Below are 56,123 nucleotides of genomic sequence, written 5' to 3'. Positions count from 1 at the left end.
TCGTTCAGCACCCGGGTCAACTGGGCACCGGCCGTGAGCAGCTTGACGCGCCGGTTCTCGGTGGCCGCGCCGACGGCGGCCAGGATGCCTACGCTGTGGTCCTCGCGTCCCCGCCCGGTCGCGGCGAGGATGTCACGCAGCTTGCTGATGGTGGTCTGGAAGATCACCGTGGACAGTTCGGTGTCTTCGCGGATGTGCGCGCCGTTGCGGATGCCTGCGCCCTGGCCGCGGTCGACGAGCTGCACGGACGACACCGCGAACACGTTGCTGGGCACCACCCGTGCGGTCACGGTGGCCGGGATCTGGGTGGCGTATTCGGGTTTGAGGTTGATGTGCACGTAGTTGGGTTTGCCGTACGTCGCAGGGATGACGTTGTCGACGGCGCCGACCAGCAGGCCGTGGTATTTCACGTCGGAACGCTGCGGCAGCCCGTCGCCGACGTTGATCAGCTCGGCAACTACCCGGACGTAGTCGTTGAGTCGCCCGGTGGACTTCAGCAGCAGGGTTCCGGTGACCGCGGCGATCACCAGCAGAACGGTCACGCCGTACGCCAGCAGCTGCTGATCGGAGGGGCCTCGCCCGTCGAGATCCAGCGAATTCCCCATCTAGCCACCGAATCTCGCGCCGGCGTCGATGCTCCACAACGCCATGGTGAGCAGCATGTTGACCATGATCACGACGGTGATGCTCGCTCGCATGGCATGCCCGGCGGCCACCCCCACCCCTTCGGGACCGCCGCCGGCGTAAAACCCGTAGTAGCACTGCACGGTGGAGGAAATCCACACGAACACCACGCATTTGAGCACCGAATAGATGATGTCCTTGCCGCTCAACATCATCGTGAAGTAGTGCAGGTACGGGCCGACGGATCCGCCGCTGATCACACCGGCGACCAGCTGGCAGGTCAGGTAGGTGACGGCCAGGCAGGCCACATAGAGCGGGATCACGGCGATGATCGAGGCCATCAGCCGCGTGGTGACCAGGAACGGGATCGGCCGAATCGCCAGCGAATCCAGCGCGTCGATCTCCTCGGCGATCCGCATCGCGCCCAGCTGCGCGGTGAATCGGCAACCGGCCTGCATCGCGAATGCCAGCGACGCCATGATCGGCGCGAGTTCTCGAGTGTTCACCAGCGACGAGATGATGCCGGTCGCGGGACCCAGGCCGAGCAGGTTGAGGAAGTTGTAGCCCTCGACGGCGACCAGTGCGCCCGCCGTGAACCCGAGGACCACCGCGACTCCGGCGGTGCCGCCACCGACCACGATTGAGCCGTTGCCCCAAGCGATATCGGAGAGCAGTCGCAGGAATTCCTTGCGGTATTGCCGCAGCGACGCAGGTACGGCAACCAGAGCGCGCGCGAAGAACACCAGCATGTGCCCCAGCCGGATCGTCGGCGTGGAAGCCCTGCGGTAGATCGCGACGACCGGTCGCGCGACGGCGGGGACGTAGGTCGAGGCGGTCATCTAGCGCCGCTCCTCAGCATCGCTTCGCTCTGCATTGTCGCCGGCGCGCATGGTCACAGACCTGTCCGCGGAAACAGCACGTTGTAGAGCTGGCTGATGCCGACGTTGACGATCATCAGCACCAAAATCGCTTCCACCACAGCCGCATTCACCGAGTCGGCGACACCCGTCGGCCCGCCCCTGGTGGAAAGGCCCTTCTGGCAGGCCACCACCGCGACGATGCCGCCGTACACGACGGCCTTGCACAGCGCCACGATCATGTCGCCGGTGGTGGCGAACGACGAGAACGTCGCGACGAAGCTGCCCGGTGCGCCACGCTGGAAGTAGACGTTGAACAGGTAGCTCGCCAAAAAGCCGACAAAGCAGGTGATTCCGGTGAGGGCGACGCCGATCATGATCGCCGCGGCGAACCGCGGCACCACCAGGCGGCGGATCACCGAAACGCCCATGACCTCCATGGCATCGGTTTCCTCTCGCATGGTGCGCGAGCCCAGGTCCGCGGTGATCGCAGACCCGACGGCCGCCGCCATCAGCACCGCCGCCACCAGCGACGCGGCCTGCCGGATCACGGCCAGCCCGCTCGCCGCTCCGGCCAGCGACGTCGCACCAACCTGATTGGCCAGCAGCGCGAACTGGATCGACAGCGTCACCCCGATCGGCAGCGCCACCAGCACCGTCGGCAGCACGGCTGTGCCCGCCATGAACGCGCCCTGCCGCAAAAACTCGATCCACTGGAAGCGTCCGGTGAACAGGTCGACGAAGAAATATTGGATGGTCCGCACGGCCAGGACGTACTGCTCTCCGACGGTGGTGAGTGACGCGAGCGGGTGCCGACGGACGTACCCTGCGGTCCACTCTTCGATGGCGGCCACGCCGTCAGGCGCCAGATCCGTGCCACGATCCACGGCGAGCATGTTAATCATGATTCTGCGCCGAGCGGAAGGCTTTCGCGAAACTGGCCGGAGCAAGCAGGCGCCGTGATCAACGACCGTAGCACCATGCGCGTCAGGTGGCGGATCGCCGAGTCACATGAATTCCTACAGAAGCCCTGGATTTGTAAAGAACGCCAGTCTCACAACCGGTTTCGACGACATCAGCCAACTGTGCCGCAGCAACCCGCTCGGCGGCGCTGCAGCCCTGAACCTGCGAGACATCGTGCGACTCTCCGCTAACCTCCCCGGCAGGCGGATCAGGGAACGGAAGCCGGCTCTTGTTAACGAGAATTTCGTCATTTACGGTGGCCTCATGCGTCCGACCGCGGTGTTGCGTGCGGCGGGCGGTCTGGCTGCGGCCGCGGTCGGACTGGCCGGCGTCGCGCATGCCGATCCGAATCCACCGCCACCGCTGCCAGTGTTCAGCCCGGCGCCGAGCGACTGGTCGCCCAACTTCGACATCTGGCCGTACAACACCTTCACCTATCGGGTGACACCGGAGATGGTCGGCGGCATGTCGGACTCGTGCCAGTGGTTCAACGCGCAGTTCGACCCGCTGATGGGCCAGATCAACGAGTTCAACCGCAACCTCGGCGACCACCACGACGACTACTCGGCCGCCGGTGTGCAACGCCAGGCTGATGCCGTCGTCGCCAATATCGACCAGTCGACGGCCTTCTTGGCACCGCGGGTCAAGCCGTTGATTGTCACCAACACTCCCGACAACTTCGGCCCGTACTCGCCGATATACGGGGGTGAATCGATGGCCAGCGTGGCGTTTCAGCTGTCGCGAATCGGCACCAGTATCAAGAAGAAAGACCCGTCAGGCGTTACCCACGCCAACATCGTGGCAGCGACGGGATGGGGTAACGCGATCCGCGATTTGGGGGCATGCAGCTGATGACCACTAGCACCGAGAACGACACCGTGGCCGAAGACACTGCGGCTGAAGACACCGAAGAGTCCGTTGAGGAGGAACCGCAAGAGCCGCAAGGACGGCCGCGCAGAATAGGCCGATGGGTCGCGGCCGGCGTGCTTGCCGCCGTACTGGCCGGCGTCGGATACGAAGGGTGGCTGCTGTATCAGCACCATCAGGTCAAGGTCGCTTCGGCCCAAGCAGTGGACGCCGCAACCAAATACGCGCTGGCGCTCACCAGCATCGACACCAAGGCGATCGACAAGAACTTCACCGACGTTCTCGACGGCGCCACTGGCGAGTTCAAAGACATGTATACCCAGTCGAGCGCGCAGTTGCGTCAGACGCTGGTGGACAACAAGGCGGCCGCACACGGCAATGTCATCGAAGCGGCAGTGAAGTCGGCCAGCACGAACAAGGTCGAGGTGGTGCTGTTCGTCGATCAGTCGGTGAGCAATGCTGCTGCGCCCGAGCCGCAGTTGGACCGCAGCCGGGTCACGATGACGATGGAGAAGGTCGACGGCCGATGGCTGGCCAGCAAGGTCGAGCTGCCGTGAGAATTGCGGCGCGCGTTGCTATGTGGCGTCCCCGCGCAATTCCCAGAAACGGGTGCTTTCCTCTTGGGGGCCGGGCGGAGTGTGGACCCAGATCGCCAACACGATGGTGATCATCACCCATCCGATGGCGGCGGTCGGGATCGCCCAGGCGCGACGGACGAGCAACGCAGTACCGCATTTGCCGGCTATGTCGTCACCGCCGGCGTCGGCGGCCTGGGTCAGGTTGGCGCTGAAGCCTCTGCCGCAAGTGATCTGAACTCCGTAGTGGTCGAACTGGTCGAGATAGACCGGCCACCACAGGGCCAGCAATCCGACGGTGATCAGCACTACGGCCACCACACCGGCGAAGAAGTGGCTGTGACTCAGATGTCGCACAATGCTTTCTCACCTCCTTTCAAATCAGCTTGCGGCGCCGCCGGATTCGGCTGCGCACGTCGGTCAGCAGCACATAGCTGCCGCCCTGCCGGATGAACTTGGGCAGAAACCGGTTGACCAGTGCCACCAACAAAAAGAGGTATTCGAATCGACGCTGCTGACCGGGCGTCCACGAGACCTGCAACGCATCGCGGAAAACCGGAGCAAGAAAACCGGTGGTCAAGAACCGCAACAGCGGGACGAAGATGCGCAGCGGCGGCGTGATCATCCGCAGGCTGATCAGGTCCTGCAGGTACCTCCGCACGGTGTCGTCGAGCACTACACGCCCGCACGCCTCGTTCCAGTACGGATCGAAATCCGCACGGGTCGCCGGCCATTGGTCCTCGGTGACCTGCAGCGTGGTGCCAAGCGGGAACGCCGAGCGGTAGAAGTGCTCGGCCAGCTCGCCGGTCAGCTTGCCGCGCAGAAGCTCATAGGTGTCTTCCAGCCCGACGAAAAGGCAAGCCGCGACCCACATTTGCAGATCGCGGTCGAAACCGCTGTATTTGACCGGGCTCTCGGGGCCTGAGCGGACTTCCCGGTGCGCGACGTCGACGGCGTCGCGGAAGGCGGCCCGGTCCTCGGGGCTGCCCAGAATCGCCACCGCCAGATAGCTGAACGTGGTGCGGGCACGCTTCCAAGGGTGCTTCATCAGGCTGCCGGATTCGACCTTGCTCTCGATCACCCCGTAGCCGACACCGGGCCACGACAATTGCATGACGACATTGGCGGCGCCAGCGGCGAACGACCAGAAGTCCAGAGCGTCGGCGACGGTGGCCGGCCGGTTGTCCCACCGTGCGGTGCGGCGGGTGATGTGAATACGGGTATCAGCGGTCGTCAGCGGCGCGCCGGCTTCGGCGGTCATGTCATACAGACATCGGCGAACAACAGCACCGGCCACGACACGATCGACCCGAGGAACGACACCACCAGATCGGCTCCGTGCATCTTGTGCAGATGATCGGTGTGCGTCGTCGACCAGATCACGCCGACCAGCAAGTACGGCGTTCCGACGATCAGGGCGAGCCCGATCAGTTCGGCGACGGTGATCTGGAAGCCAAGCACCTGGCGAACCTTCTCCAGCATGTGCGTCCCTTCGGCAGGAAACCCGTGCGCCGTAGCTCCGGCGACGGAATAGCATTTATGTTAATAAAGGTTCTGACCCAGCGGTAGGTTTTCGAGACTGTGAATCTACGGCTAGGGTGAGGCGGTGACGACCGCTCGTGCGCAGTCGGCGGCGCCGGTGCGCCGACGGCCGAAAGACCGCAAGGCGCAGATCGCGCGCGCCGCGGCCGAGGCCTTCAGCGCGCAGGGCTATCACGCGGTCAGCATGGAGGCCATCGCGGCCAAGGTCGGGATATCGGCGGCGGCGCTGTACCGGCATTACTCCGGTAAGTACAACCTGTTTCGCGACGCGGTGCTCGCGCTGGGCCAGCAGCTGGTCGACTGCACCGACTTCGCGGACGCCGAGCCCACCGATGCCGATCCGGCCGCCATGCTGGAGCGCTTGGTCGACGCACTCGTTGACGTGACGCTGGCCAACCGGGAGTCCGGCGGTCTGTACCGCTGGCAGGCCCGCTATCTGCACGGCGAGGACGAGGCCACGCTGGCCGATCAGCTGCGGGTGGTCAACCGCCGAATTCAGCGTCCTCTCATGGCAATTCGGCCGGCATTGACGTCGTCGCAGCGGTGGATGCTTTCGTCGGGAACGCTCAGTGTCATCGGCAGCATCGTCGACCATCGGGTCCGGCTGCCCGACGACGATATCCGCGCGCTGCTGCGCGAAGCCGCTCTAGCGGTGCTCGCCGCCGACCTCCCGCATCCGGACGACATCGTCGGCCGCCCAGCGGCCTGGCGGATCTTCGCCTCGGATGCCGGCATGTACGAAGCCCTGCTGGGCGCGGCGATGGTGTTGTTCAACCACCACGGGTACTCCGAAACCAGCATGGCGCAAATCGCGTCGGCGGTCGGCATTCCCGTATCGGGCATTTACCGGTACTTCTCCGGCAAGTGCGAGATCCTGTCCACCGGATTGCGCCGCGCGGCCGACCGGGTCTCCGGCCACCTGTCGGCGATCCTCGGCGATCTGCGAGAGCCACGCCAGATGCTGACCGTGCTGATCGAGGCGTTTGTGGCGACGTCGTTCGCCAACCCCGAACTGGCGTCCATCTACTACACCGAGCGGGTCAACCTGACCCGCACCGACCAGGAGCTGCTGCGCGACGTGCAGCGGACCACGATCGATTCCTGGACGCGGCTGCTGGAGGCGGCGCGGCCGGCGTTGACGGCAGCGCAGGCGCGGTTTTTGGTACACGCCGCGATGGCGCTGGTGGTCGACCTGGGCCGGCTGGTGCACTACGAAGAATCGGCCGAGCAGTCCGCCTACCCGCAGGCATGTGTGCGAAAGCTGATGCAGGCTACGCTTTTTGGCCGTTCCGAATAGCGCTGCCACCCAGATAGGCCAGGTAGGCGATCAACCCGACGATCGCCGCGCTGCGGGTCCGCCGGCTGGAAAAGCCCAGCCCGAGCACCGTTTCGATCCCGCCGTTGGTGTAGATGTGCTGGCGGGTGTTGCGGGGGAACACCGGCTTGCTGATCGGCTCGAACAACTGCGGGCTGGTGAAGTGGGACACCCCGGCGCCTGCCAAGGCCAAACCCGAGAATCGGGCGACACGGTTGCTCTTGCGTGACATGGGGCTCCTTAGGCGATTGCGTAGTCGTCCAACGGGAATTTAGACCCGTCCCGCACCGCGTTGCGCACCGAGGTGGGCCGCAGCAGGGTCGCCTCGCCGCTGTGGTTGAAGTAGTAGGACCGCGAGGTGGCGCAGTCGCCGGCGTAGAAGACCGAGCTGTCCAGATGCCGGGTCATCCGATCCAGGAAGCGGGCATTGGCCTCTTCGGTCACCTCGAAAGTCGTTGCGCCCCTGCGCTTGACCTCACCGAGCAGCCGATCCATGTGCCGCATCTGGTATTCCATGGTGTTGAAGAACGACAGCCCGGAGAAGGCGTACGGGCTGGCCAGGCTCAGGTAGTTCGGGAAATACGGAATCGAGACACCCTGGTAGGCCTGGAACCTGTTCTCCCGCCACCACTTGCCGAGGTTGCGGCCTTCGCGACCGACCACCTCGATGGCCGGGAAGTTGGCGTCCCACAGGTCGAATCCGGTGGCCAGCACCAGCGTGTCGATGTCGGCCTTGTTGCCGTCGTTGGTGACGATGCCGTCCGGCTCGATCCGGTCGATGCCGCCGGTCTCTAAGTGCACGTGCGGTTTGGTGAAGCTGCGGTAGTAGTCGTTGGACCAGCTCGGCCGCTTGCAGCCGATGTCGTAGTCCGGGGTCAGCTTGCGCCGCAACTCCTTGTCGCGAACCTGCACGAACCGGTGAATCTTGCACAGGTCCATCGCGGCGATGGACAGCCGCCGGAAGTAGCGGTAGTTCAGCACGCCGGTGACCGTCATGACCTCGAGCAGGCCGTCGGTCACCCACCGCACTGCCCGCTGGGTGAGCGGCACCCGGGCGAAGAGCCGCTGCACGGCCGGCGAGATCCGGAAGTCGACCTTGGGCGCCACCCAGATCGCAGTGCGCTGATACACCGTCAGGTCGGCGACGGTCTTGGCCAGCTCCGGAATGAGCTGGATGGCGGTGGCACCGGTGCCGATCAGCCCGACCCGGCGGCCGGCGAAGTCGTAACTGTCGTCCCAGGCCGTGGTGTGGATGATCCTGCCCTCGAAGGAGGAGATGCCGGGAATGTCCGGGGTGTGCGGCTGGGACAGGAAGCCGGTCGCGGTGATCAGGAAGCGGGTGGTCAGCGTTTCGCCGCCGGCCAGCGCCACCCGCCAGATCTGCGAGTCCTCGTCCCAGCGGGCGCCCTCGACGGTGGTGTTGAACCGCATGTAGCGGCGGACGTCGTATTTGTCGGCGACGTGGTCGGCGTACTGCTTGAGCTCGGGACCCGTCGCGAACAGCCGCGACCAGTAGGGGTTGGGTTCGAACCAGTACGAGTACGTGGTCGACGGGATGTCGACGGCCAGGCCCGGGTACCGGTTGACGTGCCAGGTGCCGCCCAGGTCGGCCTCGCGATCGAGGATGACGAAGTTGTCGTAGCCGAGCCGCTTCAGCTGGATCGCGGTGCCGATACCGGCGAAGCCCGCACCCACGATGACGAAGTCATACTGTGGTGAGTCCATGACGCGACTATACAGAACCCGCGGTACCGGATAGTAGACGCAGCGCCGCATCGACGGCCAGCGCAGCCACGTCGAGGCTCTTGGCGCCCAGGTCGTGCCGTGCGCCGGTGATCTCGACGACCTCGGTCGGCGCCGGAATCAGCGCGGCGGCGTCGCGCACTTCGTCGAGAGAGCCGAACGGGTCCGACGTCCCGTGGGTGAACACCGTCGGCACCGCGATGTCGGGCAGGTGCTGGGTGCGCGGGCGTTCCGGCTTGCCGGGGGGATGCACGGGGTAGGAGAACAGGGTCAACAGATCTACCGGCGCATCCCCGGCGGCCACCACCATCGACGTCTGCCGGCCGCCGTAGGAATGCCCGCCGGTGATCAGCGGGCCGTCGGCGAGCTTGCGGCACACGGTGATGGCCTCGACGATGCCGGCGCGGTCGGTGGCCGCCGAACCGGACGGCGGCCCTTTGGGTCTGCGCCGCCGGTAGGGCAGGTTGTAGCGCACCGCCAGCCAGCCGCGCCGCGCCCACTCGTCGCAAACCCGTTGCAACAGTGGGGATTCCCGGTTGCCGCCGGCGCCGTGCGTCAACACCACCACGCCCGACGGGGTGCCGTCGGGATGGTGCGCGACGCCGGCGATCTCCTCGAGGTTCATGTCCCAAGCCGGAACAGCGGGGACACCGGGCCGTGCCCATGGCCGAGTGGATATGAGGCGCGCAGGCATTCGGTCACCCAGTCCTTGGCGAAGGCGACGGCGTCCGGGACGGGGTAGCCGTGCGCGAGCGCGCACGCCGTCGCGGCGGCCAGAGTGTCACCGGAGCCGTGGTCGTGGATGGTGTCCACTCGCGGCGACTCGAACTCGTGAAAGTCGTTGCCGTCGAACAGCAAATCGGTGCTGCGCTCCGAGTCGCGCAAGTGCCCGCCCTTGACCAGCGCCCACGTCGGCCCCAGGTCGTGCAGCGCGCGGGCCGCTTCGCGCTGAGACTCGGCGTCGACGACTTCGATGCCCACCAGCAGCCGCACCTCGTGCAGATTCGGCGTGACGAGCGTGGCCAACGGAAACAGTTCGCCGCGAAGCGAATCCAGCCCGCCCGCGTCCAGCAGCGGGTCGCCGTGCATCGACGCGCACACCGGGTCCACCACCAGCGGCGCGTCCGGTGCGTGGTCGCGCCACGCCGACGCGACGGCCTCGATGATCTCGGCGGAGGCCAGCATGCCGGTCTTGGCGGCCTGCAACCCGATGTCGTGGCACACCACCTCGATCTGGGCGGCGATCACGTTGCCGGGAACCTTGTGAAAACCCTTGACGCCCACCGAGTTCTGCACCGTCACCGCGGTCACCGCGCAGAGCGCATGCACGCCCAGCAGCGTGCAGGTGCGCACGTCGGCCTGAATGCCGGCACCGCCGCCGGAATCCGACCCGGCGATGGCCAGCACCCGCAGCGGCGTTGTCCCCGCAGGTGCTAAAGGCAGGTATTTCACTGCGCGATCGGCAGATACACCCGATTGCCGTGCTCGGCGAACTCGGCCGACTTCTCCGCCATCGCCGCTTCGATGGCCTCCTCGCTGTCCAGACCGTGCTCAGCGGCGTAGTCGCGGACGTCCTGGGTGATGCGCATCGAGCAGAACTTCGGGCCGCACATCGAGCAGAAGTGCGCGGTCTTGGCCGGTTCGGCGGGCAGCGTCTCGTCGTGGAATTCCCGCGCAGTGTCGGGGTCCAGCGACAGCGCGAACTGGTCGTTCCACCGGAACTCGAATCGCGCCGTCGACAACGCGTCGTCCCGTTCCTGGGCGCGCGGATGACCCTTCGCCAGATCCGCTGCGTGCGCGGCGATCTTGTAGGCGATCACCCCGTCCTTGACGTCCTTGCGGTCCGGCAGCCCCAGATGCTCCTTGGGCGTGACGTAGCACAGCATCGCGGTGCCGGCCTGCGCGATGATCGCCGCGCCGATCGCCGACGTGATGTGGTCATAGGCCGGGGCGATGTCGGTGGCCAGCGGGCCCAGCGTGTAGAACGGCGCCTCCTCGCACAGCTCCTCTTCAAGCCGCACGTTCTCGACGATCTTGTGCATCGGGATATGTCCGGGCCCTTCGATCATCACTTGCGCGCCATGGGCTTTCGCGATCTTGGTCAGCTCGCCCAGGGTGCGCAGCTCGGCGAATTGGGCGGCGTCGTTGGCGTCGGCGATCGAGCCGGGCCGCAGGCCGTCGCCCAGCGAGAACGTCACGTCGTAGCGGGCGAAGATGTCGGCCAGCTCCTCAAAATGCGTGTAGAGGAACGACTCCTGGTGGTGCGCCAGGCACCACGCCGCCATGATCGACCCGCCGCGGCTCACGATGCCGGTGACCCGCTTGGCGGTCAGCGGCACGTACCGCAGCAGCACCCCGGCGTGCACGGTCATGTAGTCGACACCCTGCTCGCACTGCTCGATCACGGTGTCGCGGTAGATCTCCCACGTCAGCAAGGTCGGATCGCCCTTGACCTTCTCCAGCGCCTGATAGATCGGCACGGTGCCGACCGGCACCGGCGAGTTGCGGATGATCCACTCGCGGGTTTCGTGGATGTCCTTGCCGGTGGACAGGTCCATGATCGTGTCGGCGCCCCAGCGGGTGGCCCACACCATCTTGTCGACCTCCTCGGCGATCGAGCTCGTGACCGCCGAGTTGCCGATGTTCGCGTTGACCTTCACCGCGAACGCCTTGCCGATGACCATCGGCTCGCTCTCGGGGTGGTTGTGGTTAGCCGGAATCACCGCGCGGCCGCGCGCGACCTCGTCCCGCACCAATTCGGCGGGCATCCCTTCCCGCAAGGCGATGAACGCCATCTCCGCGGTGATCTCGCCGTTGCGGGCCCGCTGCAACTGGGTGCCGCGGTCACGCACCACGCCCGGACGCGGCGGCAGCCCACGGTGCACGTCGATCACGGCGTCGGGGTCGGTGTACGGCCCGGACGTGTCGTAGAGGTCGAAGTGCTCGCCGTTGGACAGGTTGACCCGGCGGAACGGAACACCGTCGCGGTAGATCTTGGTGCTGCCCGCGATGGGCCCGGTGGTCACGGTTGGCTCGACAGTTGCAGTCATTTTTCCTCTCCCTACGCCGGCATTACCCGGTCAGGTTCATACGGTCGACGGCCCCCGAGCCGTCCTCTCAGCTCACTTGGGTGAGCTCCCGCGTGGATGCGTCGGACCCTGACCACGCTAGCGCAGTGCGACCGCGGCGGCTGGAAAGAATTCGACCGAGGCACAACCCCTGGCCGGTAGGCCTCGCGGGTGGAATGATTTCTTACCGTGCAGAGGACTGCCAGAGCGACGACGGGATTCCCTCCCGGCGCCGACGCCTACTCGAACGTCGGCGCGTTCCGGTTCTGGTTCGTGGGTCAGCGCTGGGAGTGGTCCGACGAGGTGGCCCGGATGCACGGCTACGAACCCGGGTCGGTGGTGCCGACGACGGAACTGATGCTCGCGCACAAGCATCCCGAGGACCGCGCCCACGTCCAGGAGATCCTCGACCGCGCGCTGCACGGCGGCGGCACGTTCTCCAGCCGCCACCGCTTCCTCGACACCGCCGGCACTGTGCACGACGCGATCGTGGTCGGCGACCGGATGACCGACGAGACCGGCGCGGTGGTGGGGACCGCCGGCTACTACATCGACCTGACCGACACGTTCGAGGAGACCCGCCAAGAGGTCCTCGACGAGACGCTGCCCGACCTGTTCGAGGCCCGCGCGGTGATCGAGCAGGCCAAGGGTGTGCTGATGGCCATCTACCGGGTCAGCGCCGAGCAGGCCTTCGGCGTGTTGCGGTGGCGATCGCAGGAGACCAACACCAAACTGCGCGAGCTGGCCAAGCAGTTGGTCGATGAAGTCAGCACCCTGCCGCCGCCATCGCCCCACGTCCAAAGCGAATTCGACCATCTCTTGCTCACGGTCCACGGACGGGTATCCGGCGACTCGCGCAATTAGACTCACGTCCAGGCTAGGCTCGGTACAGAGTTGGGCTGCAGAGACGGCGGGTCGGCACCGCATTCCGTTTCCGCGCGTGCATCGAAGCGGGTGAATGGATGGAATTGTTGGCGATCGACTGTGAAGTTCTTCCCGAAGCGGTCGTCGTGCACGTCAAGGGTGAACTGGATTCCAGCAACGTCGGCGCCTTCGTTTCCGATCTCACCTCCGCGCTCGAGCAGGCTACGGCTCATGTCGCGCGGCTGCTCGTCCTCGACTTGCAGTCGCTGACCTACTTCGGCAGCGCCGGGCTGAACGCTGTGCTCGATTGCCACCGGCGAGGAGCCGAAGCGGGAACGTCGGTGCGGCTGGTGGCCGACAACGACCTGGTGACCCGGCCGATCGAAGTGACCAACCTGGACAGCGTCCTGCATATCTTCCCGACGCTGGCCGATGCGCTGCAGGATCACCATCCAAAAGAGACGTGAGCGAGCACCTACCCGCTGACCTTGCCGCCGCGGTTGAACTCGGCGGCGAACTGGGCCGACTGTTCGCCGAATTCGACTGGGCCGCACACCCTTTGGGGGCCCCGCAGGACTGGCCCGCCGAAGTGCGCTCGGCGGTGGCGGTGGTGTTGACCTCGCGGTTCCCGATCGTGCTGTGGTTGGGCGCCGAGGACCTGTTCCTGGTCTACAACGACGCCTACATCCAGATCCTGGGCGACAAGCACCCCGGGGCGCTGGGCCGGCCCGGCCGCGAGGTGTGGTGGGACATCTGGGAACCGATCAGCCCGATGCTCGCCGGCGTCGTCGCCACCGGCGAGGCCACCTGGTCGCACGACCTGATGCTGCCGATGGTGACCGGCGGCCGGCGCCGGGAGCGCTATTTCACGTTCACCTACAGCCCACTGATCGGCTCCGACGGCGCGATCTACGGCATCTTCTGCCCGTCTTTCGAAACCACCGAACGGGTGCTGAGCGAGCGTCGCCTGCACCTGCTCAACGCGGTGGCCTCGGCGACGATGGAGACCCGCACGATTGACGACGCGGTCGACGCCGCAGTTGCGGTGTGCGCCAACCAATCCGCGGACGTGCCGCTCGTCGCGGCCTACGTCGGCAACACGTTGCGCGGCGGCACACCGTCGGTGCTGCCGCTGCTGCCGCACGCACTGGCGGAGTTGACCGACTGGGATCCCGCGCAGCGGTCCCGAGCCGACTTGCAGGTGATCGACGGGGCGGCGTCGCTGATCCCCGGGCTCGACGAGGTGCTGGGCAGCGACTGTCCCGAGCAGATTCTGGTGGTGGCGCTGGGCGAGGGCTCGACCGCCGGCGCGCTGGTGGTCGGCGTCAGCCCGCGCTGCCCGCTGGACACGCAGTACCGCGGCTTTTGCCAACTGCTCGCCGACCAGTTGTCGTCGGCGCTGGCGTCCGCCACTTCGTACGAGCAGGAGCGGCAACGCGCCGACGCGCTCGCCGAGCTGGACCACGCCAAGACCGCGTTCCTCACGAACGTCAGCCACGAATTCCGCACCCCGCTGACCCTGCTGATGGGCCCGCTCGACGACGCGCTGTCCGATATCGGCCCGGACTCGCTGCTGGCGCAGCGGCTGCGCACCGCCCGGCGCAACGCGGGCCGGCTGCTGCGCCTGGTCGACTCGCTGCTCGACTTCTCCCGGATCGAAGCCGGCCGGGCCACCGCCGATTTGGTGTGCACCGATGTCGGTGCGCTGACCGCCGACATCGCGTCGTCGTTCAGCGAACTGTGCCAGCGGGCCGGGCTCGAGCTGGTGCTGGACTGCCGGCCGGCGCTGGCCGACGTCGACCCGGCGATGTGGGAAACCATCATGCTCAACCTGCTGTCCAACGCGGTCAAGTACACGCTGAAGGGCTCGATAACGGTTGGGGCGCAGTGCGATTCCGGGCAGTGTCGGATCATCGTCAGCGACACGGGGGTGGGCATCGGCGGCGACGACCTCAACCGGTTGGGCGAGCGCTTCTTTCGCGCCGGCACCGCCCGCGGCCGCAGCGTGGAGGGCACCGGCATCGGGCTGTCGCTGGTGCGCGGGCTGGTCGAGCTGCAGCGCGGGACCGTGCACATCGACAGCGAACTCGACCGCGGCACCACCGTCACGATCGTGCTGCCGCAATCCGCCGGCGGCACACCGGTCGAGCATTCACCGGCCGGGCTGGCCGACAACCCATACGTCGTCGAGGCCGGCCAGTGGCTGGCCCCGGTGTCCGCGTCACCGACCCGCCAACACGACGACCGCGAGCTGGTGCTGATCGCCGACGACAACGCCGACATGCGGGCCCATTTGGAGAGGATCGTCTCCGCGCACTGGCGAACCGTGCTCGTCGCCGACGGCGAAGCGGCCCTGCGGACCACCCGCGAGCTTCGCCCGGATGCGGTGGTGACCGACGTGATGATGCCGCGGCTCGACGGATTCGACTTTGTCGCGGCCATCCGCGCCGACCCCGAGCTGGCGGGCACCCCGATCCTGATGCTGTCCGCGCGGGCCGGCGCCGAAGCCGTCAGCGAAGGTTACGCCGGCGGCGCCGACGACTACCTGCCCAAGCCGTTCCGCTCCCAAGAGCTGATCGACCGGCTCGCCGCGCGGCTGTCCGCTGCTAGCCGCCAAAAGCATTCTGCTGCAACGGAACAACTCGACGCTGCGCTGCAGGCCATCGAGTCGGTCCCCGGCATCCTGCCCGAGCTGCTGCACTCCGCCGTCGACGCGGTGGGCGACGCCTCGGCGGTGGCGATCGGCGTCCTCGACACCGAGGAGGACAACATCCGCGTCGACTACGCCGGCGCGGTGCCCACCGAACTGCAGGACCGCTACCACGTGCTCGGACTGGACGCGCTGCTGGTGTTGGTCGACGTCGTGAAAACCGGTGAGCCGGCGGTCATTACGGACACGTTCCGGCTGCCGCCGCGCTACCAGCACGCCGTGCGCGACGGCGCCGACGTCGCACGCGCCCTGGTCGTCCACCCGCTGCGCGGCCAGACCGGACGGGTGATCGGCGCGCTGATGCTGGTGTGGCCGCAACCCCGCACGTTCGACGACGACGAGCTCGACACGTTCGCCCGCACCGCGCAGATCACCCAGTCGGCCGTCGACCGGATCCGCAACATGGCGCACGAGCACCGCATCGCCGCCGACTTCCAGGAGCATCTGCTCGACCTGGACCGCGGGACCACCGCCGCCGTCGTCGCCGCCACATATCAACCCGCCGGCGAGGCACTGCGCGTCGGCGGCGACTGGTACCTGGTGACCCCGCTCGACCGACCCGGCCAGCTGGCAATCTCCGTCGGCGACGTGGTCGGACACGGTCTGCCCGCCGCGATCGTGATGAGCAGGCTGCGGGCCGCCGTGGCCGCCGCCGCCCTCACCGACCCCGATCCGGCCGCGGTGCTGACGGCCCTGGATCGTTACGCGCTGACCGTCCAGGGTGCGCGCTGCGCGACGGTGGCCTATGCCGTCGTCGACGTCGGCGACAATGTGGCCGGCATCAGCTACAGCTGCGCGGGCCATCCCTACCCGCTGCTGGTCGCACCCGGCAACGAGCCGGCGTTTCTGCAGTCCGGCCGCCGTCCGCCGGTGTCGGTGGCGGAAAACCGCTCGACCCACGAGGCTGCGACCGCCGAGTTGCCGCCGGGAAGTGTGGTTCTGCTCTACACCGACGGGCTGATCGAGCGACCGGGGGAGGGTCTGGACCAGGGATTCGCGCGGCTGCGGGCGGCGGCCGCGGACTGCGCCGAGCTGCCGGTCGGCGACATCTGCGGGGTGCTGCTCGACCGGATGCGCCCGCCCGGCGGCTACACCGACGACGTGGCGGTGCTGGCGCTGCGGCCCAGCCACGTCGCCGCGCGCAGCTTCGCCACCGTGATTCCCGCCGAGGTGGCCCACATCGCGGGCGCGCGGCGCCGGCTGCGCCGCTGGTTGTCCGGCGTCGTGGCCGACCCGCCACGCGAGGCCGACATCCTGCTGGCCACCGGAGAAGCGGTCACCAACGCGATCGAACACGGCAGCCGCGACGACCGGGCCGCCACGGTTTCCGTCGAGGCCTTCGTGCGCGGCGACAGCGTGGCCGTGACCGTCAGCGACGCCGGCCGCTGGTCAGGGGATTCGTCGGCCAGCCTGCGCAGCCTGCAGCGCGGACGCGGGCTCATGCTGATCAACGGGCTCGCCGACCACGTCGAGACGGCGCGCACCGCTGCGGGCACCCGGATCAGCCTGCGGTTCGACCACGCGGTGGGTCAGACCTCTTCCATGGCCTGACCGAGCTCCTCGAGCAGCTTGTTGTGGTGGTTGCTGGCCAGGATGTGGCCCGCGGCGATGACCAGCGCGACCGGCCAGTCGATCAGCTCGAAGGCGGCCAGCGCGGCCAAACCGCCGTAATAGGCCAGCTGCTCGGGCCGCGGAACTTCCACCCGTCCCACGACCGGCAGGTTGACGAAGAAGGTCTCGCCCTCGCGGATGTGGTCGACGGCTTCGCGCTGGGTGGCGCTGCGGCGCGCCTTCTTTTCCACCATCATTTGCCTTTCTGAAACGTTGGGTTTGCCGCCGGGCCGGGTGCTGCCATCACTGTCGGAGGTATGTCGACGACCGATGCTCTGGCCGATCCACTAGCTTCAGCGCTCGCTGTTGCGTTGACCGTTCCGGTGATCGAGTTGTACGCGGTGCTGTGGCGGGCCGGTGTTCTGGAGGCTGTTCCGGCTGATCAGACTCTTGGAGCTGGCCAAACAGCAGACGGGGTGCGGCGGCTACCGCGACGGTTGCCACCGCGGCTGATCCCAGCCCCTGCGCCCAGCCGATGGGCCCGAGAGGTGTACAGCCGAGCAGCTGGCTGACTCCCGGGATGCTGATCAGCGTCCCCATCGCGACCAGCGAGCCGCCCGCGGTGAGCACGACCAGCGGGGCGTGCGAGTCGAGCAGGGTCTGGCCCAGCTGGGCGGACACCAGCGCGACCAGCGCCACCGTCGACGCCCGCCGCGGCCGTCCGGTCACCCCGGCCATCGCCCAGGCCGCAGTCGCGGCCGCGGCCGTCGTCGTCCCGCGGATTGCGACCGCACGCCACAGCGCCTGCTGGTCGGGCCCGCGTCCCTCGCGGTTGCCCGACCCGGTCGTCTGGCTGACGGCCAACGCCGCCGCCGGCAGCGCGTCGGTGAGCATGTTCACCAGCAGCAGTTGGCGGGTGTTCAGCGGTGAGCTGCCGGTCAGCGCGCTGCCGATGATCGCGAAGCCAACCTCGCCGGCGTTGCCGCCCAGCAGCACCGACACCGCCGCCTGCACGCGGCGCCACAGCTCGCGGCCTTCCTCGATCGCGTGCAGCAGCGCCTCGATCCGGCCGTCGACCAGCACCACGTCGGCCGCGACGCTGGCCGGGTCGCTGCCGCGCGCGACGACGGCGATGCCGACGGTGGCCGCCCGGATCGCGGCGGCGTCGTTGGAGCCGTCGCCGACCATCGCGCACACCTTGCCGGTGCGTTCCAGCGTCTGGACGATCTGCACCTTGTTCTCCGGTGACATCCGGGCGAAGATCACCCGCTCGGCGACGGCCCGCTCCTGATCCTTGCGGGACAACTCGTCCCACTCGGTGCCGGTGATCACCTGCTCGGGCGTCACCGGCATGCCCAGCTCCGCGGCGATCGCGGTCGCGGTGATCGGGTGGTCGCCGGTGATCAGCCGGATGGCCGTGTTGCGCTCGGCCAGGTCCGCCAGCAGGCCGGCTGACTGGTCCCGCGGCGTGTCGGACAGCCCGAGAAATCCGGTGAGCGACAAGCCGTCTCGGCACAGGTCGTCGATGGCGTCCTCGTCGTCCTGGACCGAACGAGCCTGCTCCGCGGTCAGCTGCCGGCGTGCCACCGCGATTACCCGCAGCCCTTCGCCCGCTAGGCCGCGCACCGTGCGCTCGGAGTCGGCGGCGCCGTTCTGGCAGGCGCGCAGCACCACTTCCGGTGCGCCCTTGACGGTGAGCTGGTCGCCGGACACCGAGGCCGAGAACGACCGGCCGGACCGGAACGGCAGGTGCGCATCGGGCTCGTCGGTGGGCGCGGAGCCGTTGACCGACTGCGCCGCTTCGATGATGGCCCGGTCGGTGGCGTGCACGTGCGGGCTGCCGTTGGCGGTCGGCGCGGCGTGCGCCGCGCAGTGCAGCACCTCTTCGCGCGAATGGCTTCCAACGGGATGCACCTGCGACACCCGCAGCCGGTTCTCCGACAGCGTGCCGGTCTTGTCGAAGCACACCACGTCGACGCGGCCGAGCGCCTCCACCGACCGCGGAATGCGTACCAGCGCACCGTAATTGGTCAGCCGTCGGGCCGACGCCGCCTGGGCCAGGGTGGCCACCAGCGGCATCCCTTCGGGCACGGCCGCCACGGTGACGGCGATGCCGCTGGCCACCGCCTGGCGTAAACCCTTGCGGCGCAACATTCCCAGCGCGCTCACCAAGACACCGCCGGCCATGCTGACCGGGAAGGCGCGGTTGGTCAGCTGGCTGAGCTGGTGTTGCAGCCCGACGTCGGGCAGCTCACCGGACGCGAGTTCGGCGGCGCGGCGCGCCTGCGTGTCGGCGCCGACGGCGGTCACCACCGCCAGCGCGGTGCCGGCCACCACGGTGGTACCGGCGAACACCATGCAGCGACGGTCGGCCAGGTCCACGCCCGGAGTCGGCTCGGTCTGCTTCTCGACGGGCAGCGACTCGCCGGTGAGGGTGGATTCGTCGACCTCGAGGTCTTCTTCCTCGATCAGCCGGGCGTCGGCGGGCACCACCTCGTGCGTGCGCACCTCGATCACGTCGCCTGGACGCAGTTGCGCCGCTTTGACATTGGTGTAGCCGTCGGCAGTGACCTTGCGGGCCGGCGGAATCTGCAACGCCAGCAACTGGTTCAGCCGGCTCTCGGCGCGCAGTCGCTGGCTGGCGGCGAGCACGGCGTTCCCGGTGAGCACCGAGCCGACCAGAACCGCGTCGACCGGCGAGCCCAGCACCGCGCTGGCCGCCGAGCCGAGCGCGAGGACCGGGGTCAGCGGGTCTGACAATTCGGCGCGCACGGCCTTGACGAAATTCCAGACCGCGCGGCTTGGCCGGGCGGTGATCTCCGCGCCGCGTTGAGCCGTGGCGACGGCGCGGCTGGGCGTGGCGACGTCGGGCTCGGCGGGCGGCGGGAGCTCGCGGCGGACCTGTTCGACGGTCATCGCGTGCCACTCCTGGACCGGAGCCGGTCGCGGTGTCGGGGCGTGAACCACCCCGCGGGCCAGCCAGTAGCCGGACAGCAACCCGGCCGCCGCGCCTGTGGTCACCGGGCCGGGCCCGCGGCCGCGGACGCCGGGAAGCATCAGCAGCGCGCCCAAAGCCGAAGCGCCAGTGGATATTTCGATACCACGCTGGGTGGCGGACTTGGCCGCCGGCAGCGCGTGCAGCACCCGCCAGACAGCGGCCAGGTCGGGCAGCAGCAGATCGGCGTACCACGGCGGCGGCTCGTTCTCGTCGCCCGGGATGAGGCCCAGCGCCACGTCGGCCGACGACAGTGCCTGCGCCGCCGCCGACGACAGCACCGCCACGGTATGACCGTCTTGCTGCAGGTGCGCCAGCGCGTCGACGAGCGCGTCGTCAATGGACCCGACATCCAGCGGCCGGACCTCGTCGAACGCGCGCCGCAGTTCGCCGAGCGCGTCGGTGTCGACGGAGATCAGGTCCACGCCGCAGCGGCGGGCCTCGGCCATCACCGCCGGCGCCAGCGGGTCGTGGGTGGGGCAGATCAGCGCTTCGACTCGGCGGCCCCGCCCGCCGGGAACCCGGTGCCAGCCCACGTCGGCGTCGTCCAGCAGCGACTGGGCGCGCTCCCATGCCTGCGCCAGTTCGTCGTCGCGGGCGCCGCGGACGCGCACCACCCGCAGTTTGTCGGTGCACAACACCCGCGGGTCGACGAGCAGGGCGTCGACCTGGTCGAGCCGGCGCAGGCTGTGCGGGCGCAGCGGCAGCACCCCGTGCCGGTCGGACAACCCCTGGCCGAGCGCCGCGGCGAACGACTCGCGGGTGGTGCGCAGCGCCTTGGGTGCGGCGACCAGCGCCGCGGTGCCGGCCATGTTGACGTTGCGCGCAGCGGCGCCGACGACGCCCGCGCCGACGGCCTGCGCGTACGCCGCCCGCTGGGCGTGGCGCTCGGCGGGCCCCGGCGGTGCCGGCACCGGCCGCGACGGCAGATAGACGTCGTCATTGTCAGCGTGGGGGGCCAGCCTCGGCTCGTGCCGGTGCCAGGCCTGCGCCTCGGCGCGGCACTCGGCGGCTTTGATCGTTTCCATCATCAGGTCGACCGCCAGCGACGCCGGGGCGAGCGAAATGATGTGCGCGGCGGTCATCGCCAGCGTCAGCACGGTGTCGGTGGCCGGCTGGCCGATCCGGTCCTCGAGCAGACGGCGCAGCCGCGGCTGGTAGTCCACGGCCACCACGACCGCCTCGACGGTGTCCGGCAGCCGCGGCCAGCGCAGCACCCGGCCGGCCAGCGCGGCGCCCATCCCGGCGGCGGTGGCGCCGACCGCCACGGCCTTGGTGGCCAGCACCAGGCCGTCGCCGGGCAGCGGTTTGGGGCGTTCGCCGTCTGCGCGGCCGGTTTCGGCGCCCTCGACCACCCGACACAGCTCATGCAGCGACACGTGGTCGCCGTCGAGTTCGACGACCACCCGCGACAACGGACGGTTCAGCTTGGCCGAGACGACGCCTGGGCGGGCGGTGACCGCGTCGAGGACGGTACTTGCGAGTTCGTCGCCGTCGGGGCGGTCCAGGCCACGCACCTCGATCCAGGCGCGGTTGTGTCCGCGCCAGCAATGCCGATTCAGCGGCGGGCCGGGCAGCTCGCCCGACACCGCTCTGACGGCTTCGCGCACCGGAATAGCGACCATGCTGGCGCCGACGGAAGCGGTCGTGCTCAGGGTTTGAAAGCCCATGGCGACCGCGCGCAGCGGCATGGATCTTCGCACGGATTCGACGGTACTCAATCCGGTGAACTAACGGCGGGCGCGCGACTGGGTGCTGCGCGACTGCCGTGGCGGTGCTTTCTTGGCGCGGGTTGTCGACTTCTTCGCGGGTGCCGACTTCTTGGCGGGGGCCGATTGCTTGGCGGGCTGCGCCTTGGCCGGGGTGGCGGTGTCGCGCTGACGATTGTTCAGCTGCCGCAACACCAACGCGCCGCCGCCGACGGCCAAGAGGATCGGCCACTCGACCAGCCCGGTAACACCCAGCGCACCCAACGCCAAAGCGGCCGCCGGCACCGAATGGCTACCGGAATTGATTCCCTTTTGCACACCGGCCGCCGCACCGGACACGGCTCCGACGGCGCCATTGACCGCGGCGCCGCCCACCGCGCCGGCGGCCGCAGTGGTGGCCGCCGCGGCGCGGCCCACCGTTCGACTCGCCTTGCGCACCGCGCCGTCGATGGCACCCATGATCACTCCTGAGGCTCGATTGTTCTCCCGTTGACGACCGTTGTATACCCGCGAGCGTTCAAAGTTCGCGGTAAACCGGGATTCGCAGGAAACTCTGCGTTACGCGCCGGACCCGACCAGCGCCGGTGCCCCTTCTTCGTTTTCTTCGTTGCTGCGCGCCCCAGCCGGCGCGGCTGTTGACGATGCGGTTGACGGACGCAGATGTGCTGTTGTGCTGCGCTGGTTGGCCAGCAGTCGAGTCGCCAACGACACCGCAATGGTTGCGGCGGCGGCCGATCCCAGCCCCTGCGCCCACCCAAGCGGACCGACAGGCGTGCATCCGAGGAGTTGACTGACCCCCGGCGTGGTGATCAGTGCCATGAAGGCGCTAAACGAACCCGCTGCCGTGAGCACCATCAGCGGAGCGTGCGATTCCTTCAGGGTTTGGGCGAGTTGGGTACTGACAGATGCGATCAGCGCCACCGTGGACGCGCGTTGCGGCCTTCCGGTGACCGCGGCCATCGCCCATGCGGTCGTGGCGGCGGCCGCGGTGGTCCCTCCGCGAAGGGCTACCGCACGCCACAGCGCTCGGTCATCCGGGCCGTGTCGGGGATGCTGCACCGGCCCGCTGGGCATGCTCACCGCAAGGGCCGCGGCTGGTAATGCATCGGTGAATACGTTCATGAGCAGCAACTGACGGGTGTTCATCGGCGAGTTGCCGCTGAATGCGCTGCCGATGATCGCGAAAATCACCTGGCTGGCGTTGCCGCCGAGCAACACAGACACCGCCGCTTGCACCCGCTGCCACAGTCGGCGTCCTTCCTCGAGTGCGTGCAGCAGCGATTCGATGCGGCCTTCGGTCAGCACGACATCGGCGACGGTGTGGGCCGGGTCGCTTCCGTGTGCGACTACACCGACGCCGACGGTGGCAGCCCTGATCGCTGCCGCGTCGTTGGAGCCGTCGCCCACCATCGCGCACACCCGCCCTGTTCGCTCCAATGTCTGGACGATTTGCACCTTGTTTTCCGGCGACATCCGGGCGAAGATCACCCGTTCGGACACCGCGCGTTCTTGTTCGTTGCGCGACAACGCATTCCATTCGGAACCGGTGATGACTTGGGCGGCGGTTACCGGAAGGCCAAGTTCCCCGGCGATGGTTGTGGCGGTGATGGGATGGTCCCCGGTGATCAGCCGGATGGCGACGTCGTGGGCGGCCAGATCGGCGAGCAGCTGCGGTGCTTCGGCTCGCGGAGTGTCTGACAGCCCGAGGAACCCCAGCAACGACAGGCCCTCGCCGCACAGGTCGACGATGCTGTCGGGGTCTTTCTGCACCGACCGCACCTGTTGTGCGGTTAGTCGACGCCGGGCCACGGTGATGACCCGCAACCCTTCCGCCGCTAACCGGTCGACGGTGTCGTGCGCGTCTACGCCGGCGTCTCGGCAGGCCATCAGCACCACTTCCGGCGCACCCTTGACGGCCAGCTCGGTACCCCACACCGTCGCCGAAAACGATCTACCGGAGCGGAACGGAAGGTGAGCGGCCCGTTCAACGGCGGGGCCCGAGCCGTTAACAGCCAACGCGGCCTCGATGATGGCCTGGTCGGTGGCATGTGCGTGCGGGGCGCCATTGGGCGCCGGAGCCGCATGTGTCGCACAGGCCAACACCTCGTCGCGGGAAAAGCCCGACACCGGCCGGACCTTGGTGACCCGAAGGCGGTTTTCGCTCAATGTCCCTGTCTTGTCGAAGCAGACCACGTCGACGCGGCCGAGGGCCTCCACCGACCGCGGAACGCGGACCAAGGCGCCGAACTTGCTCAGGCGCCATGCCGATGCCTGCTGGGCGAGCGTGGCCACCAGTGGCATTCCCTCCGGGACCGCGGCGACGGCGACCGCGATGCCGTTGCCCAGCGCGTGGCGAAGGCCTCTGCGGTGCAACAATCCGAGCACGCTGACCACCGCACCGCCCACCGCGGTGGCCGGGAAAGCGCGACGGGTGAGCTGACCGAGCTGGTGCTGCAAGCCGATGGTCGGCTCATCGCCGGAGGCCAGTTCGGCTGCGCGACGCTCCTGGGTGTCGGCGCCGACGGCGGTCACCAGTGCGACACCGGTGCCCGCCACAACGTGTGTTCCCGAATAGAGCATGCAGCGACGATCGGCGAGTTCTGCGCCGGGCGTGGCTTCGACCTGTTTTTCCACCGACAGCGACTCGCCGGTGAGCGACGATTCGTCGACCTCGAGGTCCTCTTCTGCGATCAGCCGGGCGTCGGCCGGCACCACCTCGTTGCTGCGCACCTCGATGAGGTCACCCGGTTGCAGCTGCTCGGCGGGGATTTCGCTGTAGTCGTCGCCGACGACTTTGCGGGCCGGCGGGGTCTGCTGGGCCAGCAGGCGGTCCAGCCGCGTCTCGGCCCGGAGCCGCTGACCGGCCGCCAGGAACGAGTTTCCGACGAGCACCGTGCCGACCATCGCCGCATCGATCGGCGAACCCAGCACGGCGGTGGCCGCGGAACCCAATGCCAGCACCGGGGTCAACGGGTCCGACAACTCGGCGCCGACCGCCTTGGCGAACTGCCATACCGCGTTCGGAGCTTGCGTGCCGGTCCCGGCGAGGCGCTTGGCAGCCTCCGGCTCTGCGGCGCGTGGCGGCAACACCTCGCGGACTTGTGCAACCGACATCGCGTGCCAGTCGTAGGCCGGCGCCGGCCTCGGTGCGCTGGCGCGAACTGCCGCCCGAGCCAGCAGGTATCCCGACACCAATCCAGCCGCGGCACCGGCGGTCACCGGTCCGGGCCCTCGCGCTCCCCGGACACCGGGCACCATGAACAGGGCACCCATGGCCGACGCGCCGGCCGAGATTTCGACGCCTCGTCGACTCGCCGCCCTGGCTGCCGGGAGGGCGTGCAGTACGTGCCATGCCGCAGCCAGGTCGGGCAGCAGCAGGTCGGCGTACCACGGCGGCGGCTCAGCGCTGTTCGGCATAATCCCCAGCGCAACGTCAGCGGCGGAAAGTGCTTGCGCGCCAGTCGATGACACGACGGCTACGGTGTGCCCGGCCCGTTGCAGGTCGGCCAATGCCGCAGTGAGCGCGTCGTCGATCGACGTGTCGTGAAGGGGCCGGACGTCGTCGAATGCGGGCCGCAACTCGCCGAGGATGTCGGCGTCGACCGAGAGCATCTGGGTGCCCGCCCTCCGGGCCTCCGCCACCAGTGCCGATGCCAACGGGTGCTGGGCGGGAAGGATCAGCGCGTCGACGCCTTTCGTCCCGGGCACCGGGTGCCAACCTGTTTTCAGGTCGCTTGTGTCCAGCAGAGTTTGGGCGCTGTTCCATGCGCTGGACAGTTCGTTGTCACGGGCGCCGCGGACCCGGACCACGCGCAACTTGTCGCTGTGCAGTACGCGTGGGTCGATCAGCAGCGCGTCGACCTTGTCCAGGCGGTGCAAGCTGTCCGGTCGCAACGGCAGCACCCCGTGCTGCTCGGCCAGCCCGATGCCGAGCTTCGCGGTGAACGACTCGCGCGTGGTCCGCATCGCTTTGGGGGCAGCCACCACCGCCGCCGTCGATGCCGTGCCGACGTTACGCGTGATGGCGCCGATCACCCCGGCGCCAATCGCCTGCACCAGCGCGACACGCTTTGCGTGCCGTTCGACAGATCCTGCCGCCGGCCGTGATGGTCGCGACGGCTGCCGTACGTCGTCCGGGTAGTCGGCATACCGGGCCAGCGCCGGCTCGTAGCGGGCCCATGCCTGCGCTGCGGCGCGACACTCCGCGGTCTTGAGCGCCTGGGTCATCAAGTCCACCGACAGCGATGCCGGTGACAGGGTGACGATGTTCGCGGCGGTGGTGGTCAACGTCAGTAGCGCGTCCGTTGCGCCGGTGCCGATTCGGTTCTCGAGCAGGCCGCGCAGCCGCGGTTGGTAATTGGCGATCTCCGCGGCCGCATTGACGGCAATCGGCGCTCCCGGCAGCCGCAGGGCCCGGCCCGCCAGCGCGATACCCAATCCAGCCGCATTGGCGCCGAGCAGCACTGCCCTGGTCGCCAACAACAGGCCATCACCCGGCAGGCTGCCTGCGCGTTCTGCGGCGTCCCCGGAGCGCTTTTCGGCATCGTCGACGGCACGGCACAAGGCGGGCAGCGACGTAGAGTCGCCTTCGATCTCGACGACGAGCCGCGACAGCGGCCGGTTGAGGCTCGCCGAGATGACGCCCGGCTGGGACCGGAGCGCGTCGAGTACTACGCGTTCGCGTTCGACCGCGCCGGGACCGTGCAGTCCACGTACCTCGATCCACGCCCGGGCTTCGCCGCGCCAGCAGCGCCGGGTCGGCGCCGCACCGGAGCGACCGAGCGAGAGTGCTTGGGCCCCTTCCCGAACGGCAGTGGCGGCCAGCTCCGCGCCAGAGCCGACGATCGTGGTGGCCAGCATGGCGGCGGTGGTTGCAGTCTGAATGCACGCGTCGGCGAGGGCGCTCGTTGCTTGAATACCCTTCGAAACGACGCGCAACGGTATGGATTTTTGCAAGGTTAAACCGTATTCAATCGTTGCTTGATGCGTCTTTGTGCTGTGACTTGCAATGCCTACCGGCTGGCGGTGGCACGGCGCTGACCGCCGCGCGACGGCGGCTTGCGTTTTTTGGGGGGTGCAGAGGTTTTCGCCTTGGCGGGCACCGCCTTCGGCGGAGTCGTCGAGCCGCGGTTCATCTGCCGTAACGCCAACGCCCCGGCACCAACTGCCAATACCACCGGCCATTCGACCAGCCCGGTGACACCGATCGCCCCCAGGGCCAGCGCCGCTGCCGCTGTCGAATGGCTTCCGTTGCCGAGTCCACGTTGGATGCCCGCGGCGGCGCCTGTCACCCCGCCGATGACGCCGTTGACCGCGGCACCGCCCACCGCGCCGGCGGCCGAGGTGGTTGCCTTCGCCGCACGACTGGCCGTTTGAGTCAGGCTGCGTGCTGCGTCGCCGAGCATGATGTCTTCCCCGATCTTCGCTGATTTACCCGTTGTGAACCGGCTCCGCGACCGCTGTACATCCAGCGGATACGCAGGGTTCAGCTGACGAGCCTATTGAGCATCACAGCCGGATGCCCGTCCCCGAGAAAATACATAGACAACACATATCCTTGGCCGCTCTGCTTGGCCGCCGATCAATCCCGGCGCAAATCCACCAAAACCGGTGCGTGATCGCTGGGCGCCTTGCCTTTGCGCTCGTCGCGGACGATCTGCGCGCCGGCGACCCGGGCAGCCAGCGCGGGTGAGGCGAGAATGAAATCGATGCGCATGCCGCGTCCTTTGGGGAAGGCCAGCTGCGTGTAGTCCCAGTAGGTGTACACGCCGGGTCCGGGCGTGAAAGGCCGTACCACGTCGGCGAATTGAGCGTCGACGATCGCGTCGAATGCTTTGCGTTCCGGCTCGGAGACGTGTGTGCAGCCCCGGTAGTAGTCGACGCTCCAGACGTCGTCGTTGGTCGGGGCGATGTTCCAGTCGCCGACCAGCGCGATCTGCGCCGACGGGTCGTCGCGCAGCCAGCCTGCAGCCGTATCACGCAGCGCGGCAAGCCAATTCAGCTTGTAGGTGTAGTGCGGATCGCCCAGCGCGCGGCCGTTGGGCACGTAGAGGCTCCACACCCTGACCCCGCCGCAGGTTGCGGCCAACGCGCGCGCTTCGGCCGCGGCGGCAATGTCCGGCTTGCTGCTCCAGCTCGGCTGGCCGTCGAAGCCAACCTCGATGTCGTCGAGCCCGACCCGTGATGCGATCGCGACGCCGTTCCACTGGTTGAAGCCGCAGTGCGCCACCTCGTAGCCGAGTTCGAAGAACGGCAGTGCCGGAAATTGGTCGTCGGCGCATTTGGTTTCCTGCATCGCCAGGACGTCGACATCGGCGCGGCGCAGCCAGTCGAGCACGCGGTCGAGGCGCGTGCGGATCGAGTTCACGTTCCAGGTGGCCAGCCTGAGCATGCTTATAGCGTATGCACCTCGAAGTAGCGGCCTCGGTGGTGTGTTGTGAAACCGAGCGATTCGACGAGGCCGGCGTTCTCGACGTCGAGCACCCTCACATAGCCGCGGGTCGCGCCGCGGGATGCACCCCACGCCAGCAGCGCCTCGCACAAGCGGTCGTCGGATACCGCCGACAGACCGACCCAGCGGGTGCCGTCCGGGGCGTCGGTCACCGCTGCCCGGGCCGCCGCCCGGTCGCGGAGTCCGAACGCCAGCTCGCCGTCGAGCACGGCGGTCAGCACCTCGACGGGCTCTGCACCGCGGTAGCAGCGCAGCCAGTCGTCGTCGGGCCGGGCCGTGAGTCGGATGGCCGGGTCCGGCCCGGCGGTGCTGACGTCGCGCACCAGCATCCGGTAAGCGTGCCCGCCGGCGTCGGGCAGCCGTAGCAGCCGGTCGGGTACCGCCAGCCACGGCGTCAGCCCACGTTGCGTGTACCAGTCGACGATCGCCGGGATGGCCGCGTTGGTCGCTGAAACATCCAGTGGTACAGCGGAGTTCACTTCCACGCTGGCTCCGGGAGCGGCGCGAAGCAGCCAGCCGTCCAGCCACTGCTGCTCGAGGCCCGGCCAGGCCAGCGCGGCGGCGTGCTCGACGGCGCGGATCTGCGAGTTGCGGACCGGCGCGTCGGTCAGCGCCCGCACTACCACCACGTCGTCGGGCGAGAACTGCACCACCTCACCGCTTTTCGTGCGAATCCGCACCAGCGGCGCGACGGCCAGCAGATGACCCACCGCGTCAGTCAGCGGCGGCACGCTGCCGGCGGCCCTGCGGTAGCGAACCGTCACCCGGGTCCCGAGATCGGGCCACGAAACCATCAGTGCCCGAAAGGATCCGGCCCTTCGCCGGGTGTCCAGGACAGTCCCGGAACGCCCCAGCCGTGCGACTTGACGGCCCGTTTTGCGGCGCGGGCATGCCGTCCGATCAGCCGGTCCAGGTACAGAAAGCCGTCCAGATGCCCGGTTTCGTGTTGCAGCATTCGGGCGAATAGGCCGGTGCCTTCGACGGTGACCGGGCTGCCGTCGGCGTCGAGGCCGGTGACCCGGGCCCATTTGGCGCGTCCGGTCGGGAACGACTCGCCGGGCACCGACAGGCAGCCCTCGTCGTCGTGATCCGGGTCGGGCATGGTCTCGGGGACGTCGGACGTCTCCAGCACCGGGTTGACCACTACGCCGCGACGGCGCGCAGTCTGCCCGCGGTCGTCGGCGCAGTCGTAGACGAACACCCGTAGGCTCACGCCGATCTGGTTGGCCGCCAAGCCGACGCCGTAAGCGGCGTCCATGGTGTCGTAGAGGGTGGTGATCAACTCCGGCAGATCGGTTGGCAGCGAACCGTCCGCGGCCACCGGCACCGGCTTGGTCGGTGTGTGCAGGACCGGATCTCCCACGATCCGAATGGGTACGACTGCCATGGTCGGCAAGCTTAAGCGGGCGACTCGCGGGCGAGGGTTACGGGTCAGCTGTTGCGGGCGTGGTTGAATAATCGCCGGAACAGCCAGCATTCGAGATTCGAAGGGTCTTGGGAAGGCTCAGAGGAGCGATATGGACAGCGCTGAGGCGCGGGCTAATCGATCGGGGGACGACTCTGAAATCGTTGATGGGCTGACCCGCCGCGAACACGACATTCTGGCGTTCGAGCGCCAATGGTGGAAATACGCGGGTGCGAAAGAAGAAGCCATCAAAGAGTTGTTCTCGATGTCGGCGACGCGGTATTACCAGGTGCTCAATGCGCTGGTCGACCGGCCCGAGGCGCTGGCGGCCGATCCGATGCTGGTGAAACGGCTGCGACGGCTGCGCGCCAGCCGGCAGAAGGCGCGGGCCGCGCGGCGGCTCGGCTTCGAGGTCACCTGACGTTCATCCGGTTTTGTGGGTTTGGGCCCACTCCTGGATACAGTGGCCTGAAATGAACGAACGTGTTCCCGACTCTTCCGGACTACCCCTGCGGGCCATGGTGATGGTGCTGCTGTTTCTCGGCGTCATCTTCCTGCTGGTGGGGTTCCAGGCCATGGGATCCAGCGGGCACTCCGACGACGACGATTCGGTGTCGACAGTGACGACCAGCACAATGCCGCCGAAGAAGTCGACGCCGGCCGCGGCCAAAGCCCAGGTGCGGGTCTACAACATCTCCGGCCAGGAGGGCGTCGCCGGGCGCACCGCCGACCAGCTGAAGGGCAAGGGTTACGACGTCCCCGAGGTCGGCAACCTGTCGTTGCCCGACGTGTCGACCACCACGGTGTACTTCAGCAACGCCCCCGGGGAGCGGGAGACCGCCGACGCGGTGGGCAAGTTGCTGGACGCTCCGGTCGAACCGCGGGTCCCCGAGGTGGCCGACCAGCCGCCCGGCGTCATCGTGGTGGTCGCGGGCTGAGCCTGATGATCCCGCTCCTCAGCAGCCCGTTCCGGGCCGCATCGTCGCCGGGATAGTCTTTACGCCATGGTCAAGCCCGTGAGCCGAAAAGTCGTCGCCGCAACCGCCCTGGGAATGCTCGCCGCCCCCGTCGCGCTGCTGAGCGCCTGTTCGCCCAACCAGCCGCCGGCGACGTCGCCCGGGACCACGCCGTCGGTCTGGACCGGGTCACCGGCGCCGGCCAGCACGCCGCCCAAAGGCGGCCCGGTGGCGCCGGAGAGCCTGACCACGCATTTGATGTCGCCCACCGGCGTGCAGGTCGCCACGGCGAAGTTCGAGTTCGACAACGGCTTTGTGACCGTCACGATCGAGACCACCGGCCTGGGCCAGCTGTCGCCGGGATTCCACGGCGTGCACATTCACTCGGTGGGCAAGTGCGAGCCCAACTCCGTCGCCCCGACGGGAGGGCCTCCCGGTGACTTCCTTTCTGCCGGCGGCCATTACCAAGCGCCGGGGCACACCGGGGAACCCGAAAGCGGCGACCTGACCTCGCTGCAGGTACGCAAGGACGGCGCCGCGCTGCTGGTGACCACCACCGACGCTTTCACCAAGGAAGACCTGGTATCCGGTGACGGCTCGGCGATCGTCATTCACGAGGGCGCCGACAACTTCGCCAACATCCCGCCGGACCGCTATACCCAGGTCAACGGCGCACCCGGTCCCGACCAGACCACCATGGCCACCGGCGACGCCGGCAAGCGGGTGGCGTGCGGTGTCATTGGTTCCGGTTAGCCCGTCGGGCAACAGGGTAACCGAGCGTGTGGATTTCGTCGGCTCGCCGAGACCGACGATCGGAGTGGAGTGGGAATTCGCTCTTGTCGACGCGCAGACCCGTGACCTGAGCAACGAAGCCGTCGAGGTCATGGGGGCGATCGGCGAAAACCCGCGCGTCCACAAGGAATTGCTGCGCAACACCGTCGAGATCGTCAGCGGCGTCTGTGAGTCCACCGCCGAGGCCATGGAGGACCTGCGCGACACATTGCGCACCGCGCGCCCCATCGTCCGGGACCGCGGGATGGAGCTGTTCGGTGCGGGCGCGCACCCATTCGCGCTGTGGTCCGCCCAAAAGCTCACCGACGCACCGCGTTACGCCGAGCTGATCAAGCGCACCCAGTGGTGGGGACGGCAGATGCTGATCTGGGGTGTGCACGTCCACGTCGGCCTGTCGTCGGCGCACAAGGTGATGCCGATCATGTCGTCGCTGCTCGACTACTACCCACATCTGCTCGCGCTGTCGGCGTCGTCGCCGTGGTGGGGCGGTGAGGACACCGGATATCCGAGCAACCGGGCGATGATGTTCCAGCAATTGCCCACCGCCGGGCTGCCGTTCCAGTTTCAGACCTGGGCCGAGTTCGAGAAGTTCGTACACGACCAGAAGAAGACCGGGATCATCGACGACATCGACGAAATCCGTTGGGACATACGCCCTTCACCGCATAACGGGACGCTGGAGGTGCGGATCTGCGACGGGGTCTCGAACTTGCGGGAGCTCTCCGCGCTGGTGGCATTGACGCATTGCCTGGTAGTCGATCTGGATCGCCGACTGGAAGCCGGTGAGACGCTGCCGACAATGCCGCCCTGGCATGTCCAGGAGAACAAGTGGCGGGCCGCCCGGTACGGCCTGGACGCGGTGATCATCCTCGACGCCGACAGCAACGAACGGCTGGTCACCGACCATCTGCCCGAAGTGCTCAATCGCCTTGAGCCGGTGGCAAAGTCGCTGCACTGCGTCGACGAGCTGGCCGCCGTGGCCGACATACCCCGGGTCGGGGCGTCGTATCAACGGCAGCGCCGGGTGGCCGAGGAACACGACGGAGATTTGCGTGCTGTCGTCGACGCGCTGGTTGGCGAGCTGGACATCTGATCGTGGAAGCTTTTGAGTTGCCGATGTTTCCGCTCGAGTCGGCACTGCTGCCCAACGAGGATCTGCCGCTGCGCATCTTCGAGCCGCGCTACACCGCGTTGGTGCAGGACTGCATGCGCAGCGCCGATCCGGGCTTCGGGGTAGTGCTGATCTCGCGTGGCCGTGAGGTTGGTGGTGGCGACGCGCGCTGCGACGTGGGGACGCTTGCCGGGATCAACGAATGTATCGAGATGGGCTCCGGCCGGTTCTCGCTGCGCTGCCGTACCCACGGGCGGATCCGGGTGAGCGAATGGCTGCCTGACGATCCGTACCCGCGGGCTCGTGTGCGGTTCTGGCCCGACGAGCCCGGGGATCCGGTGAGCACCGACCAACTGCGCGAGGTCGAGGATCAGGTGCTGGCTCTGTTCGAGCGGATCGCGAGCGCCCGCGGCGTGGTGTTGCCGGGGCCTGACATGCTGCTGGGTCCGCGGTCCGATGACGCGGGAGAGCGGTTGTACGCGTTGGCAACTCGCGTTCCGATGGGCCAGGCGGACCGCTATGCGGTGTTGTCCGCGCCGTCGGCGGCCGATCGACTGGTGGCGCTTCGCGAGGCCGTCGAGTCCGTGGCGGCGATGATCGAATTCCAGCTGTCGGAATAGCATTCCCGCACTAGGGCCCGTCGTCGTCGACGCTCGGTGCCCTTCGGCTCGCGAACGTGGGGGATATGGACGAAAAGTGGTCGGAATGTGTGCATTTCCCCCACGCTCGGCGAACGCACTTGTACTAAGTCGCGCGCTCGGCGCCGCGGTGTACCGCGCCGAATACCGTTGCGGCGACGGCCAACAACGCCGAGCTGACGAGCCACGGCAGGATCCGGCCGGCGCTGAACAACGCGGCGTACATGCCCGGTGCGACGGCCGTGGCCGCCGCCCACGCCGTCTGCAACAGCGAGCCGTGCCGCCCCGACGACTCCTCCGGTGCAAACGTCAGCATGATGTTCGCACCGAGCGTATTGCAGGCCGCGTCGGACATGCTGAACAGGATCAGCCCGACGGCCAGCACCGCGAACAACGCCGCGGCCCCGGCATTTTGGACCGCGACCAGACTGTCCACCACCAGGAAACTGACCGCGCACAGCGCGGTAGACCACGACAGGACCCGCAAGTGTGCCACCCGCCGGCCGATCCACGACACCAGCCGCGCCGACGCCGCAACCGCCACACAGATGACCACGTACGCCACCGTCGTCGACCACTTCGGCAGCCCCACCGACAGCATGAACAGCGGCAGCGCGGTGTCCATCCCGATCGTGGTCAGCGCAACGACGAATACGCCCGCAACGAACGCCATGAAGCCGCCTTGCCGGACGACGTCGCGGTACCGCGGCGGCTGCCATTCACCCGGCTCGTCGGGACCGCCAACGTCGTCGACCCAGCGCAACTGCCAGTACAGGATCGCGGTGATCAATTCACCGAAGGCGATCAGCGCGACAAGGACCGACCAGAACCATCCGGAACCGTTGTCGAGGACCAGACCCAACGTCGCACCCAGCGCACCGATGCCGAAGCCCAGTACTCGCACTGATGTCAGTGCCGCGAACATCTGGGTTCGGTCGTGCCCCTCTGCCGTCAGGCGGCGAACCGCCTCGGGATCGCTGGTGAAGAACATGTTGGCGGCCATCGAGGCGGCAAAGCAGAACAGTGCGGCCGCCGCGAGGGTGGTGGTGGTCAGGAAGCCCAGGAACGCACCGGCGGCCAGCATACCCGACACAGTCATCGTCCGAAACGGGCCCAGCCGGTCCAGAACTCGCCCGGACACGACGGCGCCGACGAACAGCGCGCCGGTGTTGCCGACCGTCGCGGCCACCCCGGCCCCGGTGAGCGGTAGCCCGCGGCCGATCGTGAAGAACAGGAAGACCAACGGGACCCACAGGCCGTGGTTGACCATCGCGACCGTCGTCGACACGATGAACAACCGCCGTGCTCCCGTAAGCCGTTGTGCCACGGTGAGCATCAGCCGAACGTACCCGGCGGCCGCCGGCCATGCATCCGATTTTTCGGCGTGTCTAACTCGGTAGCCGGCCTTCGATGAAGACGCTGCGGGGGATGGTCTCTTCGTCGGCGGCGGCGGGTGATCGACCGTAGCGCCGCATCAGATCCAGCGCCTCGATCGCGTTGACCTCCCAGCCGCGTTGGGTCAGCCACTGTTCGAGGTCGGTGCGTTCTTCGACGTACCACAGATCTTCGGGAGTCTTCTCGCCGCTCTCTCGCATGCGACGCCACTGCTCGGCACGCGCTTCTAAGTACTCGGGGTCGAAGAATCGCGGGCTGAACGCCTCGACCGCCACTCGGCTGCCCGGCGCGCTGAGCTCCGCGATCCGGTCGAACAGCAGGTCCTGGCCGGTCGCGGGCAAGTAGGACAGCAGCCCTTCGGCCGACCACACGGTCGGGGCCGAAGTGTCAAAACCAGTGTCCCGCAATGCTTTCAGCCAGTCCTGGCGCAAGTCAACCGGGACGGCGCGGTAGCCGGCCGCCGGCCGGGCGCCGTGCGCGGCCAGGGTTTCGGCCTTGAACTCCAGCACCTTGGGCTGGTCGATCTCGTAGACGACGGTGCCGTGCACCCACGGCAGCCGCCAGGCCCGCGCGTCCAGACCGGCGGCCAGGATGACCGCCTGCTCGATGCCGTTAGCACCGGCGGCGATGAACTGCTCGTCGAACCATTTGGTGCGTGCCGCCGCGTAGCCGCCGATGACCCGCAGCCGCTCTGCCATGGGGCCGGAAGACGGTGGCCGCCAGCCCCTTTCGATGGCGGCGTCGACGAAGTATTGCGCGTAGCGGTCGGTGAACAGCGGGCAGTCGCAGTCGGTTTCGCGGGCCCGTGCCAGCGCCACACCGAGCGCCGTCGCGCCCACACTCTCGGTGATGTCCCAGCTGTCGTCATCCGTTCTCGTCATCGCCACTATCCATCTCGTCGACCGTCAGGGATCCTCGAATGTTTTGTTCCCGGTACGCCAATTGCCCGACCCGGTGTGCGACCACCGGGGCGGTGATCACTGTGAACGTCCCAGTCAGCACCAGCATTCCGACGTCGGGGTTGCCGCGCAGCCGGATCGCGGCGCCGGCCAGCACCAGCAGCAGGCCTAGCACCTGCGGCTTGGTTGCCGAATGCATGCGCGAGAGCGTGTCGCCGAAGCGGACCACGCCGATCGCGGCGGTCAACGCCAGCACGGCGCCGGCCAGCACCAGCACGCCGGAGACGACGTCGAGGGGGCTCATCGGCGGTCCCGGTCGGGAACTCGGAAGCGGGCCACGCTGACCGAGCCGACAAAGCTGATCAGCGCCAGCGCCGCCAGGCTGTAGGTCACCGTGCTGTCCAAACTGGCTGCGGCCCAGGTGCCGATCGCGCACATCGCCACCGCGATCAGCGTGTCCACCGCCACCAGCCGATCCAGCGTGCTCGGCCCGGCCAGCAGGCGGAACATCGTGATGGCCGCCGCGGCGCCCAGCAGAATCCCGGCGATCAACCAGACGGTCATGCGGCCTCCTCGACAGGCTGCCAATCCTCGTCGCGCTCATAGGCGGCCACCACCAGCCGCTCCACATGGGCGACCTGGCGGTAGAACCGGTCGACGGCCCGGGCCGAGCCGACGTCGATCACGTGGCAATAGATCACCCGGCGCAACTGGTCGATCTCCAGCACGATCGACCCCGGGATCATCGTCAAGATGTTCACGGCGAACACCAGCACGAGGTCGGACTTGATCGACACTTGCGCCCGCAGCACCCCGGACGGCGGCGGCGGGCCGGGTTTGATCGCCAGCCAGGAGACCTGAACGCTGGACACCACGAGATACCACGCGACCCGCACGACCAGCCGTAGCACCGACAGCGGATGCACGCGGCCCTGGACCGGAACCGGCGGCATCGGCAGCAGCAGCGTGATCGTCAGCGCGACCGCCAGCCCGCTGACCGCGTTGGCCGCAGAGTAGTTGCCCCACAACAACACCCACACCCCGGTCAGCGCGAGCAGGATGCTGATTCGTAACAGGACAGCCCTCATCGCGGCAGCACCGCCGAGATGTAGTTGCCGCGGTCGAGCACCTCGGCGGCGGCCCGGTCGCTGTAGGCGAAGATGGGTCCTGCCAGCACCGTCAACGAAAGCCCGACGGCGATCAGCGCCAGTGTCGGCGCGACCATTCCGATCGGCATGTGGCCGACGTCGTCGCGGTCGTCGAAAGCAACGTCCTCGGCTTCCTCCAGCAGCGCCGCCGTCCGGGCCGCCACCAGGGCGCCGTCGGGCGCGTCGACGCGCGGCCGCCAAAACGCCTTGGACCACACTCGCGCCACCACATACAGCGTCAGCAGGCTCGTCACCACTCCGCCGGCCACCAGCAGCCAGGCCAGCACCGACCCGTCGGCGGTACCCGCCCGCAGCAATGCCACCTTGCCGATGAACCCCGAAAACGGCGGAATCCCACCAAGATTCAACGCCGGCAGCAGAAACACGAACGCCAGCAACGGGTTTGCCGCCAGTCCGCCGAGCCGCTGCAGAGAAGACGCCCCTCCCTGGCGTTCGATCAGGCCCGTCGCCAAGAACAGCGTGGTCTGCACGACGATGTGATGCGCCACGTAATAGATGGCCCCCGACATGCCGGCCTGACTGGACAGCGCCACCCCGAACACCATGTAGCCGATGTGGCTGACCAAGGTGAAGGACAGCAGCCGCTTGATGTCGCTTTGCGCGATGGCGCCGAGGATGCCGATCAGCATGGTCAGCAGCGCGGCCACCAGCAGCAGGTGATTCAGCCCGGCGTCGGGGAACAGCAGCGAATGCGTCCGGATGATCGCGTAGATCCCGACTTTGGTCAGGATGCCGGCGAACACCGCGGTGACCGGTGCGGGTGCGGTGGGGTAGGAGTCGGGCAGCCACGCCGACAACGGGAACACCGCGGCCTTGATGCCGAAGGCCACCAGCAGCACCGCGAACATTGCGCTGCGGATACCGGGGCTGATGCTGCCGATGCGCAGCGCCAGCTCGGCCATGTTCAAGGTGCCCGTCGCCGCGTAGATCAACGCGATGCCGAACAAAAAGATCAGCGACGACAGCAGCGACACCATCACGTAGCCGATGCCGGCACGCACCCGGGCAGGGCTGCCGCCGATGGTCAACAGCACGAAACTGGCCGACAGCAGCACCTCGAACCCGACGAACAGGTTGAACAGGTCGCCCGCCAGAAACGCCATGCACACGCCGGCGGCCAGCACCAGATAAGTGGGCAGGAAGATCGATACCGGCTGGCGGTCGTCGCCGTCGCGGATACCCTGACCGATCGCGTACATCACCACGGTCAGCAACACGACCGAAGACACCACCAGCATCAGCGCGGAGAGCCGGTCGACAACCAGAGTGATGCCCAGCGGCCCCAAAGGCGTTGGGCCCCAACCGCCGACGTGCAGGGCCACGGTTCCGTTGCGATCGGTCAGCAACAGTAGCGCGATGCCGATCAGCACGATCGTCGCCAGCGCCGCCCACGTGATCAGGCGCTGCAGGCGCGGGCGCCGGCCGGCGACCAGGCAGGCCGCGGCGCCGAGCATCGGCACCAGTACGGGCAGCGGGATCAACGTTGCGGCAATGCTCATCGCGACCCCCGATGGCCGGGCAGCGCGTCGAGTTCGTCGGGTTCGTCGGTGTCGGGGTACGGCTCCTCCGGGTCGGCGTCGACGTCGGCGGCCTCCTCCGGCGAGAGCTGCGCGACGCGGCTGTCCTCCGGGTCTTTGCCGACGGCTTCGGCGGCGGTCAGCCGGTACGAGCGGTAGGCCAGCGCCAGCACGAACGCCGCCACGCCCATCGTGATCACGATCGCGGTCAGCACCATGGCCTGCGCCAGGGGGTCGGCCGTCGGTTTGCCGGCCGTGCCACGGCCGTGCACCGGCGGGTTGCCCGGCGGGCCGCTGACGGCGATGATCAGCAGGTTGATCGCATTACCAATCAGCAACAGCCCCAACAGCATTCGGGTCAGCGTGCGTTCCAGCAGCAGATAGACACCGCAGCTGACCAGCGCGCCGATCGCGAGCAGCGGTATCAGGTGGACGGTCACGTGAGCGCCACCTCGCGACGCGCAATCTGGTCCTCGCCGACTCGCACGCCGAGGCTGCGCAGCACGTCGAGCACCAAGCCGACCACGATCAGGTAGACGCCGAGATCGAAGAACAACGCGGTGACGAATGTGACGTGGCCCAGCACCGGCAGGTCGACGGCCAGCACGGCGGACGACAGCGCGGGTGCCCCGAGCAGCAGCGACGCCGCCGCGGTGCCCGCGGCCAGGCCCAGCCCGACGCCCAGGATCTTGCCTGCGTCCAGCGGCAGCGTCTCGCCGAGTTCGTAAGGGCCGCCGGCCAAATAGCGCAGCACCAGCGCCAGTCCGGCGGTCAGCCCGCCGGCGAAACCTCCGCCGGGAGTGTTGTGGCCGGTGAAGAAGAAGTACACCGACACCACCATGATCAGCGGGAAGATGATCCGGGTGGTCACCTCCATGACCAGCGAGCGGTAGCGGGGGTCACGGTATTCGCTGCCGCGCAACCAGGTGGTGTCGCCGATCGCCGGGCTGTAGGGCGTGACGGGAATGTTGCCGATATCCGGTTGTCCGGGCCGCGGCATCCGCGGCGCCGAGCCGAACCGCCGGTGCCGAAACACCAGCGACGCAACCCCCGTCGCCGCGACCAGCAGCACCGAGATCTCGCCGAGGGTGTCCCACGCCCGGATGTCGACCAGCAGCACGTTGACCGTGTTGCCGCCGTGGCCGCGCAGGTAGGCCGCGTCGGGCAGCAGGCTCGCGATCGCGGTGCCGTGGCGGGCGGCGACCGCGAACATCGCCAGCACCGTGACGGCCGCGCCGACCGCCACCGCCAGCATGGCGCGGGGCAGGCGGTGGCGTCTGATGTCGGCCGGATCGACTTCGGCCGGCAGCGTGCGCAGCACCAGCACGAAGATCACCAGTGTCACGGTCTCCACCAGGAACTGGGTGAGCGCCAGATCGGGCGCGCCGTGGAAGGCGAAGATGGCGCCGCAGGCGTAGCCGGTGACCCCGACCATCAGCACGGCGGCCAGCCGGTTCCGCGTCGCCGTCGCGCCGAACGCGGCTGCCACCAGCAGGGCGGCCAGCGTCGGCTGCAGCGGTGAATCCCACAGCGCGAATCGCGGCCGATCACGAGCACCGAGCAGCAGCGCCGCCGTAGGCACCAGCACCAGGGTGGACAGGATCACCGACTGGGTCGCCGGGATCGAGCCGCGCTGCGTTTCGCCGGTCAACCGCACCGATATCACGTCGAGGCCCCGGACCACGGCGTCGTAGACGCGGTCGGCGTTGCCCAGGGGCATCCAGCCCAGCCGGGCGCGACGCAGCCGGGCCCGGGCGAAGAACGCCGCGGCACCCAGCAACGTGACCAGCGCCGAGAGCACGAGCGGCAGGCCGACGCCGTGCCACAGCGCCAGGTTTTTCGTGCTGCCTGCGTAGCCGTCCAGCAGCCGGCCCAGCGGTGCCGGGTCGAGGCCCAGGGCGAGACCGGCCGCGGCCAGGATCGCGGGCGCGGTCAGGAACGTCGCGGTGGGCGGGTGCATGCCGGCGACCGGCGCGCTCGGTTCGCGACGGCCTTTGCGGGCGAATGCACCCCACAGGAATCGGACGCTGTAGATCATCGTGAACACCGAGCCGGCGGCGATCACGCCCAGCACGTACGACGTGTGCGCAAGTGTCGCAAACGCGGTTTCCTTGGCGACGAAACCCAGAAACGGCGGCAGCGCGGCCATGCTGGCCGTCGCCGCGGCGGCGATCACCAGCAGCGACGGGCAGCGCTGTCCCAGCCAGGCCAGCCGGCGCACGTCGCGGGTTCCGGTGGCGTGGTCGACGATGCCGACGACCATGAACAACGCGGCCTTGAACATGGCGTGCGCAACCAGCACCGCCAGTCCGGCCAGCATCAGCTCGCGGCCGCCGCTGCCGACCAGCACGGTGATCAGCCCGAGCTGGCTGACCGTGCCGAACGCCAGGATCAGCTTGAGGTCGTATTCGCGGACCGCACGCCAGCCGGCCAGCAGCATGGTCGTCACGCCCAGGATCACGACGATGGGCCGCCAGCCCGGCGAGTCCGCGAATCCCGGCGCCATCCGCGCGATCAGGTAGACGCCGGCCTTGACCATCGCGGCGGCGTGGAGGTAGGCGCTGACCGGCGTCGGCGCGCCCATGGCGCCCGGCAACCAGAAGTGCAGCGGCACGATCGCCGATTTGCTCAGCCCGCCGACCAGCATCAGCAGCACTGCGACGGCCACCGCGGTGCCCGACGGGGGAGCGGCCACCACGTCGGAGAGTTGGTAGCTGCCGGCGGCGTGGCCCAGGATGATGATCCCGGCCAGCATCGCCAGCCCGCCGGCGGTGGTCACCAGCAACGCCTGGGTGGCGGCGCGCCGGCTGACCAGCCGCTCGGCGTAGTGGCCGATCAACAGGAACGACAACACGGTCGTCAGTTCCCAGAACACGTAGAGCACCAGCATGTTGTCGGCGATCACCAGGCCGAACATGGTTCCGGAGAACGCGACCAGTTCGGCGGCGAAGCTGGGCAGCCGGTTTTCGGTGTGCCCGTCGCGGTGGTGGAAGTAGTCGGCGCAATAGAACAGCACCAGCGCGCCGATGCCCAAGACCAGCACGCTCATGATTGCGGCCAGCGGGTCGAAGCGCAGCGCGATGTTCATCGACAGCTCGGGCACCCAGGTGATGCTCTGCTTGCGGTCGGCGTGGCTTGGCCAGTTGGCCACCACCCAGCCCAGCGACCCGAGCGGCACCAGGGCCAGCGGGTAGAACGCCAGCCGGTCCCATTTGCGCACCAGCAGCGGCGCCAGGGCAGCAGCGACCGCGTGGGCAAACAGGATGGCGAGCATGGCACTCCGGTGTCGGGGTGTCAGCCTGATAGGGCTATTTCGCCAGGCAGTCTACCGGTTGGTTGGGCGCTGCACGCTGCGACGGAATCTACGGACGTACCGTGGGCGCGTGGGAGCTGTTGTCGCTCAATGGGTTTCGAACGCTTATGGGGTATCCCACACTCGCGGAGGCCAACATCCGCGGCGCGACGACTCGATGGACCGGGCCGACCGCGGCCCACACCATTCGGGCGGTGAACTTGCGGCGGTAGTGCAGACGGGTCGTAAGTGATGCGCGCCCGTCGTGGCGCCACAGCGTCAAACTCGCCCGCATGAGCGGTCCGTCGGCCGCGAGCACGATCTCGTCGGGATCCGAACGGACCACCGTCCAGCCGTCGAATCTCAATACGTGGCGGTGAATCCACCGCACTACAGTGCTCAGCGCTGCACGCGGATCGCCGACAAGGATCGGCGCTTCGAACGTGTCCGTGTAGTCGGCTTCGGTATCAGCCTCTGCCGCAATGCGTTTGAGCGTCCAGCGCACCACCACGCGATGTCCGCCGCTGCCGATGACCAGCGCACGGTAGATCTTGCCGTGCAGACCGGGGAAGGCTGCCCACGTCTGCGAGCGCACGCGAGTGCGCTGTGGTGCCACCTTGTCGAGCTCGAACACCCACCGGTAGACCGCGAACGGGTGGCGGCCCTTCGACGCCAGCCGCACCGGCGCCGCCGCCTCGTCGAGGACGAAGCCCACCGGGACGGTCGAGGGATCGTTCGGATCGCGGCACATCACCCGCAGCAGCGCGGACCACGTGTCTGCGGCGGATGCATCGATCAATCTGGCATGCTCATCGATATAGGGTAATCGTTCCATATAGAAGGACTGTACTAGATCATGGCGCCTCCGCGGAAGCATGAAACCGATGTGATCCTCGACGCGACGCGCGCGCTGGTGCTCACCGAGGGTCCGCGGGCGGCCAGCGTGGCGGCGATCGCGAAGGCGAGCGGTGCGCCAGCCGGGACGCTGTATCACCGGTTCGGTAATCGCAACGGCGTCCTGACCGCCGCGTGGCTGCGCGCGCTCGAGCGTTTCCAGGCACGGGCGATGGCCGCCGAGGCCGAGACCGCCCTCGAATCGGCTGTCGCGATGGCGGTCGCGGCTATTGGTTTCATGCGTGAGATTCCCGAGGACGCGCGGCTGCTGTTGACCATCCGGCCGGAGGACCTGCTCGACGGCGAACCCGATGCGGGATTCGAGCAGACCCTGGCCGCCATGAACGCACCGCTGCAGGAGCGGGTGCGTACCTTGGCCGACGAGCTATACGGCAGCAGCGATACGCGGTGCGTCGACGCCGTCGCACGGGCGGTCGCTGACCTGCCGTACGCGGTGGTTCGCCGTCATGCTCACGACGACCCGGTGCCCGCCTGGCTGGAGGACGACGTTGTCGCGGCCGTGCGCGCGTTGCTGACGAGCTTTGCGCCCAATTGGAGTAGCAAGCCGAGGTCGTCGCGCACGGCGCGGTGACGGGTGATTCGGCCTTCCGCGACAGTGAAGATGTGGACCTGCTTGTGGTCGATCGGCCTGCCGGTGGGTTCGATGCCGTTGAACGTTCCGGTGTGCCGCCCCGTCATGGTGGCGACGACCACCACTGTGCTGCCCACACGAACAGATCCACACAACCGTCCGGCAGCACCCGCGTCGTAGCAGCCGCCGACCGTACCCAGCCACATTCCACAAACGGCCGAAGCCGTCGGTCGGGACGAAACTCTTGATACACGTCAACGACCCTCCGCGTAAGCGCGCAGTGCGGCCACCTGCCCGGGATCCAGTGATGGGCTCACGGTTTCGCGGGCCGCAGCGATGTCGTCGGCGGTGATGTCGGCCGCGTCGATGGACCGCCGCATCGCGGCCAGTGCGGCTTCCCGTAGCAGCGCCGCGCAGTCGGCGGCGCTGTAGCCGTCGAGGTCGTCCGCCAGCGCGGCCAGGTCGACGTCCGTGTGCAGCGGAATGGATTTACCTGCGGTGCTTAATATTTCGTGGCGGGCAGCGGCGTCGGGCGGTTCGACGAACACCAGCTTCTCCAGCCTGCCGGGCCGCAGCAGCGCGGGATCGATCAGGTCGGGCCGGTTGGTGGCGCCCACGACGACGACGTCGCGCAGCGGGTCGATGCCGTCGAGCTCGGTCAACAGCGTCGCGACGACCTTGTCGCTCACACCGGAGTCGAAGCTCTGCCCGCGTCGCGGCGCCAGCGCGTCGACCTCGTCGAGAAACACCAGCGACGGCGCTGAATCCCTTGCCCGCCGGAACAATTCACGGATAGCGCGCTCGCTACTGCCCACCCATTTGTCCAGCAGCTCAGGGCCTTTGACCGCGTGCACGCTCAGCCGGCCGGTGCTGGCCAGCGCGCGCACCAGAAACGTCTTGCCGCAGCCAGGCGGCCCGTAGAGCAGCACGCCGCGGGGCGGGTCGACGCCGAGTCGGGAGAACGTGTCGGGATGCTGCAGCGGCCACAGCACCGCTTCGGTGAGCGCCTGTTTGGTGGCCGCCATGTCGCCGACGTCGTCGAGGGTGACGTCTCCGACCATCGGCTGGTCCCCGGTCGAGCGGGACAGCGGCCGGATGACGGTCAGTGCGCCGAGCAGGTCGTCCTGGGTCAGTGTCGGAGTCCCGCCGTCAGCGCTGGCCCGCGCGGCGGCACGCAACGCGGCCTCACGTACCAGCGCGGCCAGGTCCGCGACGACGAAACCTGGTGTGCGGCCCCCGATCTCGACGAGGTCAAGGTCTGCAGTAGGGGCCCGCTGCAGCAGCGAGCCCAGCAGTGCGGTGCGGGTGGCGGCGTCGGGCAGGCTCAGGCCCAGCTCGCGGTCGCACAGGTCGGGCGCACGCAGCCGCGCATCCAGGTTCTCCGGCACCGCCGAGGTGGCGATGAACGCCACCCCGGAAGTCGCTACCGCTGTGCGCAGTTCGGTGAGGATCAGGGATGCCACCGGCTCGGCGGTGGCCGGCAGCAGCGCGTCGACGTCGGCGATCAGCAGCACCCCGCCGCCCTGACGTACCGAGGCCACCGCCGCGGCAACGGCTTTCAACCGTTCGTCGGCGGCCAACGCGCCCACCCCGGGTCCGTCCAGCTCCACCAGCCGCCGCCCGGCGCACACCGACCGCACCAGCGTCACCTTGCCGACACCCGCCGGCCCGGACACCAGAACACCGAGATTGGCTGTGGCGCCGAGTTTTTGCAGCAGGCCCGGCTCGTCCAGCGACAGCTTGAGCCATTCGGCGAGCTTGCGGGCCTGGGCATCGACGCCTTTGAGGTCGTGCACCGGCGGGGGCTCGGTCGGCTCGACCGCGGCAGGCCCACCGGCTCCCCAGGTCACCAGCGAATTCGGTTGCACGCTCACCGGGCCGGCGGGGTCCACCCCGGTGACCGTCAATAGCTCTGAGGTCCAGCTGATTCCGACGGCCGCCGCCAGCGCCCGGGTGGTTTCCGTCGTCGACGTCCCCGGTCCGAGATCGCGGGGCAGCAGCGACACCGCGTCGCCGACCGTCAACACCTTGCCCAGCAAGGCCTGCCGCAGCGTGGCCGGCGTAATCGACTGTGTCGCGATCGTCGATCCGCTCAGCGTCACCGACCGCGCGCCGCAGACCGTCGCCGCCTCCACGATCACCGGGTTGCCTTCGCGCAGACCGGCATTCGACAGCGTCACGTCGTCGAGCAGTATCGTGCCGGCCGGTGTACCCGGTGCTGTGCCGGCCACCGCCGCGGTGGTCCGCGACCCGGTCAGCGACACCGCGTCCCACTCCCGAATGCCCAGGGCCGCAATCGCTTCCGGGTGCAGCCGGACGACCCCGCGACGCGAGTCGACCGCCGAGGTGTTCAGCCGTGCGGTCAACGTCAGCTGGGCCATTCAGCCCCCCGGCTTGCGCAGACCCAGCCGCGCCATCGACCGGCGGTTCGGCTGCGCCCGTCGGATGGCCCGGCGCACGGCTCGCCGCTCTTTGGGCCGTTCGCCCCATACTTCGGGATGCTCGGCGAGCCAGCGATGGCTGCGCACCGAAAACGGAATGTGGCACAGATACACGGCAATGGCCACCATCACCAGGATGTACGGGAACAGGAACGCGGCCGCCGCGACGATCGCCAACACCGCCAGCAGTAACGCCGCGAAGTTCGGCGGCACCGACACCGCATGCATCTTCTTCATCGGGATCCGGCTGACCACCAGCATCGAGCAGATCGCCACCCAGGCGCACACGAACCACGGCGAGCTCCACCAGCCGACGCCGAACTGCAGCTTGGCGGCCAGCGGCCCGAGCACCGCGATCGCGCCCGCCGGTGCGGGCATCCCGACGAAGAACTCACGTGTGTAGGCCGGCAGGGTGGCGTCGTCGAGCAGGGCGTTGAACCTGGCCAGCCGCAACACGATGCACACCGCGTACAGCAGCACCGCCACCCAGCCGGCCGGCAGCGACGCCAGCAGTGACACGTAGACCACCACCGCGGGCGCCACCCCGAAGTTCACCGCATCGGCCAGCGAGTCGATCTCCTCGCCCATCCGCGACTCGGCGTCCAGGATGCGGGCCACCCGGCCGTCGAGCCCGTCGAGGATGGCGGCGGCGGCGATCAGCGCCATCGCGGCGTGCGGCTGTGCCTCCAAAGCGAACCGGATCGAAGACAGGCCGGCGCAGATGGCCAGCACGCTCATCGAGCTCGGCAGGATGCGCAGGTTGACCGATCGGCGGGGTTTGGTGGTCATGTCAGCTGGGCCAGCACCGTTTCGCCGGCCACCGCCCGCTGCCCGACGCTGACCAGCAGCTCCGCCCCGGCGGGCAGGTAGGTGTCCAGCCGTGACCCGAACCGGATCAGCCCGTAGGTGTCGCCGATCGAGAGTTTGTCGCCGGCGCGGGCGTCGCAGACGATTCGCCGCGCCAGCAGCCCGGCGATCTGCACGACGACGATCTCGGCGCCGGCGTCGGTGCGGATCCGCATGCTGGTGCGTTCGTTGTGTTCGCTGGCCGCCGCCAGCTCGGCCGATCCGAAGCGGCCCGGCCGGTGTTGCACGTCGAGCACCTCGCCGCTGATCGGGGCCCGCTGCACGTGCGCGTCGAACAGCGACAGGAAGATGCTGATCCGCGGCAGCGGGGTGTCGGGAAGGCCGAGTTCGGCGGGCGGAACGGCGGACTCGACGAGGCAGACCAGGCCGTCGGCTGGTGCGACGACGACGCCGGGCCGGGTCGGCGGCACTCGCGGCGGGTGGCGGAAGAAGCCGGCGCAGGCGCCGGCGGTCAGCAGACCGGCCCGCCGCGCCCAGCGATACCGTCGGCCCGCCAAGGCGACCGCCAGTCCCGCGGAGATGAACGGCAGCCCTGCGCGGTGTACGGGGGGAACGGTCGAACGCACCAGCGCCACCAGGCGCTGGGGGCCGCTGAGGCCGTCGGAGGGGCGTCGTGCCACGCGGTCATCCTACGGAGCCGCGCCGAGCGTGGGATTGTGGCACGCGAAATCGCAAGTGGCGTGGGTCAAGCCCCCACTCGACCGGAAGCTAGCGCAGGTCCCACAGTTCCAACTGCGATCCGGCCGCGATCTCGGTGACGTCCTCGGGGATGTCGAGCAGGCAGTTCGCCGACGCCAGCCACCGCAGGTGATGCGACGCCGGCGGGCCGTAGCTCATCACCGTGCCGGCCTCGGCGTCGAACACCCCACGGCGGAACTGCCGCCGGCCGCGCGGTGAGGTCAACGTCTCGGTGAGCACGGCGGTTCGTCGCGGCCGATGCACCGCGGGCAGTCCCATCGCCGTGCGCAGCGCGGGCCGGATGAACACCTCGAAGGACACCAGCGCGCTGACCGGATTTCCGGGCAGCGTGACGATCGGCGTGCCCGCGACCCGCCCGGTGCCCTGCGGCATGCCCGGCTGCATCGCGACTTTCACGAACTCCACGCCCTGATCGCCCTCGCGACCGAACGCGTCCTTGACCACCTCGTAGGCGCCCGCGCTGACCCCGCCGCTGGTGATGATCAGATCCGCCTCGGCGGCGTAGCGGTCCAGCACGGCGGCGAACTGCGCGACGTCGTCCTCCACCGCCGGGCTGGCCACCACCTCGCCGCCGGCATCGCGAACGGCGGCGGCCAGCATGATCGAGTTCGACTCGTAGATCTGGCCCGGCTGCAGCGGAGTGCCCGGCGACACCAACTCGGTTCCGGTGGAAATCACCAGCACTCGCTGCCGCGGGATCACCGGCAGCTCGGGCAGTCCGAGTGCGGCGGCCAGCCCGACCACCGCCGGGGTGGCCAACTGCCCGGCTCGTAATACCGTCGTGCCCGCGGCGACGTCCTCGCCGGCGCGACGAATGTGACGTCCCTCCGCGGTGGGGGCGTTGATCGCCACGACGTCGGTGCGGCCGTCGGTGTTCTCGACCGGCACGACGGCCGTCGCCCCGGCCGGCATCGGCGCGCCGGTCATGATCCGGTGCACAGTCCCGGGCTCCAGCGTGGGAATATCGGTGCGTCCAGCCGGAATATCTTCGGCCACAGGCAATTTCACGGGCTGCTCAGCAGACGCCGTCGCCACCTCTTCGGCGCGCACGGCATACCCGTCCATCGCGGAGTTGTCGAACACCGGCAGCGACACCGTCGCGGTCACATCCTGAGCGAGCACCAGACCTTCGGCGTCGGCGAGCGCGGCCGTGGTAGCCGGCCGGGCCGCGATCAGATCGGCGACGACTCGCTGATGTTCCTCGACCGAGCGCATCAGAGCGGGAACGTGACGCCGGTGAGTTCTTCGGACACCGCCCAGAGTCGGCGCTGCAGCTCCTCGTCGTGGGACTGGCCGCTGGACTGGACGAGCTTCGGGTAGCCGCGCTGCTCGCCGAGGCCGTCCGGGCCGTAATACTGCCCACCCTCGACGTCGGGGTCGGTGGCGGCGCGCAGGGTCGGCAGCGCTCCCATCGCCGCACTCTGGGACAGGATCGGCCCCACCACTGCGACGGCGGGCTTGAAGATGGCGGGGATGTTGCGGGCGAGCTCGGTGTTGGAAAAACCCGGGTGGGCGGCGACGGCGATGGTGTTCTTCTGCTGCGCGGCCAGCCGCCGCTGCAGTTCGTAGGTGAACAGCAAGTTGGCCAGCTTCGACTGACCGTATGCGGCGATCCGGTCGTAGCCGTGTTCCCACTGCAGGTCGTCGAAATGGATGGCCGCACGGATCCGGTGGCCCGTGCTGCTGACCGTCACCACCCGCGAGCCGCGGACGCCCAGCAGGTGGTCGAGCAGCAACCCGGTCAGCGCGAAATGCCCGAGATGATTGGTGCCGAACTGCAATTCGAAGCCGTCCGCGGTGAGCTGCTTGGGTGTCCACATCACGCCGGCGTTGTTGATCAGCAGGTCGATACGCGGGTAGTTCGCGCGCAGCGCGTCGGCGGCGGCGCGCACCGAGTCCAGCGAGCTCAAGTCGAGTTCTTGCAGCGTGACGTCGGCCTGCGGCCGGGCGGCGACGATGCGGGCCAGCGCGGCGTTGCCCTTCTCCAGGTTGCGCACTGCCAGCACGACGTGCGCCCCGCACTGGGCCAGCACCGCTGCCGTGTGGTAGCCGATACCGGTGTTGGCGCCGGTGACGATCGCAATCCGGCCGCTCTGGTCTGGCACATCAGCTTCTGACCATTTGCCTCCTGCACCCATGGCCGAAAACGATACCGACGGATGCCCGAAGCCGTCGGGTGGCATTCTCGACGCCATGGACGACCCAGCCCATCCGCCCAGTCGAAAGGCACCGCTGATGTGGGCGGTGGGCGGAGCGATCCCGTGGCTGATGCTCGCGGTCGGGCAGCTGATTTGGTTCTCAGTAGATCAGCGGTTGGTGTGGTTGCACGGGCTGTGCGCGGCCGCCACCGTCCTTGGCGCGGCGGTGGCCGTCGGCGTCGTGCTGTGGTGGCGGTATCGGGTGCACCGCTGGGAGATCAGCCCGCAGGCGGTGTACACCCGCACCGGATGGCTGGTGCAGGAACGTCGCATCGCGCCGATTTCGCGGGTGCAGACCGTCGACAGCTACCGCGGCCCGCTGGACCGGTTGTTCGGGCTGGCCAATGTCACGGTGACGACGGCGTCGTCGGCGGGAGCCGTGCGCATCGTGGCGCTGGATTCGGCGGTCGCGGATCAGGTCGTCGCCCAGTTGACGGATATCGCGGCTCTGGGTGCCGAGGACGCCACATGAGCGCGCCGGCGACGATGCAGAGCGAAGCGATGAGGAGGAGCGGCCCCATATGGCGTGGCAGCGGTTGAGTCCGCGAATGTTGTTGGTACATCCGGTACATGAGCTGCTTCGTCAGCTGCCGCTGCTGATCGGCGCGATCGTGCTGGGTTCGACGACCGGCAATCAGTGGTGGACGGTGGCGGCGCTGGCGGTGACGGCGCTGCTCGGGGCGGCGCGCTGGTTCACCACCACGTACCGCATCGAGCCCGACGAGGTGCAGTTGCGGGTAGGCGTGCTGCAACGCAAGGTATTGTCGGTGCCGCGCAACAGGATTCGCTCGGTGCAGACCGATGCCCGGCTGTTGCATCGCGTGCTGGGGCTGGCCGTGCTGCGGGTGAGCACCGGACGAGAAGCGGCCGGCGACAACGCTTTCGAGCTTGACGCCGTCGAGGTTGCGCAGGTTCCACGGCTGCGAGCGATCCTGCTGGCCGAATCCGAGCAGCCGGCGCAGGTGGGCACGGTGTTGGCGCGCTGGCAGCCGTCCTGGCTGAGGTATGCGCCGCTGAGCCTGTCCGGGTTGGTGATGATCGCCGCGGCGGTGGGCGTCGTGTATCAGAGCGGATTCGCTGCGCCGCTGGGCCGGTTTGGATCGAATACCGTTGCGCAGCTTGGCATTCCGGCGATTACAGCGGTTGTGCTGGTGGCGTCCGTGCTGCTGGCGGTGATGCGGTCGCTGCTCACCTACGGCAACCTGGTGCTGCTGCGCCGGGAAGGGTTCCTCGAGCTGCGGCACGGTTTGTCGAGGCTTCGCGAGCACACCTACGACATGAGCCGGCTGCGCGGCGGCACGTTGCGTCAACCGCTGCTGGTGCGGGCGCTTCGCGGTGCCCGGCTGGACGCGGTGATGACCGGTGTGCACGGCGCCGGCGAGTCGTCGATGTTGTTGCCGCCCTGTCCGGCCGCGACGGCCGAGGAGGTGCTGACCGGCCTGGTCGGCTCGTCCGACGTGGTGAACGGGCCGCTGCGTGGGCATGGCCGGCGGGCGGCGCAGCGACGGTGGACCCGCGCGCTGGGCGTGCCAGTTGCGCCGGGCATGGTGCTGGCGGTGGTCGGCGTGCCGGCGTGGCTGTGGGCGGTGTGGGCTGTAGCGCTGGCGTGCTGCGCGCTGATGGCCGCCGACCGAGCGCGGGCCCTCGGCCACCGGGTGGACGCCGATTGGCTGGTCGCGCGGGCCGGTTGTCTGGAGCGGCGCCGTGATTGCCTTGCCACCGCGGGGATTATCGGCTGGACCGTGCGGCAGACGCCGATGCAGCGGCGGGCCGGCGTCGTCACGCTGGTGGCCGCCACCGCCGCCGGCGCCAAACGCTATCCGCTGATCGACGTGCCCGAGCAGCAGGCGTGGGCGGTGGCGGCAACGGCGTCGCCGTGGGTGGCCGACAGCGTCTGGGCGATGCGCTAGAGCTCCCGCACCGCCGCGATGCGGGCCTGCAACTGGTCGCTGGTCGCCGCGGCCACCGGCGGCCCGCCGCAAATGCGGCGCAGCTCGTTGTGAATCCAGCCGTGCGGCTTGCCCGTTCGGTGATGCGCCGCCGACACCAACGCGTTGAGCTCGCGGCGCAGATCGCGCAGCTGGCCATGCCGGGTGACCGGTTCGGCGTTGACCGCGCGCGCCGCGAGCTGCTCGGCTTGCCTGCGCCGCAACAGTTCTCGCATCTGCTCGGCATCCAACAGGCCGGGAATGCCGAGATAGTCGGCCTCGTCGCCGCCGGTGCCGAACGACGCGCCGTCGTAGATGACCTGATCGAGCTCGGCGTCGGCCCCTAGGGACATGAAGCCGTTGTCGAGTTCGGACGGTTCGCTTTGGCGGCGCTGCGCGGCGGCCAGTTCGTCGGTTTCCCGATGCGGTTTGCCCAGCACATGGTTGCGCTGTGCCTCCAGCTCGCTGGCCAGCAGCAGCAGCGACGGCACCGACGGCAGGAACACGCTGGCCGTCTCCCCGGGCCGTCGGGACCGGACGAACCGCCCGATGGCCTGCGCGAAGAACAACGGCGTCGAGGCGCTGGTTGCATAGACGCCGACCGCCAGCCGCGGCACGTCGACACCCTCCGACACCATCCGCACCGCGACCAGCCAGCGGCTGATGCCCGCGGAGAACTGCGCGATGCGCTCCGACGATCCGGGGTCGTCGGACAGCACGACGGTCGGCGTCTCGCCGGTGATCCGTTCCAGCAGAACGGCGTAGGCCCGGGCGGCCTTCTGATCCGACGCAATCACCATGCCGCCGGCGTCGGGCATGCCGCCGTCGCGCAGTTGCCGCAGCCGGGTGTCGGCCGCCGAGATCACCGCCGGCATCCACTGCCCGGCCGGATCCAGCGCGGTGCGCCACGCGCGGGCGGTGTGCTCGGCGCTCAGCGGTTCGCCGAGCCGCGCCGCGTATTCCTCGCCCGCGCTGTCACGCCAACGCGCCTCACCGGAGTACGCCAAGAACACCACCGGGCGCACCACCCCGTCGGCGAGCGCCTCGGTGTAGCCGTAGGTGTGGTCGGCCTGCGAGCGCAGCAGCCCGTCGCCGCCGGGCTCGTAGCGTACGAACGGGATCGCGGCGTCGTCGCTGCGGAACGGCGTGCCGGTCAGGGCCAGCCGGCGGGTGGCGTCGCCGAAGGCCTCCAGGATCGCCTCGCCCCAACTCCTGGCGTCGCCGCCGTGGTGGATCTCGTCGAAGATGACCAGCGTGCGCCTGCCCTCGGTGCGCACCCGATGCCGCGTCGGGTGGCTGGCCACCTGCGCGTAGGTGACGACGATCCCGTCGTACTCGGCCGACGTGTGCGCGGCGGTGTTGCGGAACTTCGGGTCGAGCGCAATGCCGTCGGCGGCGGCCGCCGCGGCCCACTGGTTTTTCAGGTGTTCGGTGGGCACCACCACGGTGATCGCCTCGACGCTGCGATCGGCCAACAGCTCCGCGGCGATGCGCAGAGCAAACGCCGTCTTACCCGCACCCGGGGTTGCGACCAGCAGGAAATCACGCGGCTTGGCGGTCAGGTACCGCACCAAGGCTCGCCGCTGCCAGCCCCGCAATGCTCGGGTGTCGGGCGCATCAATTGCCCGCACCCGAGGCCTCCTATCTAACGAGATGCACTGTAGCGCAAGGACATCGGTCAGCGCATCTTTGCAGGAAGGCGCTCAGACGAAGAAGTTGTCGTGGCGAATGAACCACTCCCGGCGTTCGTCGTCGGTCATGTCGGCCAACGCGGTAAAACCCTCGAAGTAGGCCTCCCGCGGTGCGCCCGGAGCGAACAACATCAAGACCGACGCCGGCGTGTCGGCCTCGTTGCGAAACCCGTGGATGCCGCCCGGCGGAACATACAAGAAGTCACCCTGATGGCCGTCGAGCCAGTCGCGGCCGTCGTAGAGCTTCATGGTCCCGGACAGCACGAAGAACGCCTCGGACATGGCGCGGTGGTAATGGGGTCCGGGCCCGCCGCCCTGCGGGGCGATGTCGACGCGGTACAGGCCGTAGTCGCCGTCGGTGGCTTCCTGGTTGGCCAGGTAGTGGTACTTGACGCCGAAGGTCTCGTAGTCGGGCGGTTCGTCGGCCCGCTTGAGCCAGGCGCTGACTTGCGGTTGGTCGTCGAGGTAGCGGGGCTCCGGATAGGGCGGCACCACGAGCGACATTGGCTCAGCGACCGGTGACGTAGTGGCACACAGCGCCCCGCCCAGCGCTTGCAGGGGCATTGTTGGTCTGCGTGACGACTTGTCGCCCGCCGACGGAGACCCGACAGGTCACCGACCCCGGATCACCGCCGGGATGTATGCCGCTGAACGTCAACAGCCGAGAGTTGCCGTCGTAGTCGAATGACGTCGACCACGGCAGGCCCACGTTGTCCACCTCGGGCACGTCGTTGGCTCCGGTATAGGAGACCTGCACACCTTCGGTGAAGGTGCCGGTCAACTCGAACACGATCGGCACTGACGCCGACGCCGTTCCCGAAGCGGCCAGCAGCAGCCCTCCGCTCAGCGTGACGGCGACGACCAGCCTGCTCATACCCATGTGTTGAATTAGAGCACCGCGAAGAGCCGCCCGTCGGGCGATTGGTGTTCTTGCACTCTCCATAGGCGAGTGCTAAGAATGACTTGGCACTCGCGACCGGTGAGTGCTAGGTCGGGACGGTGAGATCCAGCTCAGGATCGTCCGTCGCGGGCACTGCACCCGGCCAGGACGTGTCATCCCCAATCCGGAGGAATCACTTCGCAATGGCCAAGACAATTGCGTACGACGAAGAGGCCCGTCGCGGCCTCGAGCGGGGCCTGAACAGCCTCGCCGACGCGGTAAAGGTGACGTTGGGCCCCAAGGGCCGCAACGTCGTCCTGGAGAAGAAGTGGGGCGCTCCCACGATCACCAACGATGGCGTGTCCATCGCCAAGGAGATCGAGCTGGAGGACCCCTACGAGAAGATCGGCGCCGAGCTGGTCAAGGAAGTCGCCAAGAAGACCGACGACGTCGCGGGTGACGGTACGACGACGGCCACCGTGCTGGCCCAGGCGCTGGTCAAGGAGGGCCTGCGCAACGTCGCCGCCGGCGCCAACCCGCTCGGCCTGAAGCGCGGCATCGAGAAGGCCGTCGAGAAGGTCACCGAGACGCTGCTCAAGGGCGCCAAGGAGGTCGAGACCAAGGAGCAGATCGCTGCCACCGCGGCCATCTCCGCCGGCGACCAGTCGATCGGCGACCTGATCGCCGAGGCCATGGACAAGGTCGGCAACGAGGGTGTCATCACCGTCGAGGAGTCCAACACCTTCGGCCTGCAGCTCGAGCTCACCGAGGGTATGCGCTTCGACAAGGGCTACATCTCGGGTTACTTCGTCACCGACGCCGAGCGTCAGGAGGCGGTGCTCGAGGAGCCCTACATCCTGCTGGTCAGCTCGAAGGTGTCGACGGTCAAGGACCTGCTTCCGCTGCTGGAGAAGGTCATCCAGGCGGGCAAGCCGCTGCTGATCATCGCCGAGGACGTCGAGGGCGAGGCGCTTTCGACCCTGGTTGTCAACAAGATCCGCGGCACGTTCAAGTCGGTGGCGGTCAAGGCCCCCGGCTTCGGTGACCGTCGCAAGGCGATGCTGCAGGACATGGCGATCCTCACCGGTGGCCAGGTCATCAGCGAAGAGGTCGGCCTGACGCTGGAGAACGCCGACCTGTCGCTGCTGGGTAAGGCCCGCAAGGTCGTCGTCACCAAGGACGAGACCACGATCGTCGAGGGCGCCGGTGACACCGACGCCATCGCCGGCCGGGTGGCCCAGATCCGCCAGGAGATCGAGAACAGCGACTCCGACTACGACCGCGAGAAGCTGCAGGAGCGGCTGGCCAAGCTGGCCGGCGGTGTTGCGGTGATCAAGGCCGGGGCTGCCACCGAGGTGGAGCTCAAGGAGCGCAAGCACCGTATCGAGGACGCGGTGCGCAACGCCAAGGCCGCGGTCGAGGAGGGCATCGTCGCCGGTGGTGGCGTGACCCTGCTGCAGGCGGCCCCGACGCTCGACGAGCTCAAGCTCTCCGGCGACGAGGCGACCGGTGCCAACATCGTCAAGGTGGCGCTGGAGGCTCCGCTGAAGCAGATCGCGTTCAACTCCGGGCTGGAGCCCGGCGTGGTCGCCGAGAAGGTCCGCAACTCGCCCGCCGGTACCGGCCTGAACGCCGCGACCGGTGAGTACGAGGACCTGCTCAAGGCCGGCGTCGCCGACCCGGTCAAGGTCACCCGTTCGGCGCTGCAGAACGCCGCGTCGATTGCGGGCCTGTTCCTGACCACCGAGGCTGTCGTCGCCGACAAGCCGGAGAAGGAGAAGGCCGCCATGCCCGGTGGCGGTGACATGGGCGGCATGGACTTCTAAGTCCTTTACGAAAAAGCCCGGTCTGCGTTGCAGGCCGGGTTTTTTCGTGTGCGGTTGCGACTGTGCGGTTTCATACGCGACTCGCCGTCACGGCGTATCAAACCGCAGAGTCGACGGCTTACGCGGGCTCGCTAAACACGATGCAGTCGTGCAGGCAGCCCTTGGCTGCGGTGGGGGAATCGGCGTTGCGATGCAAAAGCGCCTTGGTGGGCGTGATTTTGAGGTGCACCGTGTCGTTGTCGGCATCAGTCACTGCAGCCCGTCCGTCGACGATCAACGAGTAGCCGCCGGGCTCGCTCGGCGGCCACAGCAGGGTGGCGTCGCGACGATTGGCGAGGTTTTTGGTGGTGCGCCCCCCGATCAGTCCGACGTCCAAAACCCCGTCACGCAGCTCCGGCTCGACAGTCACCGTGTGCGCGTGATAGTCGTCGTCGACGGTGACCAGGTAGGCGAAGGGGTAGTCAGCCAGTGCCGCCGCCAGTCGTTTGACATCCACCTTCTTGCCGCCCATGTGGATAACTGTAAGCGGCCTGCGGGTCCGGCGGCCAGGATGCGGACGGTGGGGGAAATCGACTGGCCGTTCCGCGGCCGAGAGGCGCTCGACGCCGGGTTGGTCACGGTTCGCGACCTGCGGCGCTTCTACTGCGCCGTTTATCCGGGCGTCTATGCCTTGCGCGGAGCGGAGCTCTCGGCAGTTCAGCGTGCGCAAGCGGCGTGGCTGTGGTCGCGGCGACGTGGAGTGCTGGCGGGCTTGTCCGCAGCGGCGGTGCTGGGGGCTAGGTGGGTCGAGCCGGGCCTGCCGGCCGAGTTGATCCATAACAACCAGCGGACGCCGCCGCTGGTTGTGGTCTATGCGGACAGGCTGGTGACCGGTGAAACACGGAGGGTCGCCGGCATGACCGTGACGACGCCGGCGCGCACCGCATTCGACGTCGGCAGGCGGCTCGGGCTCACCGAGGGCGTGCAGCGTATCGACGCGTTAATGAACGCCACTCGCGTCGAGGCTGTGGACGTTGAGGCCGTCGCCGCGCGACATCCGGGTGTTCGCGGCCTGGCTCAGCTCCGCCACACGCTGACGTTCGTCGACGGTGGCGCGGAA

General features: G+C 68.5%; 54 protein-coding genes, 2 pseudogenes and 1 riboswitch (2 of these 57 only partly in view). Of the genes and pseudogenes, 17 read left to right on the top strand and 39 right to left on the bottom strand.

Features of this window, described 5'->3' with window-relative positions:
* The 3 genes in view from MFM001_RS09505 to MFM001_RS09495 are tightly spaced (at most 53 nt apart) and all read right to left on the bottom strand, a layout consistent with a single transcriptional unit that may run on beyond the window.
* Positions 1-605, bottom strand: the 5' end (the start) of a protein-coding gene (locus MFM001_RS09505; RefSeq protein WP_116374996.1) for an MlaD family protein. Its footprint begins 907 nt before the window's first position; the window shows 605 of its 1,512 coding nt (coding positions 1-605); it begins with the start codon at positions 603-605; its stop codon lies beyond the left edge, outside the window.
* Positions 606-1,463 (bottom strand): ABC transporter permease, encoded by an 858-nt coding sequence (locus MFM001_RS09500; RefSeq protein ID WP_116374995.1) that lies wholly within the window; start codon positions 1,461-1,463, stop codon positions 606-608.
* A gap of 53 nt (positions 1,464-1,516) precedes the next feature.
* Positions 1,517-2,368 (bottom strand): ABC transporter permease, encoded by an 852-nt coding sequence (locus MFM001_RS09495; protein WP_238159056.1) that lies wholly within the window; start codon positions 2,366-2,368, stop codon positions 1,517-1,519.
* 340 nt (positions 2,369-2,708) lie between these two features.
* Here MFM001_RS09495 and MFM001_RS09490 point away from each other — a divergent pair, with 340 nt between their 5' ends.
* Together MFM001_RS09490 and MFM001_RS09485 are read left to right on the top strand one after the other, a co-directional pair.
* Positions 2,709-3,296 carry a hypothetical protein gene (locus MFM001_RS09490; protein ID WP_116374993.1) on the top strand — a complete coding sequence of 196 codons (588 nt, stop codon included), beginning with the start codon at positions 2,709-2,711 and terminating at the stop codon, positions 3,294-3,296.
* Complete coding sequence (locus MFM001_RS09485; protein WP_371685512.1) at positions 3,296-3,868, top strand: Mce protein; 573 nt, start codon at positions 3,296-3,298, stop codon at positions 3,866-3,868. The genes MFM001_RS09490 and MFM001_RS09485 overlap by 1 nt, the downstream gene beginning before the upstream one ends.
* An 18-nt stretch (positions 3,869-3,886) precedes the next feature.
* On the opposite strand, the gene MFM001_RS09480 is transcribed toward MFM001_RS09485, so the two are convergent.
* From MFM001_RS09480 to MFM001_RS09470, 3 genes are read right to left on the bottom strand one after another with little or no spacing between them, the layout of a single operon-like run.
* Positions 3,887-4,243 (bottom strand): hypothetical protein, encoded by a 357-nt coding sequence (locus MFM001_RS09480; RefSeq protein WP_238159054.1) that lies wholly within the window; start codon positions 4,241-4,243, stop codon positions 3,887-3,889.
* 19 nt (positions 4,244-4,262) lie between these two features.
* A complete protein-coding gene (locus MFM001_RS09475) occupies positions 4,263-5,147 on the bottom strand; it encodes an oxygenase MpaB family protein (RefSeq protein WP_116374991.1) in 885 nt (294 codons plus the stop codon).
* The gene (locus MFM001_RS09470; RefSeq protein WP_116374990.1) at positions 5,144-5,368 is read right to left on the bottom strand and encodes a hypothetical protein; all 225 of its coding nucleotides are present in this window, start codon (positions 5,366-5,368) and stop codon (positions 5,144-5,146) included. The genes MFM001_RS09475 and MFM001_RS09470 overlap by 4 nt, the downstream gene beginning before the upstream one ends.
* Before the next feature lie 157 nt (positions 5,369-5,525).
* On the opposite strand from MFM001_RS09470, the gene MFM001_RS09465 reads away from it, so the two are divergent.
* Entirely contained in the window at positions 5,526-6,725 is a 1,200-nt protein-coding gene (locus MFM001_RS09465) for a TetR/AcrR family transcriptional regulator (RefSeq protein ID WP_116375096.1), read from the top strand.
* Here the strand turns inward: MFM001_RS09465 and MFM001_RS09460 are convergent.
* The 5 genes from MFM001_RS09460 to thiC all read right to left on the bottom strand — a co-directional run bounded on the left by MFM001_RS09460 (position 6,700) and on the right by thiC (position 11,536).
* On the bottom strand, positions 6,700-6,975 hold the full coding sequence (locus MFM001_RS09460; protein ID WP_116374989.1) for a hypothetical protein: 276 nt from the start codon (positions 6,973-6,975) through the stop codon (positions 6,700-6,702). The genes MFM001_RS09465 and MFM001_RS09460 overlap by 26 nt on opposite strands.
* A gap of 8 nt (positions 6,976-6,983) precedes the next feature.
* On the bottom strand, positions 6,984-8,468 hold the full coding sequence (locus MFM001_RS09455) for an NAD(P)/FAD-dependent oxidoreductase (protein ID WP_116374988.1): 1,485 nt from the start codon (positions 8,466-8,468) through the stop codon (positions 6,984-6,986).
* Positions 8,469-8,475: 7 nt separating this feature from the next.
* Positions 8,476-9,111 (bottom strand): alpha/beta family hydrolase, encoded by a 636-nt coding sequence (locus MFM001_RS09450; RefSeq protein WP_116374987.1) that lies wholly within the window; start codon positions 9,109-9,111, stop codon positions 8,476-8,478.
* A complete protein-coding gene (gene thiD / locus MFM001_RS09445) occupies positions 9,108-9,938 on the bottom strand; it encodes a bifunctional hydroxymethylpyrimidine kinase/phosphomethylpyrimidine kinase (protein WP_116374986.1) in 831 nt (276 codons plus the stop codon). Before thiD ends, MFM001_RS09450 begins: the two co-directional genes overlap by 4 nt.
* A complete protein-coding gene (gene thiC / locus MFM001_RS09440) occupies positions 9,935-11,536 on the bottom strand; it encodes a phosphomethylpyrimidine synthase ThiC (protein WP_116374985.1) in 1,602 nt (533 codons plus the stop codon). Before thiC ends, thiD begins: the two co-directional genes overlap by 4 nt.
* Positions 11,528-11,638: riboswitch (TPP riboswitch) on the bottom strand. It overlaps the preceding gene by 9 nt.
* A 105-nt stretch (positions 11,639-11,743) precedes the next feature.
* Here thiC and MFM001_RS09435 point away from each other — a divergent pair.
* From MFM001_RS09435 to MFM001_RS09425, 3 genes are all read left to right on the top strand, one after another.
* Complete coding sequence (locus MFM001_RS09435; protein ID WP_238159052.1) at positions 11,744-12,418, top strand: PAS and ANTAR domain-containing protein; 675 nt, start codon at positions 11,744-11,746, stop codon at positions 12,416-12,418.
* Between the two features lie 98 nt (positions 12,419-12,516).
* Positions 12,517-12,885, top strand: coding sequence for an STAS domain-containing protein (locus MFM001_RS09430; protein ID WP_116374984.1), 369 nt, complete (start codon positions 12,517-12,519; stop codon positions 12,883-12,885).
* Positions 12,882-16,679 (top strand): SpoIIE family protein phosphatase, encoded by a 3,798-nt coding sequence (locus tag MFM001_RS09425; protein ID WP_116374983.1) that lies wholly within the window; start codon positions 12,882-12,884, stop codon positions 16,677-16,679. Before MFM001_RS09430 ends, MFM001_RS09425 begins: the two co-directional genes overlap by 4 nt.
* Here MFM001_RS09425 and MFM001_RS09420 read toward each other — a convergent pair.
* Complete coding sequence (locus MFM001_RS09420; RefSeq protein WP_116374982.1) at positions 16,658-16,936, bottom strand: hypothetical protein; 279 nt, start codon at positions 16,934-16,936, stop codon at positions 16,658-16,660. The two genes, MFM001_RS09425 and MFM001_RS09420, sit on opposite strands and share 22 nt — an antisense overlap.
* 60 nt (positions 16,937-16,996) lie before the next feature.
* On the opposite strand from MFM001_RS09420, the gene MFM001_RS25185 reads away from it, so the two are divergent.
* The gene (locus tag MFM001_RS25185) at positions 16,997-17,251 is read left to right on the top strand and encodes an Rv1535 domain-containing protein (RefSeq protein ID WP_371685520.1); all 255 of its coding nucleotides are present in this window, start codon (positions 16,997-16,999) and stop codon (positions 17,249-17,251) included.
* Here MFM001_RS25185 and MFM001_RS25180 read toward each other — a convergent pair.
* The 7 genes and pseudogenes from MFM001_RS25180 to MFM001_RS09385 all read right to left on the bottom strand — a co-directional run.
* Positions 17,220-19,595 (bottom strand): annotated as a pseudogene (locus MFM001_RS25180) (cation-translocating P-type ATPase); the annotation flags it as partial. The gene MFM001_RS25185 and the pseudogene MFM001_RS25180 sit on opposite strands and share 32 nt — an antisense overlap.
* 1,809 nt (positions 19,596-21,404) lie before the next feature.
* Positions 21,405-21,842: a hypothetical protein gene (locus MFM001_RS09410; protein ID WP_116375094.1), complete on the bottom strand. Its 438-nt coding sequence runs from the start codon at positions 21,840-21,842 to the stop codon at positions 21,405-21,407.
* A gap of 99 nt (positions 21,843-21,941) precedes the next feature.
* Positions 21,942-26,327, bottom strand: a complete 4,386-nt coding sequence (locus tag MFM001_RS09405; RefSeq protein WP_116375093.1) for a cation-translocating P-type ATPase — start codon at positions 26,325-26,327, stop codon at positions 21,942-21,944.
* Positions 26,328-26,395: 68 nt separating this feature from the next.
* Complete coding sequence (locus tag MFM001_RS09400; protein WP_116374980.1) at positions 26,396-26,788, bottom strand: hypothetical protein; 393 nt, start codon at positions 26,786-26,788, stop codon at positions 26,396-26,398.
* 176 nt (positions 26,789-26,964) lie between these two features.
* A complete protein-coding gene (locus MFM001_RS09395) occupies positions 26,965-27,774 on the bottom strand; it encodes an exodeoxyribonuclease III (protein WP_116374979.1) in 810 nt (269 codons plus the stop codon).
* Positions 27,775-27,776: 2 nt separating this feature from the next.
* Positions 27,777-28,628, bottom strand: coding sequence for a GNAT family N-acetyltransferase (locus MFM001_RS09390; RefSeq protein WP_116374978.1), 852 nt, complete (start codon positions 28,626-28,628; stop codon positions 27,777-27,779).
* Positions 28,628-29,221, bottom strand: coding sequence for a peptide deformylase (locus MFM001_RS09385; RefSeq protein WP_116374977.1), 594 nt, complete (start codon positions 29,219-29,221; stop codon positions 28,628-28,630). Before MFM001_RS09385 ends, MFM001_RS09390 begins: the two co-directional genes overlap by 1 nt.
* 130 nt (positions 29,222-29,351) lie before the next feature.
* On the opposite strand from MFM001_RS09385, the gene MFM001_RS09380 reads away from it, so the two are divergent.
* The 5 genes from MFM001_RS09380 to MFM001_RS09360 all read left to right on the top strand — a co-directional run bounded on the left by MFM001_RS09380 (position 29,352) and on the right by MFM001_RS09360 (position 32,718).
* Positions 29,352-29,660, top strand: a complete 309-nt coding sequence (locus MFM001_RS09380; protein WP_045373824.1) for a DUF3263 domain-containing protein — start codon at positions 29,352-29,354, stop codon at positions 29,658-29,660.
* A gap of 52 nt (positions 29,661-29,712) precedes the next feature.
* Positions 29,713-30,177 (top strand): LytR C-terminal domain-containing protein, encoded by a 465-nt coding sequence (locus MFM001_RS09375; protein WP_045373822.1) that lies wholly within the window; start codon positions 29,713-29,715, stop codon positions 30,175-30,177.
* Between the two features lie 66 nt (positions 30,178-30,243).
* Complete coding sequence (locus MFM001_RS09370; RefSeq protein WP_116374976.1) at positions 30,244-30,948, top strand: superoxide dismutase family protein; 705 nt, start codon at positions 30,244-30,246, stop codon at positions 30,946-30,948.
* Positions 30,929-32,080: a glutamate--cysteine ligase gene (locus MFM001_RS09365; protein WP_371685504.1), complete on the top strand. Its 1,152-nt coding sequence runs from the start codon at positions 30,929-30,931 to the stop codon at positions 32,078-32,080. The genes MFM001_RS09370 and MFM001_RS09365 overlap by 20 nt, the downstream gene beginning before the upstream one ends.
* 23 nt (positions 32,081-32,103) lie before the next feature.
* Positions 32,104-32,718, top strand: a complete 615-nt coding sequence (locus MFM001_RS09360; protein WP_116375091.1) for an LON peptidase substrate-binding domain-containing protein — start codon at positions 32,104-32,106, stop codon at positions 32,716-32,718.
* A gap of 124 nt (positions 32,719-32,842) precedes the next feature.
* On the opposite strand, the gene MFM001_RS09355 is transcribed toward MFM001_RS09360, so the two are convergent.
* The 9 genes from MFM001_RS09355 to MFM001_RS09315 all read right to left on the bottom strand — a co-directional run bounded on the left by MFM001_RS09355 (position 32,843) and on the right by MFM001_RS09315 (position 41,843).
* Positions 32,843-34,072, bottom strand: coding sequence for an MFS transporter (locus MFM001_RS09355; RefSeq protein ID WP_116374975.1), 1,230 nt, complete (start codon positions 34,070-34,072; stop codon positions 32,843-32,845).
* Between the two features lie 52 nt (positions 34,073-34,124).
* Entirely contained in the window at positions 34,125-35,012 is an 888-nt protein-coding gene (locus MFM001_RS09350; RefSeq protein ID WP_116374974.1) for an SAM-dependent methyltransferase, read from the bottom strand.
* Positions 34,996-35,334, bottom strand: a complete 339-nt coding sequence (locus tag MFM001_RS09345; RefSeq protein ID WP_116374973.1) for a monovalent cation/H(+) antiporter subunit G — start codon at positions 35,332-35,334, stop codon at positions 34,996-34,998. The genes MFM001_RS09350 and MFM001_RS09345 overlap by 17 nt, the downstream gene beginning before the upstream one ends.
* Entirely contained in the window at positions 35,331-35,594 is a 264-nt protein-coding gene (locus MFM001_RS09340) for a monovalent cation/H+ antiporter complex subunit F (RefSeq protein ID WP_116374972.1), read from the bottom strand. Before MFM001_RS09340 ends, MFM001_RS09345 begins: the two co-directional genes overlap by 4 nt.
* Positions 35,591-36,118, bottom strand: a complete 528-nt coding sequence (locus MFM001_RS09335; protein WP_116374971.1) for a Na+/H+ antiporter subunit E — start codon at positions 36,116-36,118, stop codon at positions 35,591-35,593. The genes MFM001_RS09340 and MFM001_RS09335 overlap by 4 nt, the downstream gene beginning before the upstream one ends.
* Positions 36,115-37,698 (bottom strand): Na+/H+ antiporter subunit D, encoded by a 1,584-nt coding sequence (locus MFM001_RS09330; RefSeq protein ID WP_116374970.1) that lies wholly within the window; start codon positions 37,696-37,698, stop codon positions 36,115-36,117. Before MFM001_RS09330 ends, MFM001_RS09335 begins: the two co-directional genes overlap by 4 nt.
* Entirely contained in the window at positions 37,695-38,156 is a 462-nt protein-coding gene (locus MFM001_RS09325) for a Na(+)/H(+) antiporter subunit C (RefSeq protein ID WP_116374969.1), read from the bottom strand. Before MFM001_RS09325 ends, MFM001_RS09330 begins: the two co-directional genes overlap by 4 nt.
* Positions 38,153-40,990 carry a Na+/H+ antiporter subunit A gene (locus MFM001_RS09320; protein WP_116374968.1) on the bottom strand — a complete coding sequence of 946 codons (2,838 nt, stop codon included), beginning with the start codon at positions 40,988-40,990 and terminating at the stop codon, positions 38,153-38,155. Before MFM001_RS09320 ends, MFM001_RS09325 begins: the two co-directional genes overlap by 4 nt.
* Before the next feature lie 88 nt (positions 40,991-41,078).
* Complete coding sequence (locus MFM001_RS09315) at positions 41,079-41,843, bottom strand: DUF2867 domain-containing protein (RefSeq protein WP_116374967.1); 765 nt, start codon at positions 41,841-41,843, stop codon at positions 41,079-41,081.
* A 21-nt stretch (positions 41,844-41,864) separates the two neighbouring features.
* On the opposite strand from MFM001_RS09315, the gene MFM001_RS09310 reads away from it, so the two are divergent.
* Positions 41,865-42,494 carry a TetR/AcrR family transcriptional regulator gene (locus MFM001_RS09310; RefSeq protein ID WP_116374966.1) on the top strand — a complete coding sequence of 210 codons (630 nt, stop codon included), beginning with the start codon at positions 41,865-41,867 and terminating at the stop codon, positions 42,492-42,494.
* 17 nt (positions 42,495-42,511) lie between these two features.
* On the opposite strand, the pseudogene MFM001_RS24810 reads toward MFM001_RS09310, so the two are convergent.
* The 7 genes and pseudogenes from MFM001_RS24810 to MFM001_RS09280 form a co-directional block, all read right to left on the bottom strand.
* Positions 42,512-42,601, bottom strand: a pseudogene (locus MFM001_RS24810) (ester cyclase); the annotation flags it as partial.
* Positions 42,598-42,747 carry a DUF6597 domain-containing transcriptional factor gene (locus MFM001_RS25175; protein ID WP_371685500.1) on the bottom strand — a complete coding sequence of 50 codons (150 nt, stop codon included), beginning with the start codon at positions 42,745-42,747 and terminating at the stop codon, positions 42,598-42,600. The pseudogene MFM001_RS24810 and the gene MFM001_RS25175, both read right to left, overlap by 4 nt.
* A gap of 1 nt (position 42,748) precedes the next feature.
* Complete coding sequence (locus MFM001_RS09300) at positions 42,749-44,875, bottom strand: AAA family ATPase (protein ID WP_116374964.1); 2,127 nt, start codon at positions 44,873-44,875, stop codon at positions 42,749-42,751.
* Positions 44,876-45,724, bottom strand: a complete 849-nt coding sequence (locus tag MFM001_RS09295) for a phosphatidylcholine/phosphatidylserine synthase (protein ID WP_116374963.1) — start codon at positions 45,722-45,724, stop codon at positions 44,876-44,878.
* Positions 45,721-46,422 (bottom strand): phosphatidylserine decarboxylase, encoded by a 702-nt coding sequence (locus MFM001_RS09290; protein ID WP_116374962.1) that lies wholly within the window; start codon positions 46,420-46,422, stop codon positions 45,721-45,723. Before MFM001_RS09290 ends, MFM001_RS09295 begins: the two co-directional genes overlap by 4 nt.
* Before the next feature lie 88 nt (positions 46,423-46,510).
* Complete coding sequence (gene glp, locus MFM001_RS09285; protein WP_116374961.1) at positions 46,511-47,716, bottom strand: gephyrin-like molybdotransferase Glp; 1,206 nt, start codon at positions 47,714-47,716, stop codon at positions 46,511-46,513.
* Positions 47,716-48,639, bottom strand: coding sequence for an SDR family NAD(P)-dependent oxidoreductase (locus MFM001_RS09280; protein ID WP_116374960.1), 924 nt, complete (start codon positions 48,637-48,639; stop codon positions 47,716-47,718). The genes glp and MFM001_RS09280 overlap by 1 nt, the downstream gene beginning before the upstream one ends.
* 55 nt (positions 48,640-48,694) lie before the next feature.
* On the opposite strand from MFM001_RS09280, the gene MFM001_RS09275 reads away from it, so the two are divergent.
* Positions 48,695-49,171: a PH domain-containing protein gene (locus MFM001_RS09275; RefSeq protein ID WP_116375090.1), complete on the top strand. Its 477-nt coding sequence runs from the start codon at positions 48,695-48,697 to the stop codon at positions 49,169-49,171.
* Positions 49,172-49,247: 76 nt separating this feature from the next.
* Entirely contained in the window at positions 49,248-50,609 is a 1,362-nt protein-coding gene (locus MFM001_RS09270; RefSeq protein WP_371685496.1) for a PH domain-containing protein, read from the top strand.
* On the opposite strand, the gene MFM001_RS09265 is transcribed toward MFM001_RS09270, so the two are convergent.
* From MFM001_RS09265 to MFM001_RS09255, 3 genes are all read right to left on the bottom strand, one after another.
* Positions 50,606-52,258 (bottom strand): DEAD/DEAH box helicase, encoded by a 1,653-nt coding sequence (locus MFM001_RS09265; protein WP_116374958.1) that lies wholly within the window; start codon positions 52,256-52,258, stop codon positions 50,606-50,608. The two genes, MFM001_RS09270 and MFM001_RS09265, sit on opposite strands and share 4 nt — an antisense overlap.
* Before the next feature lie 72 nt (positions 52,259-52,330).
* Entirely contained in the window at positions 52,331-52,822 is a 492-nt protein-coding gene (locus tag MFM001_RS09260; protein WP_116374957.1) for a cupin domain-containing protein, read from the bottom strand.
* A 4-nt stretch (positions 52,823-52,826) separates the two neighbouring features.
* Positions 52,827-53,192, bottom strand: coding sequence for a hypothetical protein (locus MFM001_RS09255; protein WP_116374956.1), 366 nt, complete (start codon positions 53,190-53,192; stop codon positions 52,827-52,829).
* A 209-nt stretch (positions 53,193-53,401) separates the two neighbouring features.
* On the opposite strand from MFM001_RS09255, the gene groL reads away from it, so the two are divergent.
* Positions 53,402-55,024 (top strand): chaperonin GroEL, encoded by a 1,623-nt coding sequence (groL, locus tag MFM001_RS09250; RefSeq protein ID WP_116374955.1) that lies wholly within the window; start codon positions 53,402-53,404, stop codon positions 55,022-55,024.
* A gap of 118 nt (positions 55,025-55,142) precedes the next feature.
* On the opposite strand, the gene MFM001_RS09245 is transcribed toward groL, so the two are convergent.
* Entirely contained in the window at positions 55,143-55,535 is a 393-nt protein-coding gene (locus MFM001_RS09245; protein ID WP_116374954.1) for a pyridoxamine 5'-phosphate oxidase family protein, read from the bottom strand.
* 48 nt (positions 55,536-55,583) lie between these two features.
* Here MFM001_RS09245 and MFM001_RS09240 point away from each other — a divergent pair, with 48 nt between their 5' ends.
* Positions 55,584-56,123, top strand: partial view of a hypothetical protein gene (locus MFM001_RS09240; protein ID WP_116375089.1) — the 5' portion only. Its footprint extends 333 nt past the window's final position; 540 of the gene's 873 nt are visible here — the first part of the coding sequence; the start codon lies at positions 55,584-55,586; its stop codon lies beyond the right edge, outside the window.

Origin of the sequence: Mycobacterium sp. MFM001 (assembly GCF_003402475.1) — a bacterium.
Lineage (GTDB): Bacteria > Actinomycetota > Actinomycetes > Mycobacteriales > Mycobacteriaceae > Mycobacterium.
The sequence above is the reverse complement of the archived record's forward strand: the minus strand, read 5'-3'. Positions and strand labels throughout refer to the sequence as shown.

Bases quoted from the DNA above. Each gene is read 5' to 3' on its own strand.
- MFM001_RS09345 (WP_116374973.1), bottom strand. From the start codon at position 35,334: ATGAGCCCCCTCGACGTCGTCTCCGGCGTGCTGGTGCTGGCCGGCGCC.
- MFM001_RS25185 (WP_371685520.1), top strand. From the start codon at position 16,997: ATGTCGACGACCGATGCTCTGGCCGATCCACTAGCTTCAGCGCTCGCT.
- MFM001_RS09255 (WP_116374956.1), bottom strand. From the start codon at position 53,192: ATGAGCAGGCTGGTCGTCGCCGTCACGCTGAGCGGAGGGCTGCTGCTG.
- MFM001_RS09260 (WP_116374957.1), bottom strand. From the start codon at position 52,822: ATGTCGCTCGTGGTGCCGCCCTATCCGGAGCCCCGCTACCTCGACGAC.
- MFM001_RS09340 (WP_116374972.1), bottom strand. From the start codon at position 35,594: ATGACCGTCTGGTTGATCGCCGGGATTCTGCTGGGCGCCGCGGCGGCC.
- thiC (WP_116374985.1), bottom strand. From the start codon at position 11,536: ATGACTGCAACTGTCGAGCCAACCGTGACCACCGGGCCCATCGCGGGC.
- MFM001_RS09475 (WP_116374991.1), bottom strand. From the start codon at position 5,147: ATGACCGCCGAAGCCGGCGCGCCGCTGACGACCGCTGATACCCGTATT.
- MFM001_RS09375 (WP_045373822.1), top strand. From the start codon at position 29,713: ATGAACGAACGTGTTCCCGACTCTTCCGGACTACCCCTGCGGGCCATG.
- MFM001_RS09485 (WP_371685512.1), top strand. From the start codon at position 3,296: ATGACCACTAGCACCGAGAACGACACCGTGGCCGAAGACACTGCGGCT.
- MFM001_RS09490 (WP_116374993.1), top strand. From the start codon at position 2,709: ATGCGTCCGACCGCGGTGTTGCGTGCGGCGGGCGGTCTGGCTGCGGCC.
- MFM001_RS09315 (WP_116374967.1), bottom strand. From the start codon at position 41,843: ATGGAACGATTACCCTATATCGATGAGCATGCCAGATTGATCGATGCA.
- MFM001_RS09470 (WP_116374990.1), bottom strand. From the start codon at position 5,368: ATGCTGGAGAAGGTTCGCCAGGTGCTTGGCTTCCAGATCACCGTCGCC.
- MFM001_RS09395 (WP_116374979.1), bottom strand. From the start codon at position 27,774: ATGCTCAGGCTGGCCACCTGGAACGTGAACTCGATCCGCACGCGCCTC.
- MFM001_RS09400 (WP_116374980.1), bottom strand. From the start codon at position 26,788: ATGCTCGGCGACGCAGCACGCAGCCTGACTCAAACGGCCAGTCGTGCG.
- MFM001_RS09500 (WP_116374995.1), bottom strand. From the start codon at position 1,463: ATGACCGCCTCGACCTACGTCCCCGCCGTCGCGCGACCGGTCGTCGCG.
- MFM001_RS09280 (WP_116374960.1), bottom strand. From the start codon at position 48,639: ATGGGTGCAGGAGGCAAATGGTCAGAAGCTGATGTGCCAGACCAGAGC.
- MFM001_RS09455 (WP_116374988.1), bottom strand. From the start codon at position 8,468: ATGGACTCACCACAGTATGACTTCGTCATCGTGGGTGCGGGCTTCGCC.
- MFM001_RS09330 (WP_116374970.1), bottom strand. From the start codon at position 37,698: ATGAGCATTGCCGCAACGTTGATCCCGCTGCCCGTACTGGTGCCGATG.
- MFM001_RS09385 (WP_116374977.1), bottom strand. From the start codon at position 29,221: ATGGCAGTCGTACCCATTCGGATCGTGGGAGATCCGGTCCTGCACACA.
- MFM001_RS09350 (WP_116374974.1), bottom strand. From the start codon at position 35,012: ATGACGAGAACGGATGACGACAGCTGGGACATCACCGAGAGTGTGGGC.
- MFM001_RS09275 (WP_116375090.1), top strand. From the start codon at position 48,695: ATGGACGACCCAGCCCATCCGCCCAGTCGAAAGGCACCGCTGATGTGG.
- MFM001_RS09390 (WP_116374978.1), bottom strand. From the start codon at position 28,628: ATGGTTTCGTGGCCCGATCTCGGGACCCGGGTGACGGTTCGCTACCGC.
- MFM001_RS09360 (WP_116375091.1), top strand. From the start codon at position 32,104: ATGTTTCCGCTCGAGTCGGCACTGCTGCCCAACGAGGATCTGCCGCTG.
- MFM001_RS09410 (WP_116375094.1), bottom strand. From the start codon at position 21,842: ATGGGTGCCATCGACGGCGCGGTGCGCAAGGCGAGTCGAACGGTGGGC.
- MFM001_RS09295 (WP_116374963.1), bottom strand. From the start codon at position 45,724: ATGACCACCAAACCCCGCCGATCGGTCAACCTGCGCATCCTGCCGAGC.
- MFM001_RS09420 (WP_116374982.1), bottom strand. From the start codon at position 16,936: ATGATGGTGGAAAAGAAGGCGCGCCGCAGCGCCACCCAGCGCGAAGCC.
- MFM001_RS09270 (WP_371685496.1), top strand. From the start codon at position 49,248: ATGTTGTTGGTACATCCGGTACATGAGCTGCTTCGTCAGCTGCCGCTG.
- MFM001_RS09430 (WP_116374984.1), top strand. From the start codon at position 12,517: ATGGAATTGTTGGCGATCGACTGTGAAGTTCTTCCCGAAGCGGTCGTC.
- MFM001_RS09355 (WP_116374975.1), bottom strand. From the start codon at position 34,072: ATGCTCACCGTGGCACAACGGCTTACGGGAGCACGGCGGTTGTTCATC.
- groL (WP_116374955.1), top strand. From the start codon at position 53,402: ATGGCCAAGACAATTGCGTACGACGAAGAGGCCCGTCGCGGCCTCGAG.
- MFM001_RS09245 (WP_116374954.1), bottom strand. From the start codon at position 55,535: ATGGGCGGCAAGAAGGTGGATGTCAAACGACTGGCGGCGGCACTGGCT.
- glp (WP_116374961.1), bottom strand. From the start codon at position 47,716: ATGCGCTCGGTCGAGGAACATCAGCGAGTCGTCGCCGATCTGATCGCG.
- MFM001_RS09300 (WP_116374964.1), bottom strand. From the start codon at position 44,875: ATGGCCCAGCTGACGTTGACCGCACGGCTGAACACCTCGGCGGTCGAC.
- MFM001_RS09310 (WP_116374966.1), top strand. From the start codon at position 41,865: ATGGCGCCTCCGCGGAAGCATGAAACCGATGTGATCCTCGACGCGACG.
- MFM001_RS09335 (WP_116374971.1), bottom strand. From the start codon at position 36,118: ATGAGGGCTGTCCTGTTACGAATCAGCATCCTGCTCGCGCTGACCGGG.
- MFM001_RS09320 (WP_116374968.1), bottom strand. From the start codon at position 40,990: ATGCTCGCCATCCTGTTTGCCCACGCGGTCGCTGCTGCCCTGGCGCCG.
- MFM001_RS09370 (WP_116374976.1), top strand. From the start codon at position 30,244: ATGGTCAAGCCCGTGAGCCGAAAAGTCGTCGCCGCAACCGCCCTGGGA.
- MFM001_RS09460 (WP_116374989.1), bottom strand. From the start codon at position 6,975: ATGTCACGCAAGAGCAACCGTGTCGCCCGATTCTCGGGTTTGGCCTTG.
- MFM001_RS09450 (WP_116374987.1), bottom strand. From the start codon at position 9,111: ATGAACCTCGAGGAGATCGCCGGCGTCGCGCACCATCCCGACGGCACC.
- MFM001_RS09380 (WP_045373824.1), top strand. From the start codon at position 29,352: ATGGACAGCGCTGAGGCGCGGGCTAATCGATCGGGGGACGACTCTGAA.